This is a genomic window from Micromonospora lutea, assembly GCF_016863535.1.
In the GTDB taxonomy this organism is placed as follows: domain Bacteria; phylum Actinomycetota; class Actinomycetes; order Mycobacteriales; family Micromonosporaceae; genus Micromonospora; species Micromonospora lutea.
In genome coordinates this window covers 288,358-341,186 of record NZ_BOPB01000013.1, presented here as the reverse complement: position 1 = coordinate 341,186, position 52,829 = coordinate 288,358, and the positions used below count along the sequence as shown (strand labels likewise).

General features: G+C 69.6%; 59 protein-coding genes, 1 tRNA gene and 1 pseudogene. 30 read left to right on the top strand and 31 right to left on the bottom strand.

Going from position 1 to position 52,829, the window contains the following annotated elements:
- Nucleotides 1–1,005, bottom strand: a 1,005-nt coding sequence (locus Vlu01_RS15185; RefSeq protein ID WP_203999352.1) for a HAMP domain-containing protein, incomplete at its 3' end; no start/stop codon positions are given.
- Between the two features lie 157 nt (nucleotides 1,006–1,162).
- Between Vlu01_RS15185 and Vlu01_RS15180 the strand changes: the two genes are divergently transcribed.
- On the top strand, nucleotides 1,163–3,235 hold the full coding sequence (locus Vlu01_RS15180; protein ID WP_203999349.1) for a SpoIIE family protein phosphatase: 2,073 nt from the start codon (nucleotides 1,163–1,165) through the stop codon (nucleotides 3,233–3,235).
- A 48-nt stretch (nucleotides 3,236–3,283) separates the two neighbouring features.
- Here Vlu01_RS15180 and Vlu01_RS15175 read toward each other — a convergent pair whose 3' ends face one another.
- Nucleotides 3,284–4,630: an FAD-binding oxidoreductase gene (locus Vlu01_RS15175; RefSeq protein WP_203999346.1), complete on the bottom strand. Its 1,347-nt coding sequence runs from the start codon at nucleotides 4,628–4,630 to the stop codon at nucleotides 3,284–3,286.
- Between the two features lie 82 nt (nucleotides 4,631–4,712).
- Between Vlu01_RS15175 and Vlu01_RS15170 the strand changes: the two genes are divergently transcribed.
- Nucleotides 4,713–6,809 carry a S9 family peptidase gene (locus Vlu01_RS15170; RefSeq protein WP_203999343.1) on the top strand — a complete coding sequence of 699 codons (2,097 nt, stop codon included), beginning with the start codon at nucleotides 4,713–4,715 and terminating at the stop codon, nucleotides 6,807–6,809.
- Nucleotides 6,810–6,905: 96 nt separating this feature from the next.
- A pseudogene (locus tag Vlu01_RS27585) lies at nucleotides 6,906–7,010 on the top strand (DNA-binding response regulator); the annotation flags it as partial.
- Between the two features lie 35 nt (nucleotides 7,011–7,045).
- Here the strand turns inward: Vlu01_RS27585 and Vlu01_RS15165 are convergent.
- Genes Vlu01_RS15165 through Vlu01_RS15150 form a run of 4 tightly spaced genes read right to left on the bottom strand, consistent with a single transcriptional unit; the run spans nucleotide 7,046 to nucleotide 10,333 of the window.
- Complete coding sequence (locus Vlu01_RS15165; RefSeq protein ID WP_203999340.1) at nucleotides 7,046–8,470, bottom strand: FtsX-like permease family protein; 1,425 nt, start codon at nucleotides 8,468–8,470, stop codon at nucleotides 7,046–7,048.
- The gene (locus Vlu01_RS15160; protein ID WP_203999336.1) at nucleotides 8,467–9,168 is read right to left on the bottom strand and encodes an ABC transporter ATP-binding protein; all 702 of its coding nucleotides are present in this window, start codon (nucleotides 9,166–9,168) and stop codon (nucleotides 8,467–8,469) included. Before Vlu01_RS15160 ends, Vlu01_RS15165 begins: the two co-directional genes overlap by 4 nt.
- On the bottom strand, nucleotides 9,165–9,701 hold the full coding sequence (locus tag Vlu01_RS15155) for a PadR family transcriptional regulator (RefSeq protein WP_203999333.1): 537 nt from the start codon (nucleotides 9,699–9,701) through the stop codon (nucleotides 9,165–9,167). The genes Vlu01_RS15160 and Vlu01_RS15155 overlap by 4 nt, the downstream gene beginning before the upstream one ends.
- 59 nt (nucleotides 9,702–9,760) lie before the next feature.
- The gene (locus Vlu01_RS15150; RefSeq protein ID WP_203999330.1) at nucleotides 9,761–10,333 is read right to left on the bottom strand and encodes a TIGR03086 family metal-binding protein; all 573 of its coding nucleotides are present in this window, start codon (nucleotides 10,331–10,333) and stop codon (nucleotides 9,761–9,763) included.
- A gap of 31 nt (nucleotides 10,334–10,364) precedes the next feature.
- Between Vlu01_RS15150 and Vlu01_RS15145 the strand changes: the two genes are divergently transcribed.
- Nucleotides 10,365–11,150 carry a helix-turn-helix domain-containing protein gene (locus Vlu01_RS15145; RefSeq protein WP_203999328.1) on the top strand — a complete coding sequence of 262 codons (786 nt, stop codon included), beginning with the start codon at nucleotides 10,365–10,367 and terminating at the stop codon, nucleotides 11,148–11,150.
- 52 nt (nucleotides 11,151–11,202) lie between these two features.
- Here the strand turns inward: Vlu01_RS15145 and Vlu01_RS15140 are convergent, their stop codons facing one another.
- The 6 genes from Vlu01_RS15140 to Vlu01_RS15115 are packed head-to-tail and all read right to left on the bottom strand — an operon-like array spanning nucleotide 11,203 to nucleotide 16,785.
- The gene (locus Vlu01_RS15140) at nucleotides 11,203–12,738 is read right to left on the bottom strand and encodes a SpoIIE family protein phosphatase (RefSeq protein WP_203999326.1); all 1,536 of its coding nucleotides are present in this window, start codon (nucleotides 12,736–12,738) and stop codon (nucleotides 11,203–11,205) included.
- A gap of 1 nt (nucleotide 12,739) precedes the next feature.
- A complete protein-coding gene (locus tag Vlu01_RS15135) occupies nucleotides 12,740–14,086 on the bottom strand; it encodes a sensor histidine kinase (protein WP_203999323.1) in 1,347 nt (448 codons plus the stop codon).
- Nucleotides 14,083–15,105: an ATP-binding SpoIIE family protein phosphatase gene (locus Vlu01_RS15130; protein WP_239095898.1), complete on the bottom strand. Its 1,023-nt coding sequence runs from the start codon at nucleotides 15,103–15,105 to the stop codon at nucleotides 14,083–14,085. The genes Vlu01_RS15135 and Vlu01_RS15130 overlap by 4 nt, the downstream gene beginning before the upstream one ends.
- The gene (locus Vlu01_RS15125) at nucleotides 15,093–15,512 is read right to left on the bottom strand and encodes an ATP-binding protein (RefSeq protein ID WP_203999321.1); all 420 of its coding nucleotides are present in this window, start codon (nucleotides 15,510–15,512) and stop codon (nucleotides 15,093–15,095) included. Before Vlu01_RS15125 ends, Vlu01_RS15130 begins: the two co-directional genes overlap by 13 nt.
- Nucleotides 15,509–15,925: an STAS domain-containing protein gene (locus tag Vlu01_RS15120; RefSeq protein ID WP_203999319.1), complete on the bottom strand. Its 417-nt coding sequence runs from the start codon at nucleotides 15,923–15,925 to the stop codon at nucleotides 15,509–15,511. The genes Vlu01_RS15125 and Vlu01_RS15120 overlap by 4 nt, the downstream gene beginning before the upstream one ends.
- A complete protein-coding gene (locus tag Vlu01_RS15115) occupies nucleotides 15,925–16,785 on the bottom strand; it encodes an STAS domain-containing protein (RefSeq protein WP_203999316.1) in 861 nt (286 codons plus the stop codon). The genes Vlu01_RS15120 and Vlu01_RS15115 overlap by 1 nt, the downstream gene beginning before the upstream one ends.
- 164 nt (nucleotides 16,786–16,949) lie before the next feature.
- Here Vlu01_RS15115 and Vlu01_RS15110 point away from each other — a divergent pair, with 164 nt between their 5' ends.
- Nucleotides 16,950–17,306 (top strand): STAS domain-containing protein, encoded by a 357-nt coding sequence (locus Vlu01_RS15110; protein ID WP_203999313.1) that lies wholly within the window; start codon nucleotides 16,950–16,952, stop codon nucleotides 17,304–17,306.
- Nucleotides 17,307–17,316: 10 nt separating this feature from the next.
- Here Vlu01_RS15110 and Vlu01_RS15105 read toward each other — a convergent pair whose 3' ends face one another.
- Nucleotides 17,317–18,642 (bottom strand): CynX/NimT family MFS transporter, encoded by a 1,326-nt coding sequence (locus Vlu01_RS15105; protein ID WP_203999310.1) that lies wholly within the window; start codon nucleotides 18,640–18,642, stop codon nucleotides 17,317–17,319.
- 50 nt (nucleotides 18,643–18,692) lie between these two features.
- On the opposite strand from Vlu01_RS15105, the gene Vlu01_RS15100 reads away from it, so the two are divergent.
- The 4 genes from Vlu01_RS15100 to Vlu01_RS15085 all read left to right on the top strand — a co-directional run bounded on the left by Vlu01_RS15100 (nucleotide 18,693) and on the right by Vlu01_RS15085 (nucleotide 20,701).
- Complete coding sequence (locus tag Vlu01_RS15100; RefSeq protein WP_203999307.1) at nucleotides 18,693–19,376, top strand: FadR/GntR family transcriptional regulator; 684 nt, start codon at nucleotides 18,693–18,695, stop codon at nucleotides 19,374–19,376.
- A 38-nt stretch (nucleotides 19,377–19,414) separates the two neighbouring features.
- Nucleotides 19,415–19,888 (top strand): large conductance mechanosensitive channel protein MscL, encoded by a 474-nt coding sequence (mscL, locus tag Vlu01_RS15095; RefSeq protein WP_203999304.1) that lies wholly within the window; start codon nucleotides 19,415–19,417, stop codon nucleotides 19,886–19,888.
- A gap of 83 nt (nucleotides 19,889–19,971) precedes the next feature.
- Nucleotides 19,972–20,205 carry a hypothetical protein gene (locus Vlu01_RS15090; RefSeq protein ID WP_203999301.1) on the top strand — a complete coding sequence of 78 codons (234 nt, stop codon included), beginning with the start codon at nucleotides 19,972–19,974 and terminating at the stop codon, nucleotides 20,203–20,205.
- A gap of 121 nt (nucleotides 20,206–20,326) precedes the next feature.
- On the top strand, nucleotides 20,327–20,701 hold the full coding sequence (locus Vlu01_RS15085; RefSeq protein ID WP_373307392.1) for a hypothetical protein: 375 nt from the start codon (nucleotides 20,327–20,329) through the stop codon (nucleotides 20,699–20,701).
- Nucleotides 20,702–20,748: 47 nt separating this feature from the next.
- Here the strand turns inward: Vlu01_RS15085 and Vlu01_RS15080 are convergent, their stop codons facing one another.
- On the bottom strand, nucleotides 20,749–20,916 hold the full coding sequence (locus tag Vlu01_RS15080; protein WP_203999474.1) for a hypothetical protein: 168 nt from the start codon (nucleotides 20,914–20,916) through the stop codon (nucleotides 20,749–20,751).
- Between the two features lie 62 nt (nucleotides 20,917–20,978).
- Between Vlu01_RS15080 and Vlu01_RS15075 the strand changes: the two genes are divergently transcribed.
- The 5 genes from Vlu01_RS15075 to Vlu01_RS15055 all read left to right on the top strand — a co-directional run bounded on the left by Vlu01_RS15075 (nucleotide 20,979) and on the right by Vlu01_RS15055 (nucleotide 24,951).
- Nucleotides 20,979–21,698, top strand: coding sequence for a PP2C family protein-serine/threonine phosphatase (locus Vlu01_RS15075; protein ID WP_203999298.1), 720 nt, complete (start codon nucleotides 20,979–20,981; stop codon nucleotides 21,696–21,698).
- Nucleotides 21,699–21,835: 137 nt separating this feature from the next.
- A complete protein-coding gene (locus Vlu01_RS15070) occupies nucleotides 21,836–22,174 on the top strand; it encodes a PadR family transcriptional regulator (RefSeq protein WP_203999295.1) in 339 nt (112 codons plus the stop codon).
- On the top strand, nucleotides 22,171–22,989 hold the full coding sequence (locus tag Vlu01_RS15065) for an ATP-binding cassette domain-containing protein (RefSeq protein ID WP_203999293.1): 819 nt from the start codon (nucleotides 22,171–22,173) through the stop codon (nucleotides 22,987–22,989). The genes Vlu01_RS15070 and Vlu01_RS15065 overlap by 4 nt, the downstream gene beginning before the upstream one ends.
- Complete coding sequence (locus tag Vlu01_RS15060; RefSeq protein WP_203999291.1) at nucleotides 22,986–23,678, top strand: ABC transporter permease; 693 nt, start codon at nucleotides 22,986–22,988, stop codon at nucleotides 23,676–23,678. Before Vlu01_RS15065 ends, Vlu01_RS15060 begins: the two co-directional genes overlap by 4 nt.
- 58 nt (nucleotides 23,679–23,736) lie before the next feature.
- Complete coding sequence (locus tag Vlu01_RS15055; protein ID WP_203999289.1) at nucleotides 23,737–24,951, top strand: hypothetical protein; 1,215 nt, start codon at nucleotides 23,737–23,739, stop codon at nucleotides 24,949–24,951.
- A gap of 64 nt (nucleotides 24,952–25,015) precedes the next feature.
- Here Vlu01_RS15055 and Vlu01_RS15050 read toward each other — a convergent pair whose 3' ends face one another.
- Together Vlu01_RS15050 and Vlu01_RS15045 are read right to left on the bottom strand one after the other, a co-directional pair.
- Entirely contained in the window at nucleotides 25,016–26,065 is a 1,050-nt protein-coding gene (locus tag Vlu01_RS15050) for an NAD-dependent epimerase/dehydratase family protein (RefSeq protein ID WP_203999288.1), read from the bottom strand.
- Nucleotides 26,066–26,131: 66 nt separating this feature from the next.
- Nucleotides 26,132–26,617: an anthrone oxygenase family protein gene (locus Vlu01_RS15045; RefSeq protein WP_203999287.1), complete on the bottom strand. Its 486-nt coding sequence runs from the start codon at nucleotides 26,615–26,617 to the stop codon at nucleotides 26,132–26,134.
- Nucleotides 26,618–26,762: 145 nt separating this feature from the next.
- Here Vlu01_RS15045 and Vlu01_RS15040 point away from each other — a divergent pair.
- Nucleotides 26,763–26,837 (top strand) — tRNA-Lys (locus Vlu01_RS15040).
- Between the two features lie 62 nt (nucleotides 26,838–26,899).
- On the opposite strand, the gene Vlu01_RS15035 is transcribed toward Vlu01_RS15040, so the two are convergent.
- The 8 genes from Vlu01_RS15035 to Vlu01_RS15000 form a co-directional block, all read right to left on the bottom strand.
- On the bottom strand, nucleotides 26,900–28,138 hold the full coding sequence (locus Vlu01_RS15035) for a tyrosine-type recombinase/integrase (RefSeq protein WP_203999286.1): 1,239 nt from the start codon (nucleotides 28,136–28,138) through the stop codon (nucleotides 26,900–26,902).
- Nucleotide 28,139: 1 nt separating this feature from the next.
- Nucleotides 28,140–28,328: a helix-turn-helix transcriptional regulator gene (locus Vlu01_RS15030; RefSeq protein WP_203999283.1), complete on the bottom strand. Its 189-nt coding sequence runs from the start codon at nucleotides 28,326–28,328 to the stop codon at nucleotides 28,140–28,142.
- Nucleotides 28,325–29,620, bottom strand: a complete 1,296-nt coding sequence (locus Vlu01_RS15025) for a replication initiator (RefSeq protein ID WP_203999281.1) — start codon at nucleotides 29,618–29,620, stop codon at nucleotides 28,325–28,327. Before Vlu01_RS15025 ends, Vlu01_RS15030 begins: the two co-directional genes overlap by 4 nt.
- A gap of 139 nt (nucleotides 29,621–29,759) precedes the next feature.
- Nucleotides 29,760–30,662 (bottom strand): hypothetical protein, encoded by a 903-nt coding sequence (locus Vlu01_RS15020; RefSeq protein ID WP_203999278.1) that lies wholly within the window; start codon nucleotides 30,660–30,662, stop codon nucleotides 29,760–29,762.
- Complete coding sequence (locus Vlu01_RS15015; protein ID WP_239095909.1) at nucleotides 30,659–31,747, bottom strand: FtsK/SpoIIIE domain-containing protein; 1,089 nt, start codon at nucleotides 31,745–31,747, stop codon at nucleotides 30,659–30,661. Before Vlu01_RS15015 ends, Vlu01_RS15020 begins: the two co-directional genes overlap by 4 nt.
- A 376-nt stretch (nucleotides 31,748–32,123) precedes the next feature.
- A complete protein-coding gene (locus Vlu01_RS15010) occupies nucleotides 32,124–32,360 on the bottom strand; it encodes a hypothetical protein (RefSeq protein ID WP_203999272.1) in 237 nt (78 codons plus the stop codon).
- Complete coding sequence (locus Vlu01_RS15005) at nucleotides 32,360–32,635, bottom strand: hypothetical protein (protein WP_203999269.1); 276 nt, start codon at nucleotides 32,633–32,635, stop codon at nucleotides 32,360–32,362. Before Vlu01_RS15005 ends, Vlu01_RS15010 begins: the two co-directional genes overlap by 1 nt.
- Before the next feature lie 416 nt (nucleotides 32,636–33,051).
- Nucleotides 33,052–33,375 (bottom strand): hypothetical protein, encoded by a 324-nt coding sequence (locus Vlu01_RS15000; protein WP_203999266.1) that lies wholly within the window; start codon nucleotides 33,373–33,375, stop codon nucleotides 33,052–33,054.
- A 251-nt stretch (nucleotides 33,376–33,626) separates the two neighbouring features.
- On the opposite strand from Vlu01_RS15000, the gene Vlu01_RS14995 reads away from it, so the two are divergent.
- Entirely contained in the window at nucleotides 33,627–34,466 is an 840-nt protein-coding gene (locus Vlu01_RS14995; protein WP_203999263.1) for a GntR family transcriptional regulator, read from the top strand.
- Nucleotides 34,467–35,210: 744 nt separating this feature from the next.
- Here the strand turns inward: Vlu01_RS14995 and Vlu01_RS14990 are convergent.
- Complete coding sequence (locus Vlu01_RS14990; RefSeq protein WP_203999260.1) at nucleotides 35,211–36,878, bottom strand: pentapeptide repeat-containing protein; 1,668 nt, start codon at nucleotides 36,876–36,878, stop codon at nucleotides 35,211–35,213.
- 542 nt (nucleotides 36,879–37,420) lie between these two features.
- Between Vlu01_RS14990 and Vlu01_RS14985 the strand changes: the two genes are divergently transcribed.
- The 5 genes from Vlu01_RS14985 to Vlu01_RS14965 all read left to right on the top strand — a co-directional run bounded on the left by Vlu01_RS14985 (nucleotide 37,421) and on the right by Vlu01_RS14965 (nucleotide 40,248).
- Nucleotides 37,421–37,981, top strand: coding sequence for a hypothetical protein (locus Vlu01_RS14985; protein WP_203999257.1), 561 nt, complete (start codon nucleotides 37,421–37,423; stop codon nucleotides 37,979–37,981).
- 461 nt (nucleotides 37,982–38,442) lie between these two features.
- Complete coding sequence (locus tag Vlu01_RS14980; protein ID WP_203999254.1) at nucleotides 38,443–38,721, top strand: GntR family transcriptional regulator; 279 nt, start codon at nucleotides 38,443–38,445, stop codon at nucleotides 38,719–38,721.
- Nucleotides 38,722–38,991: 270 nt separating this feature from the next.
- Nucleotides 38,992–39,276 carry a type II toxin-antitoxin system Phd/YefM family antitoxin gene (locus Vlu01_RS14975; protein WP_091614758.1) on the top strand — a complete coding sequence of 95 codons (285 nt, stop codon included), beginning with the start codon at nucleotides 38,992–38,994 and terminating at the stop codon, nucleotides 39,274–39,276.
- Nucleotides 39,273–39,560, top strand: coding sequence for a type II toxin-antitoxin system RelE family toxin (locus tag Vlu01_RS27575; RefSeq protein WP_239095897.1), 288 nt, complete (start codon nucleotides 39,273–39,275; stop codon nucleotides 39,558–39,560). The genes Vlu01_RS14975 and Vlu01_RS27575 overlap by 4 nt, the downstream gene beginning before the upstream one ends.
- 124 nt (nucleotides 39,561–39,684) lie before the next feature.
- A complete protein-coding gene (locus tag Vlu01_RS14965) occupies nucleotides 39,685–40,248 on the top strand; it encodes an SEC-C metal-binding domain-containing protein (protein WP_203999251.1) in 564 nt (187 codons plus the stop codon).
- A 254-nt stretch (nucleotides 40,249–40,502) separates the two neighbouring features.
- Here the strand turns inward: Vlu01_RS14965 and Vlu01_RS14960 are convergent, their stop codons facing one another.
- Entirely contained in the window at nucleotides 40,503–40,913 is a 411-nt protein-coding gene (locus tag Vlu01_RS14960) for a type II toxin-antitoxin system VapC family toxin (protein ID WP_203999248.1), read from the bottom strand.
- Nucleotides 40,910–41,188 (bottom strand): type II toxin-antitoxin system Phd/YefM family antitoxin, encoded by a 279-nt coding sequence (locus Vlu01_RS14955; protein WP_203999245.1) that lies wholly within the window; start codon nucleotides 41,186–41,188, stop codon nucleotides 40,910–40,912. The genes Vlu01_RS14960 and Vlu01_RS14955 overlap by 4 nt, the downstream gene beginning before the upstream one ends.
- Before the next feature lie 241 nt (nucleotides 41,189–41,429).
- On the opposite strand from Vlu01_RS14955, the gene Vlu01_RS14950 reads away from it, so the two are divergent.
- The 4 genes from Vlu01_RS14950 to Vlu01_RS14935 all read left to right on the top strand — a co-directional run bounded on the left by Vlu01_RS14950 (nucleotide 41,430) and on the right by Vlu01_RS14935 (nucleotide 43,618).
- Nucleotides 41,430–41,705, top strand: a complete 276-nt coding sequence (locus Vlu01_RS14950; protein WP_203999242.1) for a type II toxin-antitoxin system Phd/YefM family antitoxin — start codon at nucleotides 41,430–41,432, stop codon at nucleotides 41,703–41,705.
- Nucleotides 41,702–41,959 carry a Txe/YoeB family addiction module toxin gene (locus Vlu01_RS14945; RefSeq protein ID WP_203999239.1) on the top strand — a complete coding sequence of 86 codons (258 nt, stop codon included), beginning with the start codon at nucleotides 41,702–41,704 and terminating at the stop codon, nucleotides 41,957–41,959. The genes Vlu01_RS14950 and Vlu01_RS14945 overlap by 4 nt, the downstream gene beginning before the upstream one ends.
- Before the next feature lie 443 nt (nucleotides 41,960–42,402).
- Complete coding sequence (locus Vlu01_RS14940; RefSeq protein ID WP_203999236.1) at nucleotides 42,403–42,717, top strand: transcriptional regulator; 315 nt, start codon at nucleotides 42,403–42,405, stop codon at nucleotides 42,715–42,717.
- Nucleotides 42,718–43,054: 337 nt separating this feature from the next.
- Complete coding sequence (locus Vlu01_RS14935) at nucleotides 43,055–43,618, top strand: dihydrofolate reductase family protein (protein ID WP_203999233.1); 564 nt, start codon at nucleotides 43,055–43,057, stop codon at nucleotides 43,616–43,618.
- A 77-nt stretch (nucleotides 43,619–43,695) separates the two neighbouring features.
- Here Vlu01_RS14935 and Vlu01_RS14930 read toward each other — a convergent pair whose 3' ends face one another.
- A complete protein-coding gene (locus Vlu01_RS14930) occupies nucleotides 43,696–44,643 on the bottom strand; it encodes a helix-turn-helix domain-containing protein (RefSeq protein ID WP_203999230.1) in 948 nt (315 codons plus the stop codon).
- Nucleotides 44,644–44,744: 101 nt separating this feature from the next.
- Between Vlu01_RS14930 and Vlu01_RS14925 the strand changes: the two genes are divergently transcribed.
- Nucleotides 44,745–45,803, top strand: coding sequence for a saccharopine dehydrogenase family protein (locus tag Vlu01_RS14925; protein WP_203999228.1), 1,059 nt, complete (start codon nucleotides 44,745–44,747; stop codon nucleotides 45,801–45,803).
- A gap of 88 nt (nucleotides 45,804–45,891) precedes the next feature.
- Nucleotides 45,892–46,917 carry a DUF6183 family protein gene (locus tag Vlu01_RS14920; RefSeq protein ID WP_239095907.1) on the top strand — a complete coding sequence of 342 codons (1,026 nt, stop codon included), beginning with the start codon at nucleotides 45,892–45,894 and terminating at the stop codon, nucleotides 46,915–46,917.
- 54 nt (nucleotides 46,918–46,971) lie between these two features.
- Here Vlu01_RS14920 and Vlu01_RS27950 read toward each other — a convergent pair whose 3' ends face one another.
- Nucleotides 46,972–47,106: a VOC family protein gene (locus Vlu01_RS27950; RefSeq protein ID WP_203999461.1), complete on the bottom strand. Its 135-nt coding sequence runs from the start codon at nucleotides 47,104–47,106 to the stop codon at nucleotides 46,972–46,974.
- A 44-nt stretch (nucleotides 47,107–47,150) separates the two neighbouring features.
- On the opposite strand from Vlu01_RS27950, the gene Vlu01_RS14910 reads away from it, so the two are divergent.
- Together Vlu01_RS14910 and Vlu01_RS14905 are read left to right on the top strand one after the other, a co-directional pair.
- Complete coding sequence (locus Vlu01_RS14910) at nucleotides 47,151–47,930, top strand: hypothetical protein (RefSeq protein ID WP_203999224.1); 780 nt, start codon at nucleotides 47,151–47,153, stop codon at nucleotides 47,928–47,930.
- 93 nt (nucleotides 47,931–48,023) lie between these two features.
- Nucleotides 48,024–48,605 (top strand): DUF1349 domain-containing protein, encoded by a 582-nt coding sequence (locus Vlu01_RS14905; protein ID WP_203999222.1) that lies wholly within the window; start codon nucleotides 48,024–48,026, stop codon nucleotides 48,603–48,605.
- 87 nt (nucleotides 48,606–48,692) lie between these two features.
- On the opposite strand, the gene Vlu01_RS14900 is transcribed toward Vlu01_RS14905, so the two are convergent.
- Complete coding sequence (locus Vlu01_RS14900) at nucleotides 48,693–49,388, bottom strand: TetR/AcrR family transcriptional regulator (RefSeq protein WP_203999220.1); 696 nt, start codon at nucleotides 49,386–49,388, stop codon at nucleotides 48,693–48,695.
- 93 nt (nucleotides 49,389–49,481) lie between these two features.
- On the opposite strand from Vlu01_RS14900, the gene Vlu01_RS14895 reads away from it, so the two are divergent.
- Nucleotides 49,482–50,207, top strand: coding sequence for a DUF4386 domain-containing protein (locus Vlu01_RS14895; RefSeq protein ID WP_203999218.1), 726 nt, complete (start codon nucleotides 49,482–49,484; stop codon nucleotides 50,205–50,207).
- A gap of 159 nt (nucleotides 50,208–50,366) precedes the next feature.
- Here the strand turns inward: Vlu01_RS14895 and Vlu01_RS14890 are convergent, their stop codons facing one another.
- Nucleotides 50,367–52,769 carry a glycoside hydrolase family 65 protein gene (locus Vlu01_RS14890; RefSeq protein WP_203999216.1) on the bottom strand — a complete coding sequence of 801 codons (2,403 nt, stop codon included), beginning with the start codon at nucleotides 52,767–52,769 and terminating at the stop codon, nucleotides 50,367–50,369.
- Nucleotides 52,770–52,829: the final 60 nt, after the last annotated feature.

The window sequence follows — 52,829 nt, the reverse complement described above, 5'->3', positions numbered from 1 at the left end:
GACGGTGTCCTTGAGTTCCAGGATCTCGCCCTGCGCGGCCACGGTGATCTTCTGCGACAGGTCACCCCGGGCCACCGCCGTGGAAACCTGGGCGATGTTGCGCACCTGGGAGGTCAGGTTCGACGCCATCGAGTTGACGCTGTCGGTCAGGTCCTTCCAGGTGCCGGCGACGCCCGGCACCTCCGCCTGACCGCCCAGCTTGCCCTCGGTGCCCACCTCACGGGCCACCCGGGTCACCTGCTCGGCGAAGAGCCGCAGCGTGTCGGTGAGGAAGTTCATCGTGTCCGCCAGCTCGGCCACCTCGCCGCGCGCGCCGACAGTGATCTTCTGCGACAGGTCGCCCTTGGCCACCGCGGTCGCCACCTGGGAGATCGACCGGACCTGACCGGTCAGGTTCGACGCCATGGTGTTCACCGAGTCGGTGAGGTCCTTCCAGGTGCCGGCGACGCCACGGACGTCGGCCTGGCCGCCCAGCTTGCCCTCGGTGCCCACCTCACGGGCCACCCGGGTCACCTCGTTGGAGAAGGACGAGAGCTGGTCGACCATGGTGTTGACGGTGCGACCGATGCGCAGATACTCACCGCGCAACGGGCGACCGTCGATCTCCAGCGCCATGTGCTGGGTGAGGTCACCGTCGGCGACCGCCACGATGACCCGGGCGATCTCGGTGGTGGGTCGACCCAGGTCGTCGATGAGCGAGTTGACCGCCCGTTGGCCCTCCGCCCACGAGCCGTCCAGCCCTTCCTCGTCCAGACGCTCGGTCAGCCGGCCGTCCCGGCCGACGACCCGGCTGATCCGGCGTAGGTCCAGATGCTGCCGCTCCTGGAGCGACACCACGTCGTTGAAGGCGTCCGCCACCTCGCCGGCCGCGCCCGAGCGTCGAGGCAACCGCACCTTGAGGTCGCCGCCGCGGATCCGCCGCAGCGCCTCCGCCAGCTCGGTGAGGACCGCCTCGTGGTCGGCGGCGGAGATCTCCGCGGCCGCCGACTGTTTCGCCGTGGTCATCATTCCTCGCTCACCTCGGGGTCCACCGGCTCCCGCCGGCCACCCCATCATTGTCCCCGTGACCTCGAAAACGCCACGGCACGGCACCGTCCGACGGCAAAGAGCCGATGATGATGATCGGCTTGGCACTTCCGAGGTGTCGGTGGAGGATACGAGGGTGTCAGCGGAGGCGGGGCCCGCGGCGAAGACGGGCCCAGACGAGCACGTGCGACGCGTTCGGCTTCCCGCCGACCGCCGTACGCCGGCCGCTGCACGCGCGGTCGTCCGGTCCGTGCTCGCGGAGGCGAATCTGGACGAACTGCTCAACGAGGCTCTCCTGTTGACCACCGAGCTGTCCACCAACGCGGTCGAGCACGCCCGCACCGAACTGGACATCGAGGTCACCGCCGACCAGGCGGGGCTGACCGTGACGGTCTCCGACTTCGCCGCCGGACCGGTCGACGAGCTGACCGTCGGCGTACGCAACCGGGCCACCGACATCGCCGAGGTCGCCGAACGGGGGCGGGGGCTGCTGCTGGTCGATCACTTCGCCAGTCGGTGGGGCACCACATACCTGCGCACCGGCAAGGGCGTGTGGTTCCGGCTGGATCGTTCCGATCGTCAGGAAATGGCATCAGCGACATCCGCGCCACCGATGAGCGTCGACCCTCCGGACAGCGCCGGTCAGTCCGCCGTGCCGAGCGCCGGTGCGATGAATGTGCTGATGCAGACCACCCCCGACCCGTACGCCGAGGACCCGCTGCCGGACTTCGCCGCCGGCCTGCTCAACCGGGTGGCGGAGATGGTCGGCGCCGCCGGTGGGGTGGTCCGGCTGGACCGTGGTGACGGTCAGGGCGCCCAGATCCTCGCCCGGTACGGTCGCCAGCCCCGGGCCGGCAACGACCTGCTCCGGGTGCCGTTGGCCGTGCACCGGCCGTACACGGGGGAACTGGAACTGGATGCCGCGCCCACCGCGTACGCCCAGCCGCTGGCGGTGTTGACCGCCGAGCGGCTCTCGCTGCACCTGGAGAACGACCGGCTGCGCCGCGCGGACGTACGCCGGCAGGCATGGCTGACCTTCCTCGCCGAGGCCAGCGAGTTGCTCGCCCAGTCGCTGGACGTGGAACTGACCATGGCACTCATCCCACAACTGGTGGTGCCCCGGCTCGGCCAGTGGTGCGCGGTGCACACCACCGACGAGTGGGGGCGGCTCCGGCTCGCGGCGGCCAGCCACGCCGACGAGTCGATGCTGCCGCAACTGCACGCCACGCTCCGCGAAGCCGGTCCCGACTCCGTCCAGGCCCGGTTGCGCGAGGCCAGCCGCAACGGCACCCGGACCGCGCTCGGCGGGCCGATGGAGGGCTTCGCCGTGCCGCTGATCGCCCGTGGGCAGCGCCTCGGCACACTGGCCGTCGGGCGCCACCAGCGGCACCGGCAGGACCCGGACGAGATCGCGGTGCTGGAGGATGTGGCGCGACGCTCCGCCCTCGCCATCGAGAACGCCCGCATCCACGCCGAACGCCGCCGGGTGGCGCAGACCCTGCAACAGTCGTTGCTGCCGCCGGTCCTGCCGGTGGTGGAGGGCATCGGCTTCGCCGCCGAGTACGTGCCGACCGGCGGGGACGTCGACGTCGGTGGCGACTTCTACGACGTGGTGCCGCTGCCGGACGGGCGCTGGCTGGTGGTGATCGGCGATGTCTCCGGCAAGGGAGTACAGGCCGCCGCGGTCACCGGGCTGGTGCGGGACGTGATTCGGGTGCTGGCCGGCGACGGCAAGCCGCTGCCCGAGGTGCTCTCCCGACTCAACGAGACGCTTGTCGAACGGGGTGCCGGCCGTTACTGCACGCTCGCGCTGGCAGCGGTCGGGCCGGGTGAGGGCAACCGTCTCGACGTCGGGCTGCACCTGGCCGGGCACGATCGGCCGGTGCTGCTGCGATCCGGTGGCGGGCCCGCCGCCTTCGTCGGCACCGGGGGTACCGCCCTCGGGCTGCTCGACGCGATCACCTCACCCACCGAGCAGTTCACTCTCGACCCGGGCGACTGCCTGGTTTTCTACACCGACGGGGTGACCGAGCGCCGGCGGGGCCGGGAGCTGTTCGGCACCGCGCGGCTGCGCGACGCTGCCGCCCCGCTGGCCGGCTTTTCGGCGGACGTGGTGGCGGCCCGGCTGCGCTCCACCGCGATCAACTTCTCGGTCGAGGAGCCCCGCGACGACATCGCCATCCTCGTCCTCCGCAACGACGCCGTCTGACCCCGTCCCGGTCCGCCGACCCCGACGGTGAACGTCAGGGCGGTGCGGTCAGAGGCCGCCGGGGAGCCGGCCGGGGGCCAGGCGGTGGGCCGGGTCGAGGTACTGCTTGACGGCGCGTAGCTGGGCCAGGTCGGCCCGCTCGCCCCAGAGGTCGACGGTGCGGCGGACGGCCGGCGGTGCGGCGAGCACCACGCAGCGGCCCTGCCGAGCGAGCAGCACGCCACGCACCGCGGCCAGGATCGAGGCGACCCGACCCGGTGACATCGCCCCGGGCAGGGCGGCGTGCACCACACCGAGCCCGGCCGAACCGCGAACCGGAACCGGCCCGCCGGCCGCGTCGCGCAGGGCGTAGACGGCGGCGTGCAGGTCGGTCATCGGCACCTCCAGCCGCAGCGCGGTGTCGCCGGGGGCGAAGGGGTAGCTGCGCCACCACGACGGCGCCGTCCGTGCGACCGTCGAACGGGCGCCGAAGATGTCGAGCAGCCGGTCGGTGCGCTCCGCCACCTGGGCGGGACCGCCCTCCAGCAGCACCACCAGCGACCCGGTGCCCGCCGGGGCGGCCGGCACCCGCCCGGTCATCGACGGATGCAGCGCCATCGCCTCCGCGCGACGGTCCCGCTGTGGCCGGCGGCCGGTACCGGCCGGCAGGTCGAGCTCGATCGCGGCCGGGTCGAGGCGGGCGGCGAGCACCGCCTTGATCAGGTCGTGCACCTCCAGCGGCGTCCACACCGGTCGGGTCACCCACACCCGGGCGGCCGGCACCGCCTGCACCCGCAGCGTCGCGCTGACCAGCACACCGAGCGCTCCCTCGGAGCCGCACAGCAGACGCGCCTCGGCCAGCCCGGCCGCCCCACCGCCCGCCTCGGCCAGCTCACCGTCGGCGGCCAGGTAGCGCAGGCCGACGAGTTGGTCGCAGGCGGTGCCGTGGCGGTGGCGCAGCGGACCGGACTCGTCCGCCGCCAGCACCCCGCCGAGGGTGGCGCCGGGTGAGGGCGCGTCCAACGCGAGCCGTTGACCGGTGCGCTCCAGGGTGGCCTGCACGGCCCGCAGCGGCGTACCGGCGCCGATCTCCGCAGTGCCCCGGCCTGCCGGCTGGTGGCCGATGCCGGCCAGTCTCCCGGTGTCGAGCATGATGTCGACCCGTTCGGGTGGCGCACCCCAGTCGATCTTGGTGCCCGCCCCTCGGGGCACCACGGTCAGATCGTGCCCCGCGGCGAGCCTCAGCACCTGCGCGGCGGCGTGCGGACCGCCCGGCACCGCCACCCAGCGAGCCGTGCTTCCGGCCACCTCATCGGCGGGGCCGGCGAGGCGGGCGAAGCGCGGACCGCAGATCTCGGTCAGCCGACGGGTGATCTCACGGACACCGGACGCACCGGCGGAACGGGCTGGCACCATGCCGGCGATCGTACATGTGTTCGAACGATCAGGTGCAGAATTGCGCCGCACCACAGGCCGCCATGGCCGGTAACGTGACGCCGTGACCACCGAGACCCCCGTTCCCGCGGCCAGGCGGGTGCCGACCGAACGCGTCCACCACGGCGACACCGTCGTCGACGAGTACGCCTGGCTCGCCACCAAGGACGATCCAGAAACGATCAACTATCTGAACGCCGAGAACGCCTGGACCGAGGCCCGGACGGCGCACCTGTCCGGGCTGCGGACACAGTTGTTCGAGGAGATCCGGCGACGTACCCAGGAGACCGACCTGTCCGTGCCGACCCGCAAGGGCCAGCACTGGTACTACACCCGCACCGTCGAGGGTCAGCAGTACGGCGTGCACTGCCGCCGGGCCGTCCGTCCCGACGAGAGCACCCCGCCGATCAGCGCGGACGGTGCCCCGCTGGACGGAGAGCAGGTGCTGCTCGACGGAAACCAGTTGGCCGAGGGACAGGACTTCTTCGCCCTGGGCGCCTTCGACGTCAGCCCCGACGGGCGCTACCTGGCCTACTCGACCGACTTCTCCGGCGACGAACGATTCACCCTGCGGGTCAAAGATCTCAGCACCGGTGAGCTGCTGTCCGACGAAATCCCCGGCACGTTCTACGGCACCGCGTGGTCCGCTGACGCCTCGGTGCTGTTCTACGTCACCGTGGACGAGGCGTGGCGACCGAACCGGGTCTGGCGACACGTGCTCGGTACCGCCGCCACCGAGGACGTGGTGGTGCACATTGAGGACGACGAACGGTTCTGGGTCGGTGTCGAGCTGACCCGTTCGGAGCGGTTCATCCTCATCGACATCGCCAGCAAGCTCACCAGCGAGGTACGGGTGATCCCGGCCGACAACCCGACCGGCGAGCCCGCGGTGATCGCGCCCCGGCGGCAGGGTGTCGAGTACGCGGTGGAGCACCACGGCCACCGGTTCCTCATCCTGCACAACGACGATGCCGAGGACTTCGCCCTCGCGTACACCTCCGTCGACGCCCCGGGCGACTGGGTGCCGCTGATCGAGCACTCCCCGGGCACCCGACTGGAATCGGTCGACGCCTTCTCCGACCATTTCGTCGTCGCGGTGCGCAGCAACGGCCTGACCGGGCTGCGGATCCTGCCCGTCGACGGTGGTGAGGCCCACGACATCGAGTTCCCCGAGCCGCTGCACACCGTCGGCCTGGACGCCAACCCCGAGTACCGCACCGGCCGGCTGAGGCTGCGCTACACCTCGCTGGTCACGCCCGACTCGGTGTACGACTACGACCTGGTCACCGGCGAGATGACGCTGCTGCGCCAGCGGCCGGTGCTGCCCGGCCCGGACGGGCAGGTCTACCGACCGGAGGACTACGAACAGCAGCGCGACTGGGCACTGGCCGACGACGGCACCAAGGTGCCGATCTCGCTGGTCTACCGGCGTGACACCCCCCGGGACGGGTCGGCGCCCTGCGTCATCTACGGCTACGGCTCGTACGAGGCGAGCATGGACCCGTGGTTCTCGGTCGGCCGGCTCTCCCTGCTGGACCGTGGGGTGATCTTCGCGGTGGCGCACATCCGGGGCGGTGGCGAACTGGGACGCCGCTGGTACGACCACGGCAAGATGCTCGCCAAGAAGAACACCTTCACCGATTTCGTGGCCTGCGCCCGACACCTGGCCAAGGCGGGCTGGACCGCACCGGACCGGCTGGTCGCTCGGGGTGGCTCGGCCGGCGGGCTGCTGATGGGCGCGGTGGCCAACCTGGCACCGGACGCCTTTGCCGGCATCGTCGCGCAGGTGCCGTTCGTGGACGCGCTCAACACGATCCTGGATCCGTCGTTGCCGCTGACCGTCACCGAGTGGGAGGAGTGGGGCAACCCGCTGGCCGACCCGGAGGTGTACGCGTACATGAAGTCGTACACCCCGTACGAGAACGTCGCCGCCCTGGACTACCCGGCGATCCTGGCCATGACCAGCCTCAACGACACCCGGGTGCTCTACCACGAGCCGGCAAAGTGGATCGCGCGGCTGCGGGCGGTCGCGCCGCAGGGCGACTACCTGCTCAAGACCGAGATGGAGGCGGGGCACGGCGGACCGAGTGGGCGCTACGACGCCTGGCGGGAGGAGGCGTTCATCAACGCCTGGACCCTGGACCGCCTCGGCCGCGCCTGACCCGCCCGGCCATGCGTGACCCACCGGCCCGGGCGGCCTGATGTCGCTGCGTCACCGGCCTGATGTCTCAGCCACGCGCCTGCGTCGCCGGGGCATCAGGCCGGCCCGCCCGGGCTGGCCGTGGTGGTGCTGAGTCAGCACGTGCAGTCCGAGTACGCTTCGGCGCTGCTCCCCAGACACCAACCGCCGCGTGCTGGCCACCCTGACCTACCTGCGGGCCAACACCACCTGATCCCTCAGGTGGCCCGCAGTTCCTCCACCGCCGTGTTGGACCGCAGGAAGAGCATCCCCAGCCCCACCACGAGCAGCACCGCGATGATCGCGCCGGCTCCCTGCGACGCCAACTGCCCCAGCGGTACGTCCGGTTGAGGGCCGCCCCGACCGACCCCGCCGGTGAGCAGTCGACCGATGGCGTACCCGACGCCGAGCGCGATCAGCACCGCAGGCACCACGGGGGTCAGCACCTGCCAGACGATCGAGGTGCCGATGGTGGCCCGGGGCACCCCGGTCGCCACCAGGGCGGCGTACGCCCGGCGGCGGCTGACGATCCCCTCCACCAGGGTGACGAACAGGCCGGCGACGGCGATGACCACCGCCACGGCCACGGCGAGGTCGACCAGATTCATGGTGTCGAGGTAGAAGGGGTTGTAGTAGATCTCGCCGCCGTAGCCGGCCTGCCGGTTCTGCTCCTGTTCGATTTCTGCATGGAGCCGGAACGAGGCGCGGAAGGCCGCCGCGCCGCCAGCGATGATCAACGCGGCCAGCAGGGCGGCGAAGGTGCGGCTGCTGGCCCAGGGGTCGTCGGTCAGGCGGCGGGCCGCCAGCAGCGCGGCCGGACGTCGGGCGAACCGGTGCAGCGTCCGCCCGGCCAGGTGGGAGATCCAGCCGACCCCGAAGATCACACCCATCACCGCGCCGAAGATGCCGAGCAGCGCGATCAGGGCCAGCCATTCGAGGCCGGCACCCTGCAGGGCCCACTGGATCTGTTCGATCATCGCCGCGGCCAGCACGCCGAGCCCGATCAGCAGCGCCGGCCACGGCCGAGGCGACCCGGTGCGACCGGCCCGACGGACCACACCGAGCGGCGTGGTGACCACCCTGCGGAGCAGGACGGCGGTGGCCGCCGCGGCGAGCACCGGAAGCCCGAACACCACCGCCGCCATCGCCGACACCGGCGGCAGCACGTCCGTGGGGAGCGCCAGCAGGCCGTTGGCGTCCGGGCGGTGCAGCACCGACCTCCCGATGAGGTACGCGGCCAGGCCGACCAGTGTGCCGCCCAGACTGGCGAACCCGGTCTCCAGCATGGCGACCCGGCTCACCTGACCGGAGGTCGCGCCGGCCAGCCGGAGCGCGGCGAGCCGTCGATCACGTGACGGCGCACCCAGCCGGGCGCTCTGACCGGCCAGGGCCAGCACCGGGATGGTCAGCAGCACCAGCGCGAACGCCGTCCCGCCGCGCAGCCCCGGCTGGCTGAGCAGGTCGCTGACGTACTGCTCGGACTGCTGCCACGCGTCACCCGGCGGTTTCTCGATGGCCAGCACCGTCAGGGCGGCGAGCGCGGCGAGGGTGGCCAGCAGGGCACTCAGCGCGGTCAACGCCACCCGGGCGGCGTCGGTGCGGTTCCCCGCGAGGGCCAGCCTGGTCAGGGTCGCAAGGCTCACCGGGCGCCGCCGGTGAGCGGCGCGTCGAGGCCCAGGCCGGTGTGGTCGATCACGCCGTCGCGCAGGATCACCTCACGATCGGCGTACGCGGCGATCCGGGGCTCGTGGGTGACCAGGACGACGCTGGTGTGCTGCTCCCTGGCCAGCCGAACCAGCTGCGTGAGCACCTGCTCTCCGGTGAGGGTGTCCAACGCGCCGGTCGGCTCGTCGGCGAAGAGCACCCGTGGCTCGGTGACAAGTGCCCGGGCGGTCGCGCAGCGCTGCTGTTGACCGCCGGACATCTCGCCGGGGCGTAGGTCGGCGCACTCGGCCACACCCAGCCGCTCCAACCAGGTCAGCGCCGCCGTCCGCGCCGCTCGCCGCCCCGTGCCGGCGAGCAGCAGCGGAAGGGCGACGTTCTCCGCCGCGGTCAGCTCGGCGACGAGCTGACCGAACTGGAACAACACCCCGAAATCGGTACGCCGCAGCCGGGATCGGGCCGCCTCGGACCAGGTGTCCAGCCGGTGCCCCTGCCAGCTCACCTCACCGGCGTCGGGCCGCAGGATGCCGGCGAGGCAGTGCAGCAGCGTGGATTTGCCGCAGCCGCTCGGCCCGGTCACCGCGACGATCTCCCCCTCGTCGATGTCGAGGGTGATGCCACGCAGTGCGGGTGTCGGTCCGTACGACTTCACCAGACCGCGAGCCTGAAGTTGCGTCACGAGTGCACCTCCCGGTGCCAGTCGGCGACCCGGTCCAAGGTGGTGTGCAGCCACCGCAGGTCGGCGTCGAGATGGGCGATGGCGTAGTCGGCCGCGACGACGTCATCGACGGTGGCCGACGGGGCCGTCTTCAGCGCGGTCAGCTCACGCAGCCGCTCGGTGTGCGCACGGCGCTGCGCGACGAGATACGCCCGCGCCCGGTCCGCGTCGGCGACCAGCAGCGCCACCACGACTTTCGCGAACAGCGGACTGTTCACGTACGGCATCGGTGGCTCGATGCTGCTCAACCACCGGTCCAGCGTGGCCCGCCCCTGCTCGGTCAGCGTGTACGCCGTCCGGTCGGGGCCGGCCGAGCGTTCCGGCCCGGTCGACGCCACCAAGCCGTCCCGCAGCAGCCGACCCAGCGTGGCGTAGACCTGCCCGAACGCCAGCGGACGGGCCTGCGGCAGCCGGGTGTCGTGGGCACGCTTCAGCTCGTACCCGTGCATGGTGCCGGTGGAGAGCAGCCCCAGCAGCAGGTGCGGTGTGGACACCCCACCACTATTCACTCAGTGAATAGTGGTGGTCAAGGAACTGACGGAACCTGACCCGCTCAGGCGGGCGGCGACCAGGCCGGATCACGGCCGGTCATGCCGAGCAGCCGGTCCAGCTCCGGCACGGTCCCGTTGACCGGCACCGCCTCGGCGAAGACGCCCATCTGCCGGGCGGTCGGCCCGAGCTGACCGGTCAACTCGTGCAGCGCGGGCAGCACCTCGGGTGCCGGCTCATACGCCTGACCGGTGGCGACCGCGAGATCCCAGCCGTGCACGGTGAGGTCGAGCAGGGCCATGGCGCCCACCACCGGCTGCGGCATCCCCATGCCCGGCGAGACACCCTCCTCGCTGGCCGGGTCCGACCACGCCTCGACCAGCCGGCCGGCCTCGACCTCGAACCGCTCCCGCCAGCCGTCGGTCAGGTGGTCGGGCTTGTCGGCCCAGGTCACCGGCGAGCGCCCGGCGAGGGCCTGGAAGTTGACCACCACCTCGTACAGGTGGTTGAGCAGGTCCCGGACGCAAAAGTCCTGGCACGGGGTGGGCAGGTCGAGCTGGTCGTCGGTGATCTGCCGGACCACCGCCACGGTACGCGGTGCCGCCGCCGCCAGCAGATCGCTAGTCTGTGTCGCCATAGGGCCAGCGTATGAGGGCGGTCTTGAAGAAATGCGACAGCCGCGCGGAGACAGCCGGGGCATCCTCGACCCGGCCCGGTTGAAGCGGCGGGTGCGGTTCCGTCGGCATCTGCCCGCGGTTCCGCTACGCCGGTGGGTGGAGCACTACTGGTTGATCGACTGGGACCTCAACGAGCCGTTCGAGCAGCGGATCGTTCCGCATCCGGCGGTCAACGTGGTGGTCCAGCGCGACGGGGACGGCCCGGAGCGCGCGGAGGTGGCCGGCGTCGGTCAGCAACTCTTCTCGATCACGCTCTCCGGTGCTGGGCGGATCACCGGGGCCCAGTTCCGGCCCGGCGGTTTCCATCCGTTCTGGCGGCGGCCGATCGCCGAGCTGACCGGCCGGAGACAGCCGCTCACCGGTGTCATGCCGGAGGGCGCGATCTGCGCGGGTACGGACACCGAACGCTGCCGGGCGTTGGACGTGCTGCTGACCGGTTGGGCACCCCGGCCGGACCCCGTCAACGACGAGGTGATGAGCCTGGTCGAGACGATCCGGACCGACCGGAACGTACGCCGGGTCGACGAGTTCGCCCGCGAGCACGACGTCTCCGTGCGCCGGTTGCAGCGGCTCTTCCTCACTCACGTCGGGGTCGGTCCCAAGTGGGTGATCCGCCGCTACCGGCTGCACGAGGCGATCGAGCGGGCGGCGGGCGAACCCCCGGACTGGGCCGGGCTCGCCGCCGAACTCGGCTACAGCGATCAGGCCCACCTGGTCCGCGACTTCACCGCCACGACGGGCGTCTCCCCTGCCGCGTACGCCCACAGCCGACGTTAGGAAGGGGCCCTTCCTCTACCGCAGGCGTTAATAAGGTGCCCTTCCTTACACGTCAGCGGCGGCGGAGGGCGACCACGGCGACGTCGTCCTGGATCTCCTCCGGAGCCAGTTCCACCAGCAGCCTTTCGCAGAACCGGTCGAGGTCGTCATCCACCTGGGCGGCACACGCCGCGAGTGCGGCCAGCCCTTCGTCGATGGTGGCGTCCCGCCGTTCGATCAGACCGTCGGTGTAGAAGACCATCGTCGCCCCGGTCGGCAGCCTGAACTCCAGATCGGCGGGGCGGGGCGCACGCACCCCGAGCAGCGGCGCGACATGGTGCACGTACTCCGCCTTGCCGTCCTGGATGATCAACGGGGGCAGGTGACCGGCGCTGGCCAGCCGGACGTGTCCGGTGGTCGGCTCCAGCAACAGGACGCAGATCGTCGCCAGTTCGGTGGGCAGCAGCGTACGCATCAGCTCGTTGACCCGGTGCAGGATCTCGCCCGGCTGGTGCCCCTCCACCGCGTACGCCCGCAGCGCGTGCCGCAGCTCGGCCATGATGGTGGCGGCGTGCAGGGAGTGACCGGCCACGTCCCCGATGGCCAGCAGCAGGTGACCGTCGAGCATCACCAGTTCGTAGAAGTCGCCACCCACCTCGGTCTGGGCGCTGGCCGGCTCATAGCGCACCGCCAGGTCGAGACCGTTGATCCGAGGAATCTGGCGCGGCAGCAGGCTGCGTTGCAGCGTCACCGCGATCCGGTGTTCCTCGTCGAAGGAGCGTTGCGCCTCCACGGCGGAGGCCACCGCCTGGGCGAGCTGGACCAGCACCGGGGTACGGGCGGTCTGCGTCGCGGTGGGTACCACGACGTAGAGCGGTGCGCGGTCCTCGCGCAGCCGGGCGGCGGCGACGGTGACAGTGTCGCCGGCCGGCCAGTCGACCAGCGACCAGTCGGTCGGCTCCTGCACCACAACGGTGGCACCGGTCGGCACGCCGGTGTCGTCGACGATCCACGGCACGATGCGGGCCTGGGCACCGGGACCGGCGCAGACCCCGGCGAGGCAGTCGCCGTCGAAGGTCTCGGCGATCACTGTGGCGGGACTCTTGAAGATCTCCGCGGCACCTGCCGCCGCCACCTGGAGCAGCCTGGTGAAACTCGGCGCGGCGTGCACCGCGACGGTGGTGTCCGCCAGCCCGGTGAGCCGCTCGGCGAGCAGTTCGGCTCGCCGACGGGCCTGGTAGTACCGCAACACCGACTGGGCGGTGGCGACCAGTTCCTCCGGCTCGATCGGCTCGGCCAGGTACGCGTCCGCCCCTCGGGTCAGGCCCTGCGTCCGGTCGATCGTGTCGACAGCGTGCGCGGACACGTGGATCACCGGCAGCGCCGGGTGCGCCGACTTGATCCGCTCACACACCTCGAAACCGCTGAGGTCGGGCAGCCGGACGTCGAGCACGACCAGGTCGATCGGGTCCACCCCGACCCGGCTCAGCGCCTCACCACCCGTTTCCGCCTCCAGCACGGTGAAACCGGCACGGGTCAGCCAGTTCACCAGGAGGTAGCGCTTGGTCTGACTGTCGTCGACCACCAGCACTGTCGCCGCGCCGTCCACGTCACGTCCCGTCCGGAAGCCGGACCGTGAAGGTGCTGCCCCGGCCCGGCGAGCTGGTCAGTTCGAGCGTGCCGCCGAGCAGATTCACCAGCCGCCGGGCGTACGGCAGCCCGAGGCCGGTGCCGCCGACCCGGGCCGGACCGGGCGCCTGGTAGAACTCCTCGAACACCCGATCATGCAACTCCGGTGGAATACCCGGGCCGGTGTCGGTGACGGTGAGCAGCCAATCGTCACCGTGCCGCTCGGCCCGCAGTCGGACCTCACCCTCGGTGGTGAACTTCAGGCCGTTGTGCAGCAGATTGCGCAACACCTGGGCGAGCAGCACCTCGTCGGTACGCAACGTGGCCGGCGGTGCCGGCTCCTCCACCACCAGTTCGACATCCTCGGCAGCGGGCACCGCCCGCAGCGTGCCGCGCAGCTGGCCGAAGACGGCTCGCAGGTCCACCTCGGCCCACTCCGGCTCGAGTCGGCCCGACTCCGCCTTGGCCAGATCGAGCAGCTCGTTGACCAACGCAAGCAGATCCGACGCCGAGGTGCGGATGAGCTCGACCTGGCGTCCCTGCTCGGTGGTGAGCGGGTCGGACGCGGAGTCGCCGAGCAGGCGGGCCAGCCCGATGATCGCGGTCACCGGCGCCCGCAGCTCATGGCTGACGTTGGCCAGAAATCGGCTCTTGGACTCGCTCGCCGTGCGGAGCTGCGCCGACTTCTCGTCCAGCTCCGCATAGAGAGCCACCACACCCTGGTTGGTCGCCTCCAACTCGTCGGTGAGCTGTTGGTAGAGCGCCATCACGCCCCGGTTGGTCTGCTCCAGCTCCTCGTTGAGTCGGGCCAACTCGTCACGCTGGTTGCGTACCTCGTCCAACGCGTTGATCAGCTGGAGATTCTGGGTGGCGAGTTCATCCTCGGCGGTGCCCGGGGTGCTCTCTCCGAGCTGGGCACGCAGCTCCGCCAGGCGCTCGGTGGTGAGCGTCTGGGCGGTGGCCGGAATGCGTCGCGACATCCTGACGACCGTATCCCGCTCAACCGTCAGCACGCTCAATGTGTCCACCAGACGTGCCACCGCGCGGGACTCCGGCTCGTACCGCCCGTCTGGCAGGGGTGCCACCGGAGCGAGATCGACATGCAGGTGACGACGTCCGTCCGGCGCGTCGGCGACGGCGAACACCACGTCAGCCCCGCCGACCGTCCGGAGCAGGTCACGGGCGACCTCGCTCAGCGCGGTGGCGATCCGGACCTGGTCCTGATGCTCCAGTCCGACCGCCGCGGCGACCTCCCGGCCGCGCTGGCGGACCACGAAGATGTCCTGCTCCACCCGCAGTGCCATCCGGATCAGCGGTGTCGCGGTCATGACCAGGACCTTGCCACCAGCACCCCGGCGTCGTCGCGTCGGATGCCGGCATCGCGCAACAGGGTGGCGGCCACCACCAGCGGCGCCCGCCCGGCCAGACCCGGGTAGTCGGTGAACTGCCACCGGTCGACCACGCCGTCGGTGTGCATGACCAGCAGGCTGTCGCCCTCGAAGGGGTAGTCGTACTGCCGGATCGCCGGTCGTTGGTGCCCGGCGATGCCGGGCAGGGAGACCAGACCACGCCGTCGACCGTCACCGGTGGCCACCACGCCGGTGATGTTGCCCAGACCGGCGTAGCGCAGCATGCCGGTCGCCGGGTCCGGCTCGGCCACGGCGAGAGCAGCGCCTCGGGTGTGTGACATGGCCCGGTGCAGGTGACCGACCACCTCCGCCGGCGACGCCGCCGGGGCGTCCCGGAAGGCGGCGAGCGCGGCGTCAGTGGCCGCGGCGGCCAGCGGCCCGTGCCCCAGACCATCGGTCACCAGCACCTGACGGCGGTCGCCCACGACCCGGATCGCGTAACCGTCACCGCTGACCGTCTCACCGGCCAACGGCCGGGTCAGTCCGCCGGCCCAGGACGCCCCGGTGTCCGGGTCGGCGAAGACCCGCACGGCGATGACCGTCCCTCGGCCCGGCCGTGAGTACGCGTCGAACCAGCTCGCCTGCCGGACGATCGCGCCCAGACCGATGCCGAGGGTGCCGGCGGTGGAGTGACCGTCGCGGGCGGATTCGGCGAGGTCGACCATCCCCGGACCGCTGTCGAGCGCGATCATCTCCACCCCGGCGTCCGTCTCACGGCGTACCGGCCGGAGCAGCAGCAATCCGTCGTCGGCGTGCTTGATGAGGTTGCTGGTCAGTTCGGCGGCGACGATGGCCAGGTCGGCGATCCGCCCGGCGGGCAGACCCAGCTGGTCACCCAGCCGCTCGGCGGCCCGTCGCACGGCACCGCCGGTGCTGCCGTTCTCCACCCGAAACCAGGTGCCCCGGTCGGTCACCGGCTCGGCGGTCACCGGGACCACTTGGTGATCGTGATCCGGGTGCCCTGACCGGACGCGGTCTGGATGTCGAACTCGTCGACCAGTCGGCGGGCACCACTGAGGCCGAGACCGAGCCCACCACCGGTGGTGTAGCCGTCGGTCAGTGCGAGATCCAGGTCGGCGATGCCGGGGCCAGAATCGACAAAGACGATCTTGATGCCCGGTCGCCGACCGTTGTCGATCGCGGTCACCTCGACCGTCCCGCCGCCGCCGTAGACGAGCGTGTTGCGGGCGAGTTCGCTGGCAGCGGTGACCACCTTGGTCTGGTCGACCAGGGAGAGCCGGACCGCCACCGCCACGGTACGCACCAACTGGCGGACGCGTACGACATCCTCGTCGCTGCCGACCGTCTGTGCCTGAGGGCGTCCCAGGTCGACCCCGTTCGTCACGGTGACGCCGTCGCCCCTGCGACCGGCCCGTCGTCCCACTCCTCGTGGTGATCGTCGTCAGCTCGGTCGATCGCGATGAGTTCCATCCCCCGCTCGACGTTGAGGGCGGTACGGATGCCGTTGAGCGAGAGCCCCAGCTCGACCAGGGTGATGGCGACGGCTGGGCGCATCCCCACGACCACCGTCTCCGCGTCGAGCACGCGGGAGATCGAGGCGATGGTGGAGAGCATCCGACCGACGAAGGAGTCGACGATGTCCAGCGCGGTGATGTCGATGATCACACCGTGACAGCCGGTCGCGACGATCCGCTCGGCCAGATCCTCCTGGAGTGCGACCGCCGTCTCGTCGGACATGTCGACCTGGATGGAGACCAGCAGGATGTCGCCGATCTTGAGGATCGGCACCCGCTCCATCAGGACTCCCGACGTGGCTGGCGGCGGGAGGTCTCGACCCCGGTGAGTCGCAGCACGTGCCGCAACGCGTCGGCGAGACTCGCCTTGGTGGCGATGTCACCGAACTCGATGCCGAGCGCGACGATGGTCTGCGCGATCTGCGGCCGGATACCGGAGATGATGCAGTCGGCACCCATCAGCCGGGCGGCCACCACGGTCTTCAGGATGTGCTGGGCCACCTGCGTGTCCACCGCCGGCACGCCGGTGATGTCGATGATCGCGTACGGCGAGCCGGTGTCGACCAGGGTCTGCAGCAGCCGTTCCATCACCACCTGGGCGCGGGCCGAGTCGAGCGTGCCGACCAGCGGCACCGCCACCACGCCCTCCCAGAGCTTGACCACCGGGGTGGAGAGCTCCAGCAGTTGTTCGGCCTGGTCGGCGATCAGGCTCTCCCGGGTACGAACGAAACTTTCGAAGGTGAACAGCCCCATCTGGTCGATCAGCGCCGAGAAGGCGACGTAGTCGCGCAGCGTCGCCGCGCTCTGATCGGTCTCCAGCGTCTGGAGGAGCGCCTCCTTGAGGGCGAACACGCCGGTGGCGGTCTCGGTGGCGGAGAAACCCTGTCGGGCCTGCCCTCGGGAGAGGTCGGCGAGCACGGCCCGCAACTCGGTGGCTTCCTCGGCGTTCAGGTCGACCTCGCCCTTGCCGAGGGCGTCGACCAGGGCGCGGTGCAGCTCCTGCACCTGCCGGACCAGTTCGGCCTGGCTGAGCCGGCCGCGCAGTTGCCCGGCGATGATCTCCGTCCACCGCTGGGTGACCTGCTCGGCTCGGCTGGTCAGCAGTTCACCCAACCTGCCGCTCTCGTCAGCGCTGAGCGCCATGGCAATACCCCCTAGACCTGGACCGGCCGGACTCTATCACCGGGGTCCGATGAACTACTTGTCACAGAGCAACGGAATGACGGTGGACACCCGATCCTGCTCCCGTTCTGCGTATCACGGTCCGGGTGGGATACCGTTCCACCGATAAACAGGAGGTCTGGCGAATGTCCTTGACGGTGCACACGCAACAGCGCGGTGACGTGGTCGTCGTGTCGGTCGCTGGCGAGCTGGACATGGCCACCGCACCGCAGTTGCAGGACCAGATCACCGACCTGCTCGACAAGGGGCGCAGCCGCCTCGTGTTCGACCTGTCGGATGTCTCGTTCTGCGACTCTACCGGTCTGTCGGTGTTCGTCCGCGCGAAGAACAGCAGCGACGAGGCCGGCGGAGTGGTCCGACTCGCCGCACCGCAGCGCGGTGTGCTGCGGATCCTGGAGGTGAGTGGCCTGGTCGAGGTGCTGCACACCTACCCCACCGTCGAGCAGGCGGTCGCCGGCGATCCCACGCCGGCCTCTTCCTGACCTCGGCGACTCAACGCTCGTCCTCGATGTAGCGGGGGCGAGCGATCAGCACGCCCGCGCAGGTCTGCACGGCCAGGGCCGCCAGCAGGAAGCCGATCGGCGCCAACCATCCCCCGGTCGCGTCGTGGAGGATCCCGACCAGGAGCGGACCCAGCGCCGCGATGACGTAACCCGTGCTCTGTGCGAAGGCCGACAGCGCGACCGTGCCGTCGGCGGTGCGGGCCCGCAGCCCGATGGTGGCCAGAATGAGCGGGAACGCGCCCTGTCCGAACGCCAGCAGCACCACCCACAGCAAAGCCCCGTTGCGCGGCGCGAACGCCAGACCCAGGTACGCGAGGCTGGAGGCGGCGGTCAGCGCGAAGACCAACGGTCGCAGGTTGCCCAGCCGGCCGGCCAGCGTCGGCATCAGCAGCGCGATCGGCACCCCGAGCGCGGTCACCCCGGCGAGCAGCAGCCCCGCGTCCTGGGGGCGGAAGCCCGCGTCCCGGAACATCTGGGCCAACCAGCCCATGATCGCGTACCCGCTCAGCGACTGCGCGCCGAAGTAGACCGCCATCGCCCAGCCGAGCTGGGTGCGCCCCGGCCGCACGAGCGGCCGGAAGACCGTTCCGGGCCGCCGTACGGCGGTGTGACGGCGCAGTGCCGCCGGCAGCCACGGGAGGACGGCCACCGCCGCCAACCCGGCCCACACGCCGAGCCCGGCCCGCCAACTGCCGAAGGCGTGCGCCACCGGCACCGCAGCGGCGGCGGCCACCGTCGTGCCCACGGTCAGCGCCATCGTGTACGCGCCGGTGACCAGCCCGGTCCGGTGCGGGAAGTGCTGCTTGACCAGCATCGGCAGGAGGATGTTCGCCACCGCGATCCCGGCCAGCGCGAGCGCGCTGGTGAGCAGGAAGACCACGGCGGACCCGGTGACCGCCCGCAGCACCTGCCCGACGGTGAGGGCCAGCATCGCCAGCACCAGCAGCCGGGCCGGAGAGAACCGACGGACCAGCCACGGGGTGGCCGCGCCGAGCCCGGCGAAGGCGATGGTGGGCAGGGTGGTGACGAAGCCGGCCATCGTCCCGGAGAGGGCGAGTCCGACGCGTACCTCGTCGAGCAGCGCGCCGAGGCTGGTGACTGCCGCCCGTAGGTTGAGCGCCACCAGCAGCATTCCGACCAGTACCAGCCATCCGGGATTGACGCGGGAGGCGATCGGAGCCGCGCCCGGAGACCGCTCCCCCGCGCCAGCTTCGGCGGTCGGGGCGGCCTGACCCGCCGTCGCTTCCGCCGGTACGGCCTGCCCGGTGGCCGCGTTCGTCGGGACGGCGGGGACGCCAGGGGGTGACGGGGGCATGACCTCGAACCTACAATCATGGGATGATTTCCGGCGAGAGGTTGTAACCAGTGCCACCCGCAGTCGATTCCGTCCAGGTCCCGCCGCGCGGCCGGCGGGTCCGAGAGACGATCACCCAGCTCCGACAACGGATCATGGATGGCGAGTGGCCGGTGGGCGGCCGGATCCCGACCGAGCCACAGCTGGTCGAGGCGCTCGGCGTGGGGCGCAACACGGTGCGCGAGGCGGTCCGGGCCCTGGCCCACGCCGGGGTGCTGGAGTGCCGCCAGGGCTCCGGCACCTACGTGCTCACCACCGACGAACTCGCCCCGGTGGTGGCCCGCCGACTCACCGACGACCGGATGACCGAGGTGATCGAGGTACGCCGCGCCTTCGAGGTGGAGGCCGCGCGGCTCGCCGCACGACGGCGTACCCCCGAGGATCTGGCCGCCCTCGACGGCGCGCTCGCCGCCCGCGAGGCGGCCTGGCGCGGCGGCCGGGTCGCCGAGTTCGTGGCGGCCGACGCGGCGCTGCACACCGCGGTGGTCGCGGCGGCGCACAACGCCATGCTCGCCGAGCTGTACGCCTCGGTCGGCGCCGCGATGCGCAGCACACTGACCCAGGCCATGGGGGACGCGCTGACCCCGGACCGGCACGTCGACCACACCCGGTTGGTGGCCGCGATCAGGGCCGGCGATCCGGAGCTGGCCGCCCGGGAGGCCGGCGCTTTTCTGGAGCCCCCGCCCGGGGCATAGGTTGTCCCCGACGGAAACGGGACACCTCGGGAGTACGGATGCTCAAGGGCTTCAAAGACTTCATCATGCGCGGCAACGTCGTCGACCTCGCGGTCGGTGTCGTCATCGGCGCCGCCTTCACCGGCGTGGTCACCCAGCTCACCAAGTCGTTCCTGGACCCGATGATCCGGGTCTTCGTGGTGCTGATCACCGGCAGTGACAAGGGCATCGCTGGGACCGCGCCGAAGATCCAGGGCATTCCGTTCGACTGGATCGCCTTCGTCAATGCGCTGATCACCTTCCTGCTCACCGCCGCCGCGCTGTACTTCCTGGTGGTCTACCCGATGAACCGGCTCGCGGAGCGGCGCAAGCGGGGTGAGGAGCCGCCGCCGGCCGCGCCGAGCGAGGAGGTCCAGTTGCTCACCGAGATCCGGGACGCGCTCGTCGCCGCCGGCCGGACCACCCCGGCCCAGCAGCGCGGGGCCCTGGACGACGTCCTCGGTCGGCGGGACGAACCGCCCGCCGTGCGCTGAATCCGGCACCCGCACATCGTGCCCCTGCGGGAATCCCGCAGGGGCCGGCTTGTGTCGAACAAATGTTCGATAGAGTCCCGGCCATGGAGCAGCGAAAGCACTGGTGGAACGGGAAATGGGGGCGACTGGCCCGGCGGGACGTCTTCCTCCGGTCGGATGCCGACCGATGGTTCGTCGAGCAGCGCGCCGGTGGCGCCGAGGGCATCTCCCGGTTCTACGAGTACGACACGGTCGACGAGGCCGAGGAGACCATCCGCGCGCTGCTCCACGGCACCGACACCTGGCGCGAGCTGACCCCCCGCCCCCACGCAGGTTGATCAAGAAGTTTTGGTGTGGATTCGCGCGAGTCCCCGACCAAAGCTTCTTGAGCACCGAGCCGGGAGCGGAGGCGAGGGTGGGTGGGGTTTAGGGGGTGGGGAGGGTGGGAACCGCGCGGGGATGGAGCAGCAGGGCATCGATCAACGGACAACCCTCTCGCAGGTCACCACCGGCATGCGGGTGGTCGACTCGGCCGGCCTGGACGTGGGCACCGTGGACCTCGTCCAACGCGGCGACCCGAACGCGGTGACCGTGCAGGCACCGACCACCGACCCCGGCAGCAGCCTGGACGAACTGATCGAATCTGCCAAGGTGGAGGAGCCGGACGTGCCCGCGGATCTGGCCGCCCGCCTGCTGCGCACCGGCTACCTGAAGGTCTCCACCGACCTCGTGCCCACCGGAGCCGTCTACGTCCTCGCCGACCAGATCTCCACCGTCACCCCCACCGCCGTAACCCTCAACACCCCCGCCGCCACCCTCCCCCCAGAAGACTGACCCCCCACCCCCGCGTCGATCATGAGGTTATTGCGGCGGGTGAGCGCTCACCGGGGCAACAACCTCATGATCAACGCTCTGGTGGGCGGGTGGGCGGGCGGGCCGTCAGCGACCGCGACAGCCGGCGAGCGGCGGCCACCCACAATCACGCTGGACCAGGCCCGGTCCAGCTCAGCCAGCTCACCGGCACGCCCGACCATGGACACCGGCAACATTCCTCAACCCTACGCAGTAGTGCGTAGAGACGCGGGAAGGGTCTTCTTGGCAAGCTTGACCCATGACGCTGATCCTCCGCTCGGCCATCCTCAACGACATCGGTCTGGTCCGGACCAACAACGAGGACTCCGCTCTTGCCGGCGAGCGCCTCGTCGCGGTGGCTGACGGCATGGGTGGACTGCCCGCTGGTGAGGTAGCCAGCGAGATCGTCATCCGGCTCCTCGACGAGCTGATCCCGCCGACCACACCGGACGCCGCCGCCGAGGCGCTACGCGCCGTGGTGAGCACCGCCAACCAGCGCATCCACGCCGCGATCACCGCCGACCCGGCCCGGGACGGCATGGGTACGACGCTGACCGCCGCCCTGCTCGCCGGGGACACGCTGGTGCTGGCGCAGGTGGGCGACTCCCGCTGCTACCTGCTCCGTGAAGGTCAACTGCGCCAGCTGACCCGGGATGACACATTCGTGCAGGCGCTGGTCGACCAGGGCGCTCTCTCTCCCGATCAGGCCCGCCACCATCCGCAACGGTCACTGGTGACCCGGGCGGTGCAGGGCGCCGACGCGCCGCCGACGATGGGCGCGGCGACCCTCGTCGCCGGTGACCGGCTGCTGCTCTGCAGCGACGGGCTCTCCGACTATGTGACCGACGACGCGATCGCCGCCACGTTGAGCCTGCACGCCGACCGTCACCAGTGCGGCGAGCAACTGGTGAAGCTCGCCCACCAGGCCGGCGCACCCGACAATGTCACCGTGGTGATCTCCGACGTCGTCACCGGCTGAGGCACGCCGGCACCGGTCGCGGGGCACCCGCCGTCCAGCGACGTCCGCCGGCTCACCGCTTCCGGGCCGGGCCGGCCAGGCCTCCGGTATCCACTAGGTAGTTGTGCCATCTAGATAGCGGCACTAGGGTTCGGCGGGTGGATTCCGACCGTCGGGGGCAGTGGCTGCGCGGGGTGCTCGACCTCTGCGTACTCGCCCTGCTGCGCGACGGGGAGTCCTACGGCTACCAGCTCGCCCAGTCGCTCGACGCCGCGGGCGTCGGGCCGATCCAGGGCGGCACGCTCTACCCGGTGCTGCTGCGGCTGCAACGCACCGGGCTGGTCACCGCACGGTGGCGGGAGGGCGATTCCGGTCCGGCCCGCAAGTACTACCAACTCACCGACGACGGGCGAGCGGCGCTGCGGCACGGTGGCAACGCCTGGTTGGCGTTCGTGGCCCCGGTGACCAGCATCGTCACGAAGGGGGTCGACGGGTGAACGCCGACGACTGGCTGCGGGCGTTCGCAGCCGAGCTGCACCAGCGCCGGGTGGGCGGCGACGTCGCCCGGCACGTGGTCGCCGAGGCGGCCACCCACCTCCGCGAGGGCGGCGGTGATCCGTGGCTGGTCTTCGGCGCGCCGCAGGCGTACGCCGCCGCGATCGTGGAGAGCATCGGCACCGCTCCCGGCCCACGCCCGGGCCCCGTCCGGCTGCACGCCCGGGGCATCACCAAACGGTACGGCCGCCAAGTGGTGCTCCGCGACGCGTCGCTGACCGTACGGGCCGGGCAGATCGCCGCCGTGGTCGGCGCGAACGGCTGCGGCAAGAGCACCTTCCTGCGGATCTGTGCCGGTCTGGTCTCGCCGGACGCTGGGGAGGTGACCGTCGCGGGTCGGCTGAGCTACTGCCCGCAGCAGGGCGGAACCGCCGATTTCCTGCTGCCCGACGAGCATTTCGTGCTGGTGGGCGCCGGTCAGGGCGTGCCACGGGTGCCCGCCCGGCGGGCCGGCCGGGCGGCGGCCCGACAGCTCGGCTGGGACGCCGGCAACGCCGCGCTCGCCCGCCACCTCTCCGGAGGTACGCGGCAGAAACTGAACCTGACCATGTCCACGCTGACGCAGCCGGACGTGCTGTTGCTCGATGAGCCGTACCAGGGCTTCGACCAGGGCAGCTACGTCAACCTCTGGGACCAGCTGACCCGGCTGCGCGACGAGGGGCGGGCCATCGTCGTGGTGACCCACCTGCTCAACCAGCTCGACCGGGTCGACGTGGTGCTCGACCTGCCCCCCGCCCACCAGGGAGGCCGTTCGTGAACCGGCTGGTCACCGTGGCCGAGATGACGCTGCGGGAGCTGACACGTCGTCGAGGCGTACTCCTGCTCCTGCTGTTGATGCCGTTGACCTTCTGGCTGATCCGGCGTGACTCCTACGTCGGGCAGTCCGTGCGTGCGCTGCTGCTCGGCATCAGCTGGGCGGTCAGCACCGCGGCGCTCTTCGCCACCAGCGCGGCCCGCGAACTGGAGCCCCGGCTCCGGCTCGCCGGTTACCGGCCGCACCACCTCTACATCGGGCGGATGCTCGGCCTGTGGGGGCTCGGACTGGTGATCTCGGTGCCGTTCTTCCTGCTCACCGTCATCGACGCGAACAACCTGCGGTACGGCGGGATCGCCGTGGCGATGCTCTGCTGCGTGGCCGTGGCCGCGCCGTTCGGCATGCTGATCGGTGCCCTGCTGCCCCGCGAGTTGGAGGGCACGCTGCTGCTGCTCACCGTGGTGGCGATGCAGATGCTGCTCGACCCGGCCGACGCGGCGACGAAACTGACCCCGTTCTGGTCCAGCCGGGAGATCGGCACCTGGGCGGTGGACCACACCGACGACGGTTACCTCACCCGCGGCCTCCTGCACGGGCTGGTGGTCACCGTCCTGCTGATCGTGACGGTGGCGGGCGTCTTCGCCGTCCGGCTACGCCAGCGGCGGCACCTGCACCACGTGCCGATCGCCTGATCCTGCCGGCCCACGGCGGAATTCAGGGGGACATTGACACGGGCCCTAGCATCACGGGGTGCGCCTCAGATCTTCCACCGCTGCGGTCGCGTTCGGCGTCGCCATCGCCACCCTGACCGCGTGTGGCCCGTCCGCGCCGAGCACTGACCCGCGTGGCGCGCAGGCACCGGTGAGCGGTTCGGACGCCGCTCCGTCGCCGACCGCGCCGGGGCAGGAGTCGGGCGCGCAGGCCACCCCGGCGGCTCAGACCGGGTTCGGCAGCCGCAGTGCCAGCCCCACCCCGTCGGGCTCGCCACCGGCTGCACGCGACACCGGCAACCCCACCGGGCGGGTGAGCGTACCGGCGGCGGGGCGAGCGGTCGACACCTCGAAACCGACCCGTACCGTCGGCAACGGCACCCCCGACAGCTGCACCTCCGCCGCCGTCATCCGGGCGGTCGCGGCCGGCGGCATCATCACCTTCGACTGCGGCCCCGACCCGGTGACCATCCGAATGACCGCGACCGCCAAGGTACGCAACGCCAACGGTCCACAGGTGGTGCTCGACGGCGGCGGCAAGGTCACGCTCAGTGGTCAGGGCAAGCGACGCATCCTCTACATGAACACCTGCGACGCGTTGCAGGGCTGGACCACCTCGCACTGCGACAACCAGGATCACCCGCGACTGACCGTGCAGAACCTCACCTTCGCCGACGGCGACGCCACCGGCCAGCGCACCGACGGCGGTGGCGGTGGGGCCATCTTCGTCCGGGGCGGCCGGTTCAAGGTGGTCAACTCACGCTTCGTGGACAATCGCTGCGACCGCACCGGTCCGGACCTGGGCGGTGCCGCGATCCGGGTCCTCGACCAGCACGACGACCAACCGGTGTACGTGGTCAACAGCACGTTCACCGGCGGCTCCTGCGCCAACGGCGGCGCACTGAGCAGCATCGGTGTGTCCTGGGTGGTGCTCAACAGCGTGCTGCGCGACAACGAGGCGATCGGCACCGGCGCCAACCCGGCCCGCTCCGGCACGCCTGGCGGCGGCAGCGGCGGGGCGATCTACTGCGACGGCAACACGTTCTCCGTACGCATCGCCGGCACGACCATCGAAGGCAACGACGCCCGGGAAGGCGGTGGAGCGATCTTCTTCGTCAGCAACGACCGCACCGGCACCCTGCGCATCGAGAACTCGACCCTGCGCCGCAACCCCAGCCGCGGCTTCCAGACCCACCCCGGCATCTTCTACCTGGGCTCCGGCAAACCAACCTTCACCACCTCCACCATCCGCTGACCCACCCCTCGCCCTCCCGGTGCCGGTGCGTGCCGCAGCCCCGCCAGCCCTATTGCCGGTCGCTCTAGTAAGGGTTGCCCTCACCGGCCGGGAGGGTGGGCGTGGCGGAGAGGGGTGGGCTGGCGGTCTGGGCCCGCGCGGCCATCCCGCTGAACAGCTCGCGCAACGCGCTGACCGAGTCGACGCTCGGACTCCAGCCGAGCTCGGTTTCGGCCCGCTCGCTGGACATCAACGGCGCATTGAGCGCCAGCTCGACCCAGCCAGCGTCGACCGGTTGCAGCCGCGCCCGCCAGGTGAGCGCCGCGGCGGCCCGCAGCACCGGGGCCGCCACCGGCACCGTCCAGCCGTGGAAGTGCCGGGCCACCAGCTCGGGAGTCAGCACCGGGTCCGCAGCGACATTGAAGGCGCCGCGCGCATCACCCACGATCGCCCGGGCGTACGCGTCAGCCACGTCGTCGGCGTGCACCGCCTGCATCCGCAGCCGCCGGTTGGTCGGCACCAACGGCAGCCGGCCGAACCGCAGCAGCCGCACCGGTGCCAGCGGGCCGAGAAAATAGCGGTTGATCTCGGTGCCGGCCTCCCGCTGAAAGATCAACCCGGGACGCATCCGGACCAGCCGTAACGCCGGATGACTCCGCTCGATCGCGTCGAGCATCTCCTCCACCGTCGCCTTGTCCCGGCTGTACGACGACCCGGGCACCCCGGTCGCCGGCCAGGCCTCACTGATCGGCGCGTCCTTCGGGCCCGGCGCATAGGCGCCGACCGACGAGGCGTACACCAGAGCCGGCACCCGCGCCCGCAGCACCGCGTCGACCACTGCCCGACTGCCGCCGACATTGGTACGGCGCAGCACGTGCTGATCATGGGTGGGCTGGATCTGCCAGGCCAGGTGCACCACCACATCGGCACCAGCGAAGACAGTGGTGAGTTCGTCCGCCACGCCTGTGAGGCCGATGTCACAGGAGCGCCACCGCACCCCGTCGTACGGCTCACCCGCTCCCGGAGGCGGCAGCCGCCGCGCCACCCCGACGATCTCCACGTCGCGCTCGCGCCGCAACCGGCGCAGCAGCGCCGAACCCACGTTCCCGCTGGCTCCCACGACCACGATCCGCATGTCCGGCCCGTACCCGGTCAGCCGCTTTCCAAGCGCGACCGCCGGCCCTTCGTCAGCTCCGGCCCCTCAGCGGGCGAGCAGCGCGCCGATCAGGCAGACGAAGGCGGCGACCGAGCTGACCGTCCGGACCAGATTCCAGCGCACCCACGGCGTCTCGAACCATTTGCGTACCCCGGCCAGGTCCCCGATCCCGTCGACCGGCCCGGCAGCCTCCAACCGGTTGTTGAGCGGCACGCTGAAGCGACCTGTGACCCCGAGCGTGATCACATGGCTGACCAGCGCCGCGACGAGCCAGCCGCGCACCGCGCCGCCGGTGCCGAGATGCCCCACGACCGCCGCCACCACCAGCAGCGGCCCACCGAGAAAGGCCGACAGGAACCAGCCGTTGATGATCTTCCGATTGATCGACTGCATGGTGCCGACCAGGGTCCGACCGTCGGTCGCGGCCAGCCCCGGCATCACCGAACAGGCGTACGCGAAGAACAGACCCGCCACCAGCCCGGTCGCCAACGTGGCCCCAGACAGCACGGCGAGACGAATCGGCTCCGACAAGCGGCACCTCCAGGACGCGGGACAGGCCAGCCGATCCTGCCAGCCGGAGTCCACCCGCACCCTGACGGGAGCCGCCACCAGGCATCGACGGCGAGGCCGGAAGCCGCGAGCTCGCTCCCGTCGGTGTCCGGTAACCTGAGCGCGCGGGCCGCTAGCTCAATGGCAGAGCTGTGGACTTTTAATCCATAGGTTCAGGGTTCGAGTCCCTGGCGGCCCACCACACACCGCCGATGAGCTGCAATAACGCCGAGCGAAGATCATCGGGCACAACGAGGGCACAACTCAGATCCGATCTTGGTCGGTGGAAGCTTCCCGCCGCTCGCTGCCTGCCTGCCGCAGGAGGCCACCGACCAGGCCACGCGGCCGGTCTTTCTTCGGCAACCAGTGAACGTAGGTCTCCAACGTGATCCGCAGGTTGGCGTGCCGCAGCGCCTTCTGCACCTCCTGGGGCTCGACGCCGTTGCTCATCAGGGTGGTAGCGAAGAAGTGGCGCAAGGAGTGGAAGGTGCCACCCTTTGGCCAGCCGGCGGCCTCGCGCCAGTCCGCCCACAACTCCGCCCAGTAGGTGTCAGTCAGCAGCTTTCCCCGCGCCGAGGTGAACAGGACGGGCACCGAACGAGTCAGCCGCTCCCCTGTGGTGATGTCGGGAAGCTCGAACTCGACGGGACCGACCTCGCCCAGGTGTGCGGCCAGTTCCTCAGCGACCACCGCGTCAAGGTCCACCGTGCCGACGGAACCGCTCTTGGGCGTCGAGAGGTAGAAGCCGCCGAAGTGCTCCGGCGAGTGCCGCAACTGCTGGACGACATGCAGGTCACCACTGTCGAAGTCCGCGCAGCGAGGCCCGGCTTCCATGCCCAGCACCTCACCGAGGCGCAGCCCTTCCCCGGCCCCAAGCCAGATGGCGGCCCGGAATCGGCGCGGCACCACCTCGGCGAGCCTGAGAACCTGGTCGTTCGTCGGAACCCACTTCGGTGCCCGAGAAAGACCACGCAGGATCTGCGCGAGCTTCACGCCGTTGCAGGGGTTGTCGGGAATCACCTTGTCGATGACGGCGGCATTCATGATGGTCTTGAACAGTCCGAAGTACAGGCTTACCGACGACTTCGGCGTGCCGTCATCGAGCAGCCGGCTCAACCAAGCCAGCACATCCGTCAGGTTGATCGAGCGGATCGGCTTCTCACCGAAGACGGGCAGAAGGTGCTTCCGCAGGTTCTGCGGGATGCGCCGCCGCGTCTCCGTGGCCCACCCCGACTCACGCGACTCCCGCCAACGCTGCGCGTACTCAGCGAACATCAGCCGGTCTGTCTCCCGCTTGGCCTTCACCTCCGCCGCGACGCCCGAACGGCATTCCAGGTCAAAGGCATCAGCGTCGACCTTGCGCTCAAACAGCCTTTCGCGGGTCTCACCAGCGGCGTCGGTGTAGCGGACCCGCCAGCGTTTGCCCCGGCCGTGTCGCTTGGAGGGGAGCCGTTTCTTGTCCGGTCCGCGTTTGGTGAGGTACCAGAGGTCATCGATGGGCATGTCAGGCCGCCTTCTGGTCGAGCCAGGCCCGCACGTCGGCAGGGTGGTATCGCAGGTGCCGACCGACGCGGGACGCGCGGGGGCCGATCCGGCGGTGCCGCCACTGGTAGAGGGTGCCGACCGGGATGCCGAGGAACGCCGACACGTCGCGCACGCTCCACAGCCGTTCTGTGGTGGGGGTGGTGTTCACTCGGGCTCCTTCCTTGTCTGCCGCGCGGCGCGGATGCGGTCTCCGATCGCGGCGGCGAGTTCGAGTTGCTCGGGGGTGTCGTAGCCGACGCCGAGGATCTGCCAGTCGTTGACGACCAGGACGTCGGTGTCATCGGGCAGACCGGCGTCAGTGAGCGCCGTGCGGAGCTGGTGAGCCTGACGCTCCGCCCGCAGGCGCTTGAAAGTCGTGGAGTAGATCCGCGACTTGGTCAGGAAGTGGCCCCGGAAGCCGAGCATGTGCGCCCAGTGCCGAAGCTTGAGATCGGCGTACAGATCAAGGCCACCGAGGTCCCACGCGGCTTGGATCATGGCCCGGTGGTGATCGGAGACCGTCAACCGGTCGATGTGCATCTGTGACCGGATGCGGCGGTCGCCGGTCTCGGTGGCTTCGGTGCCCTTGGTGGCGTACTTGGCGACGTAGCCGGCGAGCCGGTTGTCGGCCACCGCCTGGTCCTCGTCGTCATCCGCGTTGTCGGCAACGTCGATGTCGGTCGCGGTGATGTCCTTGACGTCGACCTGGGCACCCCAACCGAGAGGCAAAGGTGTGCCGTCCGGCCGGGTGGTGTCGACCCGGACCGAGGAAGCCGCGGAGCGGACCGCGTCGGCCAGGACGTCGGGGGTCAACCAGGCCGGTGGTGGGGAGTCCGGCCCGCTCGGTCCGTCGACGCGGATCACGGCGTGGAAGTGCACCAAGCCCCGCCGCTGGTATTCGGCAACCTTTGCGTAGGAGATGCGCAGGTGTGCGCCGGACTCGCGGACGGTGAGGCCACCAGCGGCGGCGGCAGCCCGACGTAGGGCGATGGTGAACCGGTGCCACAGCTTGCCGGAGTGCGCCTGCCACAACACCGCACCGACGTAGTCATACCGCTCGGGGTCGATCGGGCTACCAAGAGGCGGGTAGCCGTCCGGGTGCCAGCGTCCACAGGAGCAGGGCCGCTTACCGGGCCGGTTGTGCACCGCGCCGAAGGACGGAGCGGTGAGGGTCACGAACAGGCGGGTTGACCGGGCAACGCTGGTCGGGACGCCCTTGCCACCGGACATGCCCGCGTGGATCAGGTGCCAGGCGTCAGCGGCATACCGGTCGGCGCAGGTCGGGCAGACCGCCGCGCGGCGGGTGCCGCAGGAGGCCCACACCCGACCCTGCCGAGAAGCGATCAGGTCACCGGTACCGGCGTGCCGAGCTTCCCACTTGCCGACCAGACGGACCGGCTGGAGACAGCCCTTGACGCTCTCGACACCGGCACGCCATTCCTTGTAGGCCGAGGACCGCATCCACCGGGACAGCGTGGCCTCAGCGTCATGACCGGCGGGGGCGGGTTGTGGTGGGCGAGGAGGTAAGGACATGGAATCCCTCCGGAGACAGGCCCGCCGTGCCCCGGGTTGAGGAGCACGGCGAGCCAGGGCGAGAAGGTCAGTGCGCGTAGCCGTTGACGGCGACCGGGGTGAGCCGGTCGACCACCCGTGCCGCGATCGACAGCGGCAGGCGCGTGGCGCGTTGGATGTCGGCAGCGGTCACCGCAGTGCCGGAGTCCGCGACGAGTTGCCGGATCTGGGCTTGCATCGCCACGGGGATGCCCAGCCCATCCAGCTCCACCGCCGCAATCGGGGTCTGCACCGACGCCACCGGGACCGGAGTCACCGAGAACCGGGCCGCCGGCGTTTCGACCGGGGCGACCGGTGGTGCGGACACCGAGACAGCCGGAGCCGGGACGGGTGCCGACGCTTCCGGGGTCGCCACGCTGGCCTCAGGCGCGGTCAGGGTGACGGCCCGGCGTGCCTGGGTGCAGCGTGCCTGCACGATGGGCATGACCTCGGCGAGGAAGAACACCAGGACCGGAACCATGATGTGCGCGGCGAGCATGCCCGCGCTGATCCCACCCTCACGAGGGAACAGCGCCGGTACCACGTTCATGACGAGGGTGGAGCCGAGCAGGAACCGTTTGAGCCAGTCGACCGCGCGAGAATCGATGTCGATGCCCCGGGCGATCATCGCGGCTTCCCACCGCAGGATGGTGATGAGGATGCCGACCAAGCACGGTTCGACGCCCCAGCAGCCCCACCAGACCGGGTCAGCCGGGGTGAGGTGCCCGGCGAGGAAGTCCTGAACGCCGGTGGTGGTGAACACCGACCCGACCGCCAGGAAGACCCACAGCGAGCGAGTGACGGACACCCGCAGCCGTTCGATGTCCACGATGTCGAGTGCGGCATCCTGCTCCAGGTCGTGAAGCTGCCGCGCCACCTCCAGGCGCTTGCTCAGCTTGCGGACCGGCCGAGGTGGCCGAGCCGGTTTGCCGTCGCGCCGCACGTCGCTCACCGCTTGCCCGCCGTGGCCAGCTCGGACACCGGCCAGCCCGCTACGCGGACGAGTTCGGCAATGTCGGAGTCGTTGCAGTACGCGGCCCGAACCCGCACCGGGGTACGGGAACGCTGCTTGACCACGAAGCCGATCCCGGCCGACTCCGGAACGTTCGGAATCTCGTCGGCCAGCGCACCGCGACGCCGCATGTCCTCACCAAGGACCATGTCGACGTGCCCGGCCGAGGTGGTCCGCAGGCACACCCGCAGGGAAAACAGGTCACGCTGCGGAAGCACGTCCTTGGTGGGTTCCTGAAGCGCACCGATCACGCTGCCGCCCAGCGCCCGAGCCTGCGACAGGATCAGCGGCAACGCCGCCTGAGCGCCCTTGGTCAGCGACCGGTCGCCGTACCCGGTCACCGCGCCCAGCTCATCGAGGACCAGGACGTCAAGCGGAGTCTCCAGCGACATAGCGAACGTGCGCCGTCCCTGCTCCGCCAAGACCTGCTTGCGGTCACGCATCGTGGCCCAGAAACCTTGGATGACCTCCACGATGTCGGCATCCTGTTCGGCGTAGCGGTGCGACACCGGCGCAAGGGCGTTGAGTTCGGTGCCCTTGGGATTGACCACGTGCAGCCGCACCAGGCCGTCACGGATCAGCGGCGCGCACGCCCGCAACGCCATCCACGTCACCGAGTTCTTCCCCGAACCGGTGGCCCCGCCGACGAGCCAGTGTTGCCCGATCAGCGGCGCGGACCAGTCGGTGCCGTGCTCGGTCTCGCCCAGGTACACTCGCGACAGGTCCACCGCGTCGGAGTCGGCCAGCAGGTCCGGCGGGATGATCGGCTCCGTGAACGGCTCCGACCGTTGCACGACCAGCGCGATCACCTGCGGGCGGACCCGCTCGACACCGATCCGCTCCGCGCGCAACGCGACGGTCAGGGCGTCAGCGGCTTCCTCCCACATCTTCGGCGTCTGCCCGAGCAACAGCCGCACGTACACCGTCTCGGTCGACGGAGAGTGCGACCGGACCCGGATGATCCGGGGCACGTTGATGACACCGGTGGACCGGTGAACGGTCACCAGGTTGCACGCCTCCGTCACCCGGCTCCACCACGGCCCGAGGTAGGCCCGCGACAGCCACCGGCGACGCACCGCCCGCAACTGCGGAGCCGCCCACCTCGACCACGAGTCCGGGTGACCCCGGTACCAGCCCACACCGGCCGCCACGGCACCCGCGACCACACCACCGGTGGTCACCGGCCCGAACTCGACCATCGAGGCAGCCGCAGCCGCCGGAGTCGCCACAAGCCCCGGGTGCCGAGCAGCCCAACCCGCCACGCGCCATTCCCAACCCTGAACGCGCTTACCCATCTCCCGCACCTTCTCTCACCTGTCATATGTAAATCCGTCGGATCTGTTTCTGGGCATAAGGAAAGGCCCGGATCAGATCACCAACCCGGGCCTTTCCGGCGACCAGCTAGCCGGCCGCCTCGAACATCTTCTTCGCGACCGTCGTTGCCTTCTTCGCCCTGGCGGTCTCCTCCATCCACGGCGTCGCCTCTTCGAGGAGGATCAACAGCACCGCCACCTGCCGCCGCAACTCGTCGTAGTGCTTCATGTAGCGATACCGCTGCGGCATTCCCTTCATCGACCGCCGAAGCAGCCGCATCGCCTGATCAATAGCGTCGTAGGTGTCACTGATCCGGTACGACATCAGCTCACCCTCCACGGCTTAGCGATCAAATCCGCCTCGTACGTCTTGACCCGCACGTGGAACGCCCGCAGGGTCTCCACCGCCTGCCGGTGCGCGTCCTCCAGGTCCTCGACCCGGGCCGCGAACTGGTACAGCGTCCCCGGTGGCGGTTCACACGCCTTGATCAGGCTGTTCACCCCATCCAGCAGCATCGCCAGACCCTGAACGTTGCCCACCAACGCCTCATACCTCGCCCGGCCGGTCAACGACTTCACAACCTCCGGCATCAAATCCATCCCAGCCCCTTCCGACATCGAAAGCCCACACGATCGGTGGACACCACCCGCCCCCGGAAAACACGCACCGAGGAGCGGATAGAAACCACCGACAAAGCGGCTACTCCCGACCGGTAAGACGCCACACCCGACGCCACCGACGCGTCTCACGCCGAATCAAACCGACGTTGATGGAAACCGACAACATCAGCAAACCGATAAGGACCAACTCAAAATCCGACACAGGCACCTCCTTTCAAACCTCAGATTGTCATTAGACCTGTTTTAGGCAAGGCTGTATCCACTGTGGAATTCTCAATGAACAAGACGCCCAGAATGAGGACAGCAACGACCCCATCACCCGAACGAACGTGCCCCGACCCGACTCGAACGGGTCACCCACCAGAAAAAAGGGGCGGGGCGAAACCCTGGAAGGGTCAGAGCCGCTTGACGCCCTGCGCCTTCCACGTCAGACCCGACCGGCCATCCCGCTCCCAGTGCGACACCGTGGCCCCGATCAGCTCCACCAGGTCGCCCTCTTCGACCCCCTCAGGGTTGGTCGACAGCGTGATCCGCAGCTCCTCGCCCTTGCCCCGGTACCCGTCCTCAGTCGCCTGCGGCTTGGCGAACACACCCACCACGTACAGCGGGTCATCCGTCCCATACGCCGTGATCATCTTCCCGTCCTGATCCGCCTTGATCGACGGCTCCTCTACCACCCGCAGCTTGAAGCCAGCCAGGTTCACCGGGATGTTCCGCATCTTTGACCCCTCACTCTTCGGCGACGTGTCGCCCCTGCGTCTGTCCGGCGCTCAGGCCGAGTCACCTTTGCCGCCCGACGATGTAACAGAGCGGATCAGCTCGGATCAGAGGCTAACAGTTTGATTCAGAGTGAGTCAACAGATACAATCAGTTTCACGTTGGTAGGCTCTTGACCTGCGTAAATGTGATCTCCGGAGACTGGCTTAACGACCTTCGGAGCCGGCAGATCCGTACCGAGACAGGGGGTCCGATGACCGACCAGCCACGCCCGCCGGAGGAGTTGCAGCGAGGGACGGCGGCACTCGTCATTGCTCAGGCCATCCGGAACGACATCCAGGCCGGTCGGTTGGCGCACGGTCGGCAACTGCCCGGCACCAGGAGTCTTGCCCAGACCTGGAACACCAGCGTTGCGACGATCAATCGAGCGATGGCACTGCTGGCCGAAGAGGGGCTTGTGGTCAACCGCGCGCGTTCGAGCCGAATCGTCCACAACCCCGTCGGAGCGGCAGACAAGCAGGGTTCCCGCGTGATCCTTATTGGAGGCTATGCGGGCTCAGGCAAGACAGAGCTTGGTCGCATCATCGCTCGCCAGACAGGCTGGGCAATCCTTGACAAGGACACAACAACCCGTGCAGTTGTCGAAGCGGCGCTAGAGCACCTAGGCCACTCCCCGCATGACCGGGAATCCGAAACCTACCTGACGGCCATCAGACCCGCTGAGTACGAAGCCCTGATGGCAGCGCTAGACGAGAACTTGCAGTGCGGCTCTTCTGTCGTCGTGACCGCGCCCTTCATCAAAGAGCTGAGCGATGAAGCGTGGTGCGACCGACTATCGGCAACCATCGCAGCGCATAACGGAACTCTTCGAGTCGTTTGGGTCCACTGCGATCCCATCACCATGCTCACCTATATCCGGCGGCGAGGTGCCGCCCGAGATGACTACAAGCTTGCCAACTGGAACAAGTACGTCGAAAACCTCGACGCCGCTTTCAAACCGAAGATCCCGTATGCAAGAGTCGACAACTCCGCCGGTGCAAGGCCCCTGCAAGAACAGGCCAAAGACCTGCTCAACGAGATGGCCGAGCTGTGAAAGAAGGGCTGATCCTCTACGGAGCACCTGCTAGCGGCAAGGATACCGTTACCGCCGCTCTCGTGGCCAAGTATCCCCAGTTCGAGCACTTCAGGCGGTTGAAGGCTGGTGCTGGGAGAACAAGCGGTTACCGAATGATCAGCGAGGCTAGAGCCAACGCCCTTCGGAAAACCCCTGGCGCTATCCTTTGGGAAAACACCCGGTACAGCGCGACCTACATCGTTGAACGCTCAGGACTTGAGCAGATTTGGCAATCAGGTCGGATACCCGTCGTGCATATCGGCCAGGTTGACGCGATCGATGCACTACGAGCCGCCGAGGCGCGTTGGACAGTCGTTGAGTTGTACGCCCCTCTCGCGGCTCTCCATAGCCGCATCCGATCTCGGGGCACCGGAGACGATGACCAACGCTTCGCAGCTATCGAGCGGACCCCTAGCTTGCAAGCGGCCGACATGCGGATTGACACCGGAGTTGTGTCGATAGCCGAGGCTGCCGAGATGATCGCTCGACTTGTGCAGGCTAGCCGGAACTTGTCCGGCTAGTGCCTCGTCATGCAACCTTGAGCGGGTAATCCGAATGGCGGATCTTGGATCCGGTAGCAAATCCTGATTTCGGTCCAGCATGCTGGTTGCGCCAGCGGATGTAGGCGCGCCGATGGCGGAGTCCTGTGCGGCGTGGCTGCGGTGGCCGGTGCTGTCGAGGGCGAAGTATCGCCTTAATCCCAGAGAGGCCAATTCGGCAACACTATTCGGCACCTGGCTTCGGTCCGTCGTACGTCGTCCCGGCAAGGGTGGATCCGTCGAAGCTCGCAGTACCGCTGAACGTCGCCCCGCCGAACCATGAGTCGCCGTTGAACGCCGCCCCGACGAACCTGGCGTCGCCGTTGAACGTCGCCTTGCCGAACTCGGCGAGGCCGCTGAACGTCGCCTTGCCGAACTCGGCGTTGCCGTTGAACGTCGCCTTGCCGAATCTGGCGTTGCCGTTGAACGTCGCCTTGTCGAACCCGGCGTTGCCGTTGAACGCCGCCCCGCCGAACCTGGCGTCGCCGCTGAACGTCGCCTTGCCGAACCTGGCGAGGCCGCTGAACGTCGCCTCGGCGAACCCGGCGTCGCCGCTGAACATCGCCTTGTCGAACCCGGCGTTGCCGTTGAACGCCGCCCCGACGAACCCGGCGAGGCCGTTGAACGTCGCCTTGCCGAACCAGGCGTTGCCGCTGAACGTCGCCTTGTCGAATCTGGCGTTGCCGTTGAACGTCGCCATGTCGAACCTGGGGTCGCCGCTGAACGCCGCCTGGACGAACCAGGCTTCGCCGCTGAACGTCGCCTCGTTGAACCAGACGTTGCCGCTGAACGTCGCCTTGCCGAACCTGGCGTCGCCACTGAACGTCGCCTTGCCGAACCTGGCGAGGCCGCTGAACGTCGCCCTGCCGAACCAAGTGGTGCCGGTGAAGTGGGTGTTGGTGAAGGTGGCGTTGTAGAGGTGGCAGTCGGTGAGGTCGAAGTCGATGAGGACGGCTTCGGTGAGGTCGAGAGTCACCTTCGTTTTCCAGTACAGGGGATCGGGTTCTCCTTCGGGGGTTGTTGGTCGTAGGTGGCGGGCGAGGATCCGTTGGGCGGCGAGGCGGACCTGGCGTTCTTCCCGGGGGTCCAAGGCGGGTTTGCCGCTGCTACCGGTGGCGTCCGTCGGCGCAGCTGGATCGAAGCCACCCGCAGGTTGTTGGTCGACGGACTCCGGGTTGGATTGGTCGTTGGGCGGGGTGTAGGGCATGCGTAGGTAGGCGCAGATCACCTCGACGATGCTCTGCCGGTGGGCGGGGTTGTCCTGGGCGAGGCGTTCCAGGGCGTACAGGCCTGCGAGGCGGACCGGGGCCTTGTCTGAGCCGATTTGGTCGGCGGCCTTGACGTACAACTCGGTGACGCGTTTCTCTCCGGCGTCGTACTCGGTGGCCTGCTGGGTGCGCTCGGCCAACTGCTGCCGGCGAAACGCCAACAGCAACGCTAACGCGGCGGTCACCGACGCGCCGATGGTCAAGCCGGTACGGATGGACTCCACCCGCAACTTCGCCCGCTCCACCTGATCGCCCACCACCGGCACCGAACCCTGCAACCAACCGACCGCAGCCCAGGTAACCACCCCCACCAGGACCACCCCGGCCGGAATCACCCACGCCCGCAACGGTCGCACCTGCCGATCCGGCGGCATCGGTGCGGCAGACACCTCATGCTTGACGCCATCGCGCCGCCACAGCAGCACCCCCGCGACCAGCACCGCCAGGCCTCCGGCCACCGGCACCAGCACCGGCCATCCGGAAGCCACGACACCCCACCACGATCGGGGAACCATCACCAGCGCGACCGACAGCAGAACCAACCCGCCGACCGCCATCAGAGCGACACTCAACCGTCTCGTCACACTGCGAATCGTGCCCGTACACGGCAACCCCGTGGCACTAGCTGAATCGTGGCCGGAGCGTAGCGTGTTCAGACTTTCTTTACTTGGTCAAGGGCGGGCCTGCGGCCCGCCGCCGCGTCAGCGCCGGGCCGCGCATGCGGCCTGGCGGCCGGTCACGTCCCGGCGCACGCGGCGCGACATGCAAGCCGGTGGAACTTAACCAGCAGCCAGCGAGGCGAAACGGCAGTGAGGCGTGCCAAGAGCTGCCGGCGCCCGTCGAAGGCAGGTCCGAGAATGCCGCGCCAGGGTTGACCGGCAAGCCCCAAGCATGTGGGCGATGGCCGCCGAGGGTGCGCGGGTCGCCCAGGAGCCGACGTCACAGCCGCTCAAGGTCAGGTCAATTGCTCACCTGGGAGGGGGAGGGGTGGCCGTCGGGGACCAGCTTCGACCCCAGGAGCCGGGTTCGTGTCGGGCGAGGTTAGGTCAACTGCGCCGCTGTGGCGGTGTCCGTCGGGGCCAGGGTCCGCAACACGAAAGCCGACTAGTCGATCTATCGTGCGGAAATGACCTTGGGGGAGGACACGAAGACGCACCGCCGGCCGCGTCGATGGGTACTGCTGTTCGCCGCCGCACTGGTGCTGTGCACCGCCGCCCCGGTGGCCGCCGCAGCCGCCGGAGCGGGATGGTTGATGGTGAAGACACGCCAGGCGGAGCAGGGACAGCCGACACCGGCCGCCGCTGTCAATGTCTTCATGCTCGCCGTGTCGTCTGGCGAGGAGCTGGGGCTACGGGCGGCGCTGGCATCGGATCGCCGTGACGAGCTGGTCGACGAGTGGCGAAGCATTCGGCGCGACGTCAGCCGCACTGACCCGGGCGTCTCGAAGGTGAGCACGAGGTCGTTTGTCGTTGAGGACCAGGCCGACGACCGCGCCCAGGTGGTGACCGAGGTTTACCCGGTGTGGTGGTCCGTCGATGCCGGGGGACTCATGATGCACGGCAGTTCGCACCCGTGGCGGTTCGAGACGCGTCGTGATGACGGCGGGTGGCGCGTGTGGTCCGTCGACCCATACCCGTGGTGCGGTGGCCACGTCCGCGCCAGTGCCTGCCAGCAGCAGCAGGACTAGGCAGGATGCGCGTCGCTGGCTACCGGACAACGCGTTGAGCTGGGCGAAGACCGACCAGCTGCACGAAGATTTCCCGCTTGTCTATCGCGGTGCCTCGCCTGTCTAGCACGTATCCGGTCAGCCAAACCCAACCGTCATAGGTGGGCTTTGGGCAGACCGAGATCACTCGAAACAGGAAGCTTCGGCCCGCGAACTGCACGGATGCGTCACGGGTGATCCAAAACTCCTGACCAGAGACCGGGGGCCGAACTTCCGCCATCACCGCGCCTCCTCGCCGCTGAGCCCTGCCCGGTCGGTACGGGGAAGACCGACCGGGCAGGGGGTACCGCCGCACCGAGGCGAGTTCGGGTCCTCCACGACCAGCACAGCGGGATGGCCGCACCGTACCAATCGTGGTCTACCTACGTCTAGAGACGTAGAAGATCGCAGCGGCTCGTGTCGAGACTTCTAGCGTCCATAACATGGAGCCCGACCCAGACGGCGACATCGACCACGGCGCGCCGCTGCCGCCCTACCGGCAACTCGCCGGCATCTTGGCGGCCCGGATCCGTCGCGGCGACTGGCAGCCCAACCGGGCCATCCCGTCCGAGGCTCACCTTGTTCAGGAGTACGGGCTTGCTCGCGCGACCGTGCGACGTGCTATCGCCGTGCTCGTGGACCAGGGCGTGCTGTTCGTGGTGCCGCAGCGCGGAACGTTCGTCAAGCCGGACAGCGAACAACCGTCGATGCCCAATGCATGATCATCGGGCACAGATCCGGCACAACTGAGCCCAGAAACGGGTGTAAAACGTCGTAAGGCGCTGACGACTCCCGCCCAGCTCAAGTAGTCGATCCGCCCGATTCGCCTTGATCCACCGGGCGCGAGAAGGGTTCAGGGTTCGAGTCCCTGGCGGCCCACGCAACTTTCTGACCTGCCGTTTCGTGTCGACGTGTGTTCACCATGCGAACCATCGGCGTGGTGTCTGGAGGAACGGTGGACGTCCCAGCGGATTTTGGTCATACTTGTGACCATGACCACGTTACCGTTGGGGGAAGTGAAGACTCGGCTCTCTGAGCTGGTGGGGCGGGTGCACGACCACCACGAACGGGTGACCGTGACCGTGCATGGTCGGCCGTCCGCCGTGCTGGTGTCGGTGGAGGATTTGGAGCGTCTGGAGGAAACCGTCGCGGTTCTCGGGGATGCGGGCACCCTGCGGCGTCTGGCCGACTCCGACGCGGAACTGGCCCGCGGAGAAGAGGTGTCCGCCGACCAGCTTGCGGAAACCATTCGAGCCCGTCGCGCCTCGGCCGCGTGAGCCCCCGGCTGCCGGAAGATCCGTACACGCTGCGCACCACGCCGACCGTCCGTCGAGCGCTCGCCGAACGGTTGCCGGAGGCCGTCGCTGTCGCCGCGTACGAGTTCATGACCGGGCCGTTGGTGCGAGAGCCCTACCGGGTCGGGAAGCGTTTGTTGCCGCCGTTGTCGGATCGGTTCAGCGCCCGGCGAGGCACCTACCGGATCATCTACCGCATCGACGACGACAACCGCAGCGTGACTGTTGTGGACATTGATCATCGAAGGGATGTGTACCGCTCCTGACGCCCCTGGCTCTCCGTGCCTGATGGCGTCAAGGCATTCAGTACGGTAGGTGCCGTGTCGATGAGTGTGGCTGACGAGGCTGCAGCCCTTGAGGCTGAGGTCGAGCAGTATCCGGACGAGCGAGGTGAGATCGGCTGAGGAGTTGCAGGCGCTTCGCGGCCCGGATGGTTGGATGCAGATGTCCTCGGTGATGATTCGCGGCCGCCGGGAGGTCCGTCGCCAGTTGGGCCTGGTGCCGGATGCCGCCGATGAGTTGGCTCCGGCGGCACCGCCACAGCGGCAGCGGCTTGTTGACGCGGATGGTGTGCGGGACGCCGTGGCCTCTGAACGAGTGCCACGACAAGTGCGGATGCTGATCTTCCAACGCCAGGAACGGGCCGAGGCGCGACGGCGGTGGCCGCATGAGCACGACATGGCCGACGACGAGCACTATCAGGCTGCCGAGCGCCGGTGGCGTGAGTTGGCGAACGGCGGTGTGCCAGCCATCCGGGTGGTGCCGGCAACTGTCGCCGATCTCTGTGAGTTCGCGGACCAGACCGGCGAGTCGCCTCTCGATCCAGCGCTCAAGGTCCGCTACAGCGAGACCCTTTCCGAGGAGCACACCATCGCGTGGCCGCCACCGCGGAACTCCCCATGCTGGTGCGGATCGACAGCCAAGTACAAGAAGTGTTGCGGGCGGACGGTCTGAGCGGCGTCCTCCGACGCGCCGCATGCGAGAGTTCGTCACGACGCAGCCCTACCTGCCAGCGCTCCTGTTCGCGGCAGGGGTAACGGGGTACCGGCAATCGTCGCCGGTTGGATCGCATGGTGGTACCTCCGGCCCACTCGAAACGGATACCCAAACGGAGGGTGCAAGGTCGCAGAAGTGCAGGCCACGGCCGGTGTCGTGGCCGCGTTGCCGTACGGCGGCGGAACTCCGCGGCAGGGTGGTGGATTCGTGGGTCAGTTCTGGCCGGGGCTTGCTACGGGCAGTCCTGCTTCCTTGGCGCATTCGAGCAGCCGCCGGTCGTAGGTGACGAAGGCGGTGAGTGCCGCGCCGGACTCGTTGGTCAGCACCTGGGCGGTGGCCAGGTGGATGGCGTCAAGGCTGCGGAGTGTCGGATCGGCGAACGCGGCTGCGGTCGCCCGGATCGTGCCGTCGATCTCCAGTCGGAACAGCCGTCCGACCGCAGCTGGCACTCCGATCAAAGCTTGCGGAGCTGATCGGCGCAGTGCTCTGGGTACTTCCACCTCGACGAGAGCGGACGAGACCAGCGGCACGTCGTCGTGCTTGTTGAGCCAGGAGACAAGGTCGGCGCTGCACATCTCCTGCCGCACCAGCTTGACGACGGCGGCGGAGTCGAGATAGATCACCAGCGCTCCTCGTCACGCATCGCAGCGAGGGAGGCTGCGGCGTCCACACTCTCGTCACCGAGCTTCGGTGGAAGTGGAACAGAGCCGCCACCGGTGGGGGCGACGGCTCGCCCGGCCGCTACCAACTTGGCCAACACCGACCTGTCGTCGCCAACCGGAACAAGTCGGGCAATCGGGTGCCCACGGTCGGTGATCTCGATGGTCTCGCCGCCACGCACCCGAGCCAACACTTGGCTCGTGTTCTGGTTCAGCTCCCGGACACCGATGCGTTCCACGAAGACAAGTGTAGAACTAAATGTTCTACGGATCTAGCTCCTAGCGTCATTCGGCAGCCGGTTCGCTGACCAGAGAGGTCCACGAGGTCTAGATCACGGCGACTGGCCGGCGGCTCGGTGGGGGTGGTGTCGGAATCATCGCGCACGACCCAAGATCCGCAAGCCAGGCAAGTACAGCATCGGCCAGGGATGAGACGGACCACCTGGGGTACAGTTTTCTGTACCTGCTCTGGAGGTCGTCATGCGGACCGTGAACTTCACCCAACTACGCCAGAACCTGGCCGCCGAACTCGACAGCGTCATCAACGACGCCGAGGAAGTGGTGGTAACCCGGTCGGGCCACGAACCGGTGGTCATCGTTCCGCTTGCCGAGTACGAGGCGATGAAGGAAACCGAGTACCTCCTGCGCAACCCGGCCAACGCCGCCGCTCTCCGCCGATCGATCGCCGAGCTTGAGCAGGGCGACGCCGTCGAGCGGGACCTGACCGACCCCGCCACCGTGCGGGACGTCGCGTGAGGCTGGTCTTCACCACGACAGCATGGAGCCAGTACCTCAGCCATACCGACCGCAAGCTGGTCAAGCGCATCAACGACCTGATCGCGGACGTGATGCGCAACGGGTACGAGGGCATCGGCAAGCCGGAGCCCCTGCGGGGTGAGCTGTCCGGCTTCTGGTCCCGCCGAATCGACCGCGAACACCGGCTGGTGTACCGGATCACCAAGGACGACGTCGAGATCATCGCCTGCCGGTACCACTACGGCGACCGGTAGCGGAACGGGCATGGCACCAGCGGCACGCGGCGGTCATCGGTCAAGGCGGCCCTGAACGGGCCGCCCCCGCGGCCGCCTGGGCGCGCGTCCGTCGCTCCGCTGGCGCTCCGACTCCGGCCACGCAACACGCCCGGCGGCTGGCGCGGAGGACGGGAAGCCCGGTGGGCCGCCGTAGCACCACAGCAGCGTTGATCGGATTGTGGTGGGGCCGGCAGCCGGCCGGGCCGCGCGGCCACGAGCCCGCGGCGTAGGGCAACGGACGCCGGCCGCGTCGGCGAGCTGGCGGCGGTCGAGGGGCTGCGGTTACTGCGCCTCCGGCGAGGGCGCTTGGTCGCCGGCAACAAGGCCGGAGACTGGACGCGCTGGTACGAGAACGCGATCCCGGTCGCCGAGGTTGCGTACGAGGGTTGGCTTGCCTTCGAGAGGAAACGGAGGGAGGGTTGATGAGCGACTTCCATGACTGGGACGACATCCGCGCCGAGTTGCACGATGGGGACGACGACGCGCTCGATGTGGAACGTGCCCGTAGCGAGGCGTGGGTCAGCGCGTTCCACCTCGCCGAGGAGCGCAAGCGTCTCGGTCTCACCCAACGGCAGGTGGCCGAGTTGATGGGAGTCACGCCCGGCCGGGTGAGCCAGATCGAGAACGGTGATCTGGAGGCCAACGAGGTGGCGACCCTCAGCCGGTACGCGCGAGCGCTCGGTGCCCGGATGCGGATCATCTTTGACTACGGCAGTGACCTTCGTCAGATCGCCTGATCTCCGCCAGCCTCAGGTGACATCGCGAACGGCGGGGCCAGTCGTTCCGGTGAACCATGCCGACGGAACCTCAGGCAAGTCGAGGTCATCGGGCACCGTCCGGCACCCGTGATCTGGGCAAACTCAGTGGTAGCGGGTCACCGGCGATCGTGGCGGTGTGGTTCGCATGGTGGTACCTCCGGTCCACTCGAAACGGATACCCAAACGGAGGGTGCAAGGTGGCAGAAGTGCAGGCCACGGGTGTCGTGGCCGCGTTGTCGTACGGCGGCGGGACTCCGCGGCAGGGTGTGGATTCGTGGATCAGTTGCCGAGTACCGATTCACGGGAGGCTGGCACGATGCGGAAACTGACCTACGGCATGAATGTGAGCCTGGACGGCTACATCGCCGCACCCGGTGATGATCTCGGCTGGAGTGTGCCGAGCGACGAGCTGTTCCAGTGGTGGTCCGACCGGGTGGCGTCGACCGGTACGGCGCTGTACGGGCGCAAAGTCTGGCAGGCGATGAGTTCGCACTGGCCGACCGCCGACCAGCGGCCGGGTGCCACGCCGGCGGAAATCGAGTACGCCCGCCGCTGGCGGGACATACCGAAGGTGGTGTTCTCCTCGACGATCAGCACGGTCGACTGGAACACCCGCCTGGTCAGCGGCGACGCGGTCACCGAGATCACCCGGCTGAAGGCCGAGGACGGTGGCCCCATGGACATCTGCGGCGCCACGCTCGCCGCAGCCGCCATGCGGGCCGGGCTGATCGACGAGTACGTGATCGTCACCCATCCGGTCCTGGTGGGTGGGGGTACGCCGTTCTTCACGACCATGGACAGGTGGGTACACCTGACCCTGGTCCAGACCCGCACGTTCCCTGACGGCGTGGTCCTGACCAGGTACGAAACCAGGCGCTGATCCGGGGACCTGCGGCACCGTTCCGGGGCGGTGGTGACACCCGTCCGGCTCACCGTCCGCCCGGTGAGGACCGCAGCTTACGGCCGGAACGTCTGGCGGTAGGTGTCCGGCGGTACGCCGACCATGCGGCGGAAGTGGCGGCGCAGGGTGGTCGCGGTGCCCATGCCGGCGGCCGTGGCGATGGTGTCGACGCTGTCGTTCGTGGTTTCGAGCAGTTCCTGCGCGCGGCGGATCCGCTGGGTCAGCAGCCACTGCAGCGGGGTGGTGCCGGTGATCGCGTGGAAGTGTCGGGTCAGGTGCCGTGAGCTCACGTTCGCCTGGTGGGCCATGTCCTCCACGGTGAGTGGCTGGTCCAGGTGCCGCATGGCCCAGGGGATCACGTCGGCCAAGGGGTGGTCGTCCCGGGCGGGCACCGGCGTGGTGACGAACTGTGCCTGGCCACCGGCTCGGTGCGGCGGCACCACCAGGCGGCGGGCGACGATGTTGGCGATCGTCGAGCCGTGGTCGCGGCGGACCAGGTGCAGGCACAGGTCCATCGCCGCGGCCTTGCCGGCCGAGGTGAGCACGTTGCCGTTGTCGACGTAGAGCACGTCCGGGTCGACTGTCACTCGGGGATGGCGCGCGGCCAGCTGCTCGGTGTGCGCCCAGTGTGTGGTGGCGCGCAGCCCGTCCAGCAGGCCTGCGGCGGCGAGCACGAACGCGCCCGTGCAGAGGGAGACGATCCGCGCGCCGGCCTCGTGAGCTGCGCGTACCGCCTCGATGAGGTCGGTCGGCGGGTCCTCGTCGACGTCGGCCAGGGCGGGGACGATCACCGTGCCGGCGTGGGCCAGCCGGTCGAGTCCGTGGTCCGGGTCCAGCCGGAACCTGCCGACGCGCACCGACTGGGTGCCGCACACGCTCACGTCGTACCAGGGGACACGCACGGCGGCCGGGGCGGCGTCGAAGACCTCGTAGGCCAGGGCCAGTTCGAAGTGCAGCATGCCGTCGGTGGCGGCGAGGGCGACGCTCCGCGGAGGTAGAGCCATGTCGGAAATTGTACGGGTCGTGTCGTTCCGGACACTGGCGGGCGTGTGTCACCCCGAACAAGATCTTCAGCAGCGGGATCAACCACGTGGAGGAGCAGGACATGGCAACGGCGAGAAACGTCGCGGTCTACGGCGCCTACGGGCACACCGGGCGGTTCGTGGTCGCCGAGCTGCAGCAACGCGGACACGCCCCGCTGCTGCTCGGACACGACCAGGGCAAGCTGCAGGCGCTGCTGCGGGACCATCCGAACCTTGAGGCGCGGCAGGCATCCGTCGACGATCCGGCCTCGCTCGACCGGGCGCTGGAGAGCGCGGAGGCCGTGATCAACACCGCCGGACCGTTCGCCTCGACCGCCGGTCCGGTGATCGAGGCGGCGTTGCGCGCCGGCATCCCGTACGTCGACGTGGCGGCCGAGATCGAGGCGAACCTCGACACGTTCGCGCACTTCTCCGCACGCGCCCGCGCCGCCGGCACGGTGGTGGTCCCGGCGATGGCCTTCTACGGCGGTCTCGGCGACCTGCTGGTCACCGCCGCGATGGATGACTGGACCAGCGCGGAGGAGGTGCACGTCGCCTATGGGCTGAGCAGTTGGCACCCGACCGAGGGCACGCTCGCCGCGGGCGCCATCTCGGCGCAGCGGCGCGGTGGCCGCCGGGTCCGTTTCACCGGTGGTCGGTTGCAGTACCACGACGACCCGCTGCCGACCCTAGAGTGGTCCTTCCCCGCGCCGCTCGGCCCGCAGCGCGTCATCGGCGAGTTCACCATGGCCGATGTCGTCACCGTCCCCAGCCACCTGGCGGTACCGGAGGTGCGTACCTACATGGCCGCCAAGGCCGCCTCGGACCTGCTCTCCGCTGACCCCAAGACGCCGACGGGGGTCGACGAGCACGGTCGCTCCGCGCAGACATTCGTCGTCGACGTCCTCGTCCGCTCAGGCGACGCCGAACGCCGGGTGACCGCCACCGGCCAGGACATCTACGCCACCAGCGCGCCGCTCGCAGTGGAGGCCGTCGACCGCGTCCTCACCGGACGGACCCGGGCGACCGGGGTCGTCTCCGCCGGTGCGGCCTTCGACGCCCGCGACTTCCTCGACGCCCTGTCCGCGCACTTCACGCTGCACGCGCCGGCGGAGACCGCGCGGCCTGCCTGTCCACGGTGACGGTCGGCCAGGCGAGCCGCTGGTTAGAGTGCTCGGCGTGGATGGCACTCCTCGGGATATCGCGGCTACGGTCACCAGGTTGGACGATGTGACGAGGATCCACGAACTCGCCGAGCGGCGTCTCGGTGCGGGCGATGCGAGCTTCGTCGCGGATCTCGGCATCGCGTTGTGGCACAGGTACGCAGCGGAAGCCGTCTCGCCCTGGCAGTTTCGCAGCGTCTTCGATCGGGTGCTGCGGCTACTGACGCTCACGCCGGGCGTGACCGACCAGGCGGTCCGGTTGGTCGGCGGCGTGCAGGACCGCCGTACGACCCGCTACGCCGCGTCCCTGCTCGCCTCGGCCCATGGTACGACTGACCTGGGTGTCGTGTTCGACGCGGGCCGGTCGGAGGAACTGCGGGCCTGTCTGCTCCAGGAGTTGGTGCTGCGTGGTGCCGAAGTCCGGCACCCGTGGGCGACCTCCTCGCACTGGCGTCACCACCCGCTCGGCTGGCTGCCGCTGTCGTTGACTCCGATCGAAGAACGCGCCAGCCTGCCCTACCACCACCTCCACGGAAGCAGCCAGGAGTTGCCGGCCATGGCAGCCGAGCCGGTGACCGGGCACGGACCCGTACCCCACTGGCAGGAGACGACCACCCCCGACGAGGCGGCCTTGCTCGCCGCCGCCGTGGACAACTGGGCCGAGGAGTCGAACGGTGAGATCGAAGCACGAACGTTCGCCTTCGACGACGATCTCCCGCCAGAGGCGGTCCGGGACGCGTTGGTCCGCGTCGGTCTGCAATGCGCCCAGGGCATGACGACCGGGCTCGGCGTATGCGCCGCGCCCCAGGCGTGGCGACAGTTGTTCTCCGCAGCCTCCACCGGCGGCGCCTACAGCGACGGCGAGTTCGGCGCGTACGGAAGGTTGCTCGCCTGGCGGTCGGTCGCGGCACTGGTCGGTGCCCCACACGACGCATCAGCCGGTGACGTCGAGGCCATCGCGAACCGCTGCTCGTGGTACTCGTTCGAAGGATCCACCGCATGGTTCGTCAAGCTCGCCTGGGACATCGGCCTGGCAGTCGTGTCTCCGGACGGGCGGCGTCTGGCGGTACTCGCGGCGACCGACACCGACTGATCGATCCCTGCCCTGGGTGGGCGGCGAGCTGAACTGGCGCGGCGGGTCGGCTAGTCAGACGACGCAGAACTCGTTGCCTTCCGGGTCCTGTAGAAGCGCGGCGTAGAAAGCCCTCTCCGGCTCGTCAACGGTCCGGAGCACGGTCGCGCCGGCACTCGTCAGACGCTCGACAGTCCGACGCCGGTCCATCGCTGCCCAGGGCAAGGTGCGCAGGTCTGTCACACTCACCCGGCGTGAAGCATCAGCAGATTCTGGTCAAGCTCGCCGCGCCCTTCCTCGTACGCGCATTGGACGAGGACCTGGCGCGGTGGGTGGGCTGGCAGATGCTGCGGTCACCAGAAGAGTCGCGGGCCGATACGGACGTTGTTCGCCCGATCCTCGCCCGCTGGCGGTGTCTGCTCGACGCCGATGACACCGCTCCGGATACGCGGCACCGCGGGTGGGTGGCGCTGGCTGTTCTGCTGCACAGGTACGGCCTCACTGATGAAGCTGTCACAGCTCACGCACTGACTTCCATAGACGCGCTCAACCGTGATGTCGTACTCTCCGACGCCTTCGCCCGGCAGTCTCCGACCATCAAGCGGTTCCTGACCACGCCACCGTCAGCGCTGACTCGCCGGCCGCGTCGGCCCAGCGCGTTGACACTTCTGCGCCCCGGCGATGTGATTTCCATTCAGGTGGCGGCGAAGTTCTACACGGCGTTCGTGCGCCAGGTCGCGGCATCCAGGGCGTACCCGGTCATCGAGTTCTACTCCGGCAGTTTCGACCGGCCGCCGACGTTGGGCCAGTTGTCCGGCCGGCCCGCCGCCCTCGACCGGGGACATGCCCGGTTCGGGGTGGTCGGGCTCAACTACCTGCCCGACCCCGCCAATCAGGTGCTGGCCGTGGCCGCCCAGCACCAGCAGCCACCGCTGGGCAACGAGCCCGAGCCGGGTGAGGGTCTCTACACGATGACCGACATCATCCGGCTGCAACGCGACATCACCCGCCTGAGCGCGACGAGCACCGCGTGACGTCCGGGTGGCAGCGCTTCCATGCCCGGTTGACCTGGCCGGACCGGTCCGAGTGGGTTGTCTTCGCGGGGTACGCCCGGCACCCTTGCCGACATGTCGATGGAGTCGCTTGACTGGCAGGACGTCAACGGTGATCGCGTCGAGTTTCCCGGCAACGGCCTGCTGAGCGCGCCGGCCCGTACGGACTGGTTCGTCGATCCGGCCGGCGGCGAGCCGACCGGATCAGCACCGCTCAGGCTGACCCGGCTCGACGGCGATTTCCAGCTCAGTGCCCTGGTCGAAGCGCCGCTGGCGGAAACCTACGACGCGGTCGCCCTGTTCGTCCACGGCGGGCCGACGACCTGGGCGAAGCTCGCCCTGGAGCGATCACCGGCCGGCACCGACATGATCGTCACCGTGGTGACCCGCGAGGTGTCCGACGACGCCAACGGGGTGGCCGTGTCGAAGCCCGGGCGGTCCTGGCTGCGGATCTCCCGCATGGGTGCGGTGTACGCGTTCCACCACTCCGACGATGGCACGCTGTGGGCGCTCGCCCGGCTGTTCACGCTCGGGCCGGTAGCCGGGCACCGGATCGGATTCAGCGTGCAGTCGCCGATTGGTGACGGGCTCGACGCGCGCCTGACGGACATCAAAATCACGCCCACCACGCTGACCGACGCGCGCAACGGCTCCTGATTTGACCACCGGCTGCCGTCGCGGTGAATCGCCGCCCATCCAGGCGATCCGGCCCGGCTTCGGAACGTCGGCTGGCGGTGCCAGCTGTCATCCATCGGTGGCGGATCGGTCACGAGCCTGCTCCAGGCCGTCGAAGAGCAGATCGAGGGTGAACTCGAACTCGGTCTGACTGTCACACCAGCCCAGGGTGGGGTCGGTGGCGGCGTGCATCTCGGCGGCGACCATCGCGCCGAGGTGGGGCAGTTGCTCGGCCAGCACGGCCAGTTCCGCCTCTGCGGCGTCGACCTCCTCGCCTGCGGGCTTGAAGACCTCCTGGGCGAAGCCGAGTGCCAGGCTGCCGAACGCGTGCAGCGCCCGATGGGCGATCCGGTACGAAAAGCCGCCGTCGACCAGGGTGGCGAGGATGCCTTCGTAGTAGCCGTAGATCCCGGGGGGAATGGTCGGGCGGGAGCTGAGCAGTGCGGGTGCCCACGGGTGCCGCAGCATGACCGTTCGTGCGGCGAGGAAACGCAGTCGGAGCCGGGTACGCCAGTCTCCGCCGGCCGCATCCGTCTCGGCCTGGTCGGCCGCTGCGGTGATCTCGGCGATGACGGCCTCGACGAGGCCGTCCAGGAGCCCTTCCTTGCCGGGCAGATGGTGATAGAGAGACATCGCCTCGACGCCGAGGTCAGCGGCGAGCCGGCGCATCGTCAGCGCCGCCATTCCCTCCGCGTCCACCAGCGCTGTCGCGGTGGCCAGTGCCCGGTCACGGCTCAGCGGCTCCCGCCGTTTCCTCGCTGCCATGTGGCCCCCACCCCTCCTTGACCTTACAACGTACGATTTGCCTTACGACGTAAGGCTCATCTGCCCGGTCCGCCGCAACCAAGGGAGCCCACCATGCATCCGCTGATCCGCACCGCCCGTACGACCGGACTGTTCTACCTCGGCCTCGGCATCGCCGGCATGCTGGGGTTCCTCACCATCCGTCCCATGATCTTCGACGCCGGTGACGCCGACGTGACCCTCGCCAACCTGGTCGCCAACGAGTCGTTGGCGCGGGTGGGGGTGGCACTCGAACTGCTCGTCGTCCTCACCCAGACGCTCGCCGCCGTCTGGTTCTACCGTCTGTTCCGTACCGTCGACAGCACCGCCGCCGGCAGTATCGCCGCCTTCGGCATCGTCAACGCCGTCGTGATCCTCGGCAGCGCCGCCATGCTCGCGACCGCGGTCGGGGTGGCCACCGGCGGGACTGGCGGGGCGGCTGTCGGCGGGACCGCCGACACCGTCCAACTGCTGTATCTCGTCAGCGAGAACCTGTGGGGAGTCGGCGGGCTCTTCTTCGGCCTCTGGCTGATGCCGATGGGCTGGTGCGTGCTGCGTTCGGGTTGGCTGCCCCGCCCGCTCGGCTGGATCCTCGTCGCCGGTGGGGTGGGCTACCTGCTCATGACCTTCGTCGGCTACCTCGCCCCCGGTGCTGGAATCGCCGCTGACCTGCTGGTGGTCCCCGCGACCGTGGGCGAATTCTGGATCATCGGCTACCTGATCATCTTCGGCGTCCGGAAGCGGGCGCTCACCGGGACCCCGCAGGCGAACGCGGCGCTCGCCGCCACCGCGCCCGCCTGACCACTCCGCCGGCCCTGGCTCAGGTCGTGCCCCCATGCGGGTGCGCCCGAACCGGGGTCGGCAGCCCCGCCGTTGCCAGCCGGCACTCCGCAAGGGTGTGCTGTTAGCAAGGGGCCCTTCCTATACCGCAGGCGTTAATAAGGTGCCCTTCCTTACACCTCAGCGACGGGCGGGGCGGCGGCCGGGCGGGGAGGGCGGCTCGGGTCCGAGGTCGGGCAGCGGGGGCATGGGGCGGGTCGTCGACTGGCCGGCGGTCACCCGCAGCCGCTCGCCGTGGTGCCACAGCTCGATCGCGGCGTCGCCCTCGGCGTCCGGCAGCTCGTAGCGGGCCTCGTCGGCGGTCAACGTGACGTGCAGCCGGTGACCGTGCCAGATCAGGCTGAACGCGAGGCGGTCGATCCGGTCGGGCAGCCGCGGGTCGAACGACAGTAGCTCGCGGTCGTCGCGCAACCCACCGAAGCCCTGCACCAGCGCCAACCACGCCCCGCCCAGCGAAGCCAGGTGCAGCCCGTCGCCGGTTTTGTCGCCGAGATCCTTCAGGTCCTGGAGCACCGACTCGGCGAACAGGTCGTACGCCAGGTCGAGGTGGCCCAGTTCGGCGGCGAGCACGCCCTGCGGGGCGGCGGACAGCGACGAGTCCCGGACCGTCCGCGCCTCGTAGTAGGCGAAGTTGGCGGCCTTCTCCTCGGCGGTGAACTCACCCGGGCACCGCAGCATCGCCAGCACCAGGTCGGCCTGCTTGACCACCTGGTGCCGGTACAGCTCCAGGTAGGGGAAGTGCAGCAGCAACGGGTAGTCGTCGTCGCCGGTGTCGCCGAAGTTCCACTCCGGCCGGTCGGTGAACCCGGCGGCCTGCTGGTGCACCGCGCGCTTCGGGTCGTACGGCACGGTCATCGCCTCGGCGGCGGCCCGCCAACCGGCCACCTCGGTCGGGTCCACGTCCAGGCGTCCGGCTGCCTCCGGGTGCCGTTCGACGGCGTCGGCCGCGCCGCGCAGGTTCCGTCGCGCCATCAGGTTGGTGAACAGGTTGTCGTCGACCAGCGCGGAGTACTCGTCCGGGCCGGTCACCCCGACGATGTGGAAGCTGCCGTCGTCGGTGAAGTGCCCGAAGCCGTGCCACAACCGGGCGGTGGCCACCAGCAGCTCCAGCCCGGGGCCGGTCAGGAGATCCTCGTCGCCGGTGGCCGCGACGTAGCGCAGGACCGCGTCGGCGATGTCGGCGTTGACGTGCAGCCCGGCGGTGCCGGCCGGCCAGTAGCCGGAGCACTCCCGGCCGCTGATGGTCCGCCAGGGAAAGGTGGCACCGGTGAGCCGTAGCTCCGCCGCGCGGTCGAACGCCTGCGGCAGGTGCGCGTGCCGCCAACGCAGCGCCGACCGGGCCACGTCCGGCGCGATGTAGGTGAGCACCGGCAGCACGTACCCCTCGGTGTCCCAGAGGACGTGCCCGTCGTAGCCGTTGCCGGTCAGTCCCTTGGCGGCGATGGCCCGGTCCCCGTCCGTGCGCCCCGCCTGGATCAGGTGGAACATCGCGAATCGGATGGCCAGTTGCAGCTCCTCGTCGCCGTCGAGCACCACGTCGGCGGCGCGCCAGGCGCTGGCGAGGGCGGCCCGGTGTTCGGCGAGCAGGCCGGCGAAGCCGGCGGCGCGCGCGGCGTCCGCCTCGACGGTGACCTGGCCGGCCAGTTCCTCGACCGAGGAGTCGGCGACGGGCGCCCACTCGTATGCCGCGAACTTGGTCAGCTGTGCCCGCTCGCCGGGTCGCAGCGACCCGATGAGGGTGAGTCGGATCCGGTCGGGCGTCGCGTCGACCCCGGTGGTGATGTGCTCCGGCACCGCCGTCCGGTGCGCGACCGCGACCGCGACCCGCTGCCCGCTGCGTTCGGTACGGTGCACCAGCAGCGCGTCGGCACCGTCGACCCGATGCAGCTCGGCGGCGAGCGGGTCCTGGATCAGCGAGGCGGCCCGAGGGTCGTCGCCGCGGTCCGGGACGCGCTCGTTGGCCAGCAGGTCCGCGCAGATCCGCACGTCGACCGGCCCGTCCAGGGGTTCCACGGTCCAGTCGACGGCACCGACCCGGCGGCGGCGCAGCGACACCAGCCGGGTGCTGCGTACCCGCACCCCGTCCCCGGCCGGCGAGATCCATTCGGTGCGCCGTTCGATCACGCCGGCGCGCAGGTCCAGCACCTGCTCGTGGGCGACTACCGTGCCGGTGCGCAGGTCCAGCGGCTCGTCACCGACCCAGAGCCGCACCAGCGTGGCGTTCGGCGCACTGATGACGGTGTCACTGAGCTGTGGGAAGGCGTAGCCGTCCTCGGGATAGGTCAGCTCCCGGCATTCGTGCAACCCGTTGAGGTAGCTGCCCGGCATGTCGACCGGGTCGCCCTCGTCGAGGGTGCCGCGCCAACCCAGCCAGCCGTTGCTCAACGCGAAGACCGACTCGGTCTCACCGAGCCGGTCCAGGTCGTCCCAGGTCCGCCGGATCCGCCACCGCTCGTCGGGCTGCGGCTCGTCGACCTCCGGAGACGACCGGTCGGGATTGGGCTGCACATCGCCTCCAGGCATGTCCGACGGTCCCTGCGGGCTGACAGTTCCCCGCCGGTCGGTTCACCACACCAGCAGCGT

Coding starts and splice junctions, on each gene's coding strand:
- Vlu01_RS14895 (WP_203999218.1), top strand. CDS start 49,482: ATGCATCCGCTGATCCGCACCGCCCGTACGACCGGACTGTTCTACCTC.
- Vlu01_RS15105 (WP_203999310.1), bottom strand. CDS start 18,642: ATGCCCCCGTCACCCCCTGGCGTCCCCGCCGTCCCGACGAACGCGGCC.
- Vlu01_RS15110 (WP_203999313.1), top strand. CDS start 16,950: ATGTCCTTGACGGTGCACACGCAACAGCGCGGTGACGTGGTCGTCGTG.
- Vlu01_RS14985 (WP_203999257.1), top strand. CDS start 37,421: ATGACCTTGGGGGAGGACACGAAGACGCACCGCCGGCCGCGTCGATGG.
- Vlu01_RS15035 (WP_203999286.1), bottom strand. CDS start 28,138: ATGCCCATCGATGACCTCTGGTACCTCACCAAACGCGGACCGGACAAG.
- Vlu01_RS27950 (WP_203999461.1), bottom strand. CDS start 47,106: ATGGACCGGCGTCGGACTGTCGAGCGTCTGACGAGTGCCGGCGCGACC.
- Vlu01_RS15175 (WP_203999346.1), bottom strand. CDS start 4,630: ATGGTGCCAGCCCGTTCCGCCGGTGCGTCCGGTGTCCGTGAGATCACC.
- Vlu01_RS15025 (WP_203999281.1), bottom strand. CDS start 29,620: ATGCGGTCCTCGGCCTACAAGGAATGGCGTGCCGGTGTCGAGAGCGTC.
- Vlu01_RS14975 (WP_091614758.1), top strand. CDS start 38,992: ATGACCACGTTACCGTTGGGGGAAGTGAAGACTCGGCTCTCTGAGCTG.
- Vlu01_RS14940 (WP_203999236.1), top strand. CDS start 42,403: ATGAGCGACTTCCATGACTGGGACGACATCCGCGCCGAGTTGCACGAT.
- Vlu01_RS15075 (WP_203999298.1), top strand. CDS start 20,979: ATGACGCTGATCCTCCGCTCGGCCATCCTCAACGACATCGGTCTGGTC.
- Vlu01_RS14905 (WP_203999222.1), top strand. CDS start 48,024: ATGTCGATGGAGTCGCTTGACTGGCAGGACGTCAACGGTGATCGCGTC.
- Vlu01_RS15135 (WP_203999323.1), bottom strand. CDS start 14,086: ATGACCGCGACACCGCTGATCCGGATGGCACTGCGGGTGGAGCAGGAC.
- Vlu01_RS14935 (WP_203999233.1), top strand. CDS start 43,055: ATGCGGAAACTGACCTACGGCATGAATGTGAGCCTGGACGGCTACATC.
- Vlu01_RS15050 (WP_203999288.1), bottom strand. CDS start 26,065: ATGCGGATCGTGGTCGTGGGAGCCAGCGGGAACGTGGGTTCGGCGCTG.
- Vlu01_RS15080 (WP_203999474.1), bottom strand. CDS start 20,916: ATGTTGCCGGTGTCCATGGTCGGGCGTGCCGGTGAGCTGGCTGAGCTG.
- Vlu01_RS14925 (WP_203999228.1), top strand. CDS start 44,745: ATGGCAACGGCGAGAAACGTCGCGGTCTACGGCGCCTACGGGCACACC.
- Vlu01_RS15090 (WP_203999301.1), top strand. CDS start 19,972: ATGGAGCAGCGAAAGCACTGGTGGAACGGGAAATGGGGGCGACTGGCC.
- Vlu01_RS15145 (WP_203999328.1), top strand. CDS start 10,365: ATGCGACAGCCGCGCGGAGACAGCCGGGGCATCCTCGACCCGGCCCGG.
- Vlu01_RS14890 (WP_203999216.1), bottom strand. CDS start 52,769: ATGCCTGGAGGCGATGTGCAGCCCAATCCCGACCGGTCGTCTCCGGAG.
- Vlu01_RS14900 (WP_203999220.1), bottom strand. CDS start 49,388: ATGGCAGCGAGGAAACGGCGGGAGCCGCTGAGCCGTGACCGGGCACTG.
- Vlu01_RS15120 (WP_203999319.1), bottom strand. CDS start 15,925: ATGGAGCGGGTGCCGATCCTCAAGATCGGCGACATCCTGCTGGTCTCC.
- Vlu01_RS14930 (WP_203999230.1), bottom strand. CDS start 44,643: ATGGCTCTACCTCCGCGGAGCGTCGCCCTCGCCGCCACCGACGGCATG.
- Vlu01_RS15005 (WP_203999269.1), bottom strand. CDS start 32,635: ATGGATTTGATGCCGGAGGTTGTGAAGTCGTTGACCGGCCGGGCGAGG.
- Vlu01_RS14980 (WP_203999254.1), top strand. CDS start 38,443: ATGGAGCCCGACCCAGACGGCGACATCGACCACGGCGCGCCGCTGCCG.
- Vlu01_RS15115 (WP_203999316.1), bottom strand. CDS start 16,785: ATGGCGCTCAGCGCTGACGAGAGCGGCAGGTTGGGTGAACTGCTGACC.
- Vlu01_RS15010 (WP_203999272.1), bottom strand. CDS start 32,360: ATGTCGTACCGGATCAGTGACACCTACGACGCTATTGATCAGGCGATG.
- Vlu01_RS15000 (WP_203999266.1), bottom strand. CDS start 33,375: ATGCGGAACATCCCGGTGAACCTGGCTGGCTTCAAGCTGCGGGTGGTA.
- Vlu01_RS14995 (WP_203999263.1), top strand. CDS start 33,627: ATGACCGACCAGCCACGCCCGCCGGAGGAGTTGCAGCGAGGGACGGCG.
- Vlu01_RS14950 (WP_203999242.1), top strand. CDS start 41,430: ATGCGGACCGTGAACTTCACCCAACTACGCCAGAACCTGGCCGCCGAA.
- Vlu01_RS15150 (WP_203999330.1), bottom strand. CDS start 10,333: ATGGCGACACAGACTAGCGATCTGCTGGCGGCGGCGGCACCGCGTACC.
- mscL (WP_203999304.1), top strand. CDS start 19,415: ATGCTCAAGGGCTTCAAAGACTTCATCATGCGCGGCAACGTCGTCGAC.
- Vlu01_RS15085 (WP_373307392.1), top strand. CDS start 20,327: ATGGAGCAGCAGGGCATCGATCAACGGACAACCCTCTCGCAGGTCACC.